This is a genomic window from Campylobacter sp. JMF_01 NE2 (genome assembly GCF_027737365.1).
GTDB lineage: Bacteria > Campylobacterota > Campylobacteria > Campylobacterales > Campylobacteraceae > Campylobacter_B.
Genome location: NZ_JAOVTR010000001.1, coordinates 510,625 through 565,983, shown reverse-complemented (window position 1 = coordinate 565,983; position 55,359 = coordinate 510,625). Strand labels below are relative to the sequence as shown.

Annotated in this window: 62 protein-coding genes, 7 tRNA genes and 1 pseudogene (1 of these 70 only partly in view); 34 read left to right on the top strand and 36 right to left on the bottom strand. The window is 42.1% G+C overall.

The window, feature by feature from the left end; genetic code table 11:
- Positions 1–78 precede the first annotated feature (78 nt).
- Genes ung through glmM form a run of 6 tightly spaced genes read right to left on the bottom strand, consistent with a single transcriptional unit; the run spans position 79 to position 4,602 of the window.
- The gene (gene ung, locus OFO01_RS03145) at positions 79–750 is read right to left on the bottom strand and encodes a uracil-DNA glycosylase (RefSeq protein WP_270858719.1); all 672 of its coding nucleotides are present in this window, start codon (positions 748–750) and stop codon (positions 79–81) included.
- Between the two features lie 18 nt (positions 751–768).
- Positions 769–1,932: a Na+/H+ antiporter NhaA gene (gene nhaA, locus OFO01_RS03140; RefSeq protein ID WP_270858718.1), complete on the bottom strand. Its 1,164-nt coding sequence runs from the start codon at positions 1,930–1,932 to the stop codon at positions 769–771.
- 52 nt (positions 1,933–1,984) lie between these two features.
- The gene (locus tag OFO01_RS03135) at positions 1,985–2,416 is read right to left on the bottom strand and encodes a CopD family protein (RefSeq protein WP_270858717.1); all 432 of its coding nucleotides are present in this window, start codon (positions 2,414–2,416) and stop codon (positions 1,985–1,987) included.
- Between the two features lie 11 nt (positions 2,417–2,427).
- Positions 2,428–2,820, bottom strand: a complete 393-nt coding sequence (locus tag OFO01_RS03130; RefSeq protein WP_270858716.1) for an SHOCT domain-containing protein — start codon at positions 2,818–2,820, stop codon at positions 2,428–2,430.
- Entirely contained in the window at positions 2,817–3,269 is a 453-nt protein-coding gene (gene lspA / locus OFO01_RS03125; RefSeq protein WP_270858715.1) for a signal peptidase II, read from the bottom strand. The genes OFO01_RS03130 and lspA overlap by 4 nt, the downstream gene beginning before the upstream one ends.
- Positions 3,262–4,602 (bottom strand): phosphoglucosamine mutase, encoded by a 1,341-nt coding sequence (gene glmM / locus OFO01_RS03120; RefSeq protein ID WP_270858714.1) that lies wholly within the window; start codon positions 4,600–4,602, stop codon positions 3,262–3,264. The genes lspA and glmM overlap by 8 nt, the downstream gene beginning before the upstream one ends.
- 150 nt (positions 4,603–4,752) lie before the next feature.
- Here glmM and rpsT point away from each other — a divergent pair, with 150 nt between their 5' ends.
- The 4 genes from rpsT to OFO01_RS03100 all read left to right on the top strand — a co-directional run bounded on the left by rpsT (position 4,753) and on the right by OFO01_RS03100 (position 7,560).
- Entirely contained in the window at positions 4,753–5,022 is a 270-nt protein-coding gene (gene rpsT / locus OFO01_RS03115) for a 30S ribosomal protein S20 (protein ID WP_270858713.1), read from the top strand.
- Between the two features lie 10 nt (positions 5,023–5,032).
- On the top strand, positions 5,033–6,100 hold the full coding sequence (prfA, locus tag OFO01_RS03110) for a peptide chain release factor 1 (protein WP_270858712.1): 1,068 nt from the start codon (positions 5,033–5,035) through the stop codon (positions 6,098–6,100).
- 99 nt (positions 6,101–6,199) lie between these two features.
- Positions 6,200–6,643 (top strand): hypothetical protein, encoded by a 444-nt coding sequence (locus tag OFO01_RS03105; protein ID WP_270858711.1) that lies wholly within the window; start codon positions 6,200–6,202, stop codon positions 6,641–6,643.
- A gap of 74 nt (positions 6,644–6,717) precedes the next feature.
- Complete coding sequence (locus OFO01_RS03100; protein WP_270858710.1) at positions 6,718–7,560, top strand: universal stress protein; 843 nt, start codon at positions 6,718–6,720, stop codon at positions 7,558–7,560.
- Between the two features lie 94 nt (positions 7,561–7,654).
- Here OFO01_RS03100 and OFO01_RS03095 read toward each other — a convergent pair whose 3' ends face one another.
- From OFO01_RS03095 to OFO01_RS03080, 4 genes are all read right to left on the bottom strand, one after another.
- Positions 7,655–7,948 carry an HIRAN domain-containing protein gene (locus OFO01_RS03095; protein ID WP_270858709.1) on the bottom strand — a complete coding sequence of 98 codons (294 nt, stop codon included), beginning with the start codon at positions 7,946–7,948 and terminating at the stop codon, positions 7,655–7,657.
- Between the two features lie 64 nt (positions 7,949–8,012).
- Entirely contained in the window at positions 8,013–9,182 is a 1,170-nt protein-coding gene (locus OFO01_RS03090; RefSeq protein ID WP_270858708.1) for a MalY/PatB family protein, read from the bottom strand.
- Between the two features lies 1 nt (position 9,183).
- On the bottom strand, positions 9,184–10,026 hold the full coding sequence (locus OFO01_RS03085; RefSeq protein ID WP_270858707.1) for a DUF3737 family protein: 843 nt from the start codon (positions 10,024–10,026) through the stop codon (positions 9,184–9,186).
- 99 nt (positions 10,027–10,125) lie between these two features.
- Positions 10,126–10,569 carry a hypothetical protein gene (locus OFO01_RS03080; protein WP_270858706.1) on the bottom strand — a complete coding sequence of 148 codons (444 nt, stop codon included), beginning with the start codon at positions 10,567–10,569 and terminating at the stop codon, positions 10,126–10,128.
- A gap of 113 nt (positions 10,570–10,682) precedes the next feature.
- Here OFO01_RS03080 and OFO01_RS03075 point away from each other — a divergent pair, with 113 nt between their 5' ends.
- The 5 genes from OFO01_RS03075 (at position 10,683) to OFO01_RS03055 (ending at position 13,655) form a co-directional block, all read left to right on the top strand.
- Entirely contained in the window at positions 10,683–11,168 is a 486-nt protein-coding gene (locus tag OFO01_RS03075; RefSeq protein WP_270858705.1) for a hypothetical protein, read from the top strand.
- Between the two features lie 226 nt (positions 11,169–11,394).
- Positions 11,395–11,859: a cyclic pyranopterin monophosphate synthase MoaC gene (gene moaC, locus OFO01_RS03070; protein ID WP_270858704.1), complete on the top strand. Its 465-nt coding sequence runs from the start codon at positions 11,395–11,397 to the stop codon at positions 11,857–11,859.
- Positions 11,846–12,094, top strand: a complete 249-nt coding sequence (locus OFO01_RS03065) for an HP0495 family protein (RefSeq protein ID WP_270858703.1) — start codon at positions 11,846–11,848, stop codon at positions 12,092–12,094. Before moaC ends, OFO01_RS03065 begins: the two co-directional genes overlap by 14 nt.
- Before the next feature lie 8 nt (positions 12,095–12,102).
- Positions 12,103–13,320 (top strand): hypothetical protein, encoded by a 1,218-nt coding sequence (locus OFO01_RS03060; RefSeq protein ID WP_270858702.1) that lies wholly within the window; start codon positions 12,103–12,105, stop codon positions 13,318–13,320.
- On the top strand, positions 13,317–13,655 hold the full coding sequence (locus OFO01_RS03055; RefSeq protein ID WP_270858701.1) for a hypothetical protein: 339 nt from the start codon (positions 13,317–13,319) through the stop codon (positions 13,653–13,655). Before OFO01_RS03060 ends, OFO01_RS03055 begins: the two co-directional genes overlap by 4 nt.
- 43 nt (positions 13,656–13,698) lie before the next feature.
- On the opposite strand, the gene recJ is transcribed toward OFO01_RS03055, so the two are convergent.
- Entirely contained in the window at positions 13,699–15,276 is a 1,578-nt protein-coding gene (recJ, locus tag OFO01_RS03050) for a single-stranded-DNA-specific exonuclease RecJ (protein WP_270858700.1), read from the bottom strand.
- Positions 15,266–16,897: a CTP synthase gene (locus tag OFO01_RS03045; protein WP_270858699.1), complete on the bottom strand. Its 1,632-nt coding sequence runs from the start codon at positions 16,895–16,897 to the stop codon at positions 15,266–15,268. The genes recJ and OFO01_RS03045 overlap by 11 nt, the downstream gene beginning before the upstream one ends.
- A 135-nt stretch (positions 16,898–17,032) precedes the next feature.
- Between OFO01_RS03045 and OFO01_RS03040 the strand changes: the two genes are divergently transcribed.
- The 3 genes from OFO01_RS03040 to ilvD all read left to right on the top strand — a co-directional run bounded on the left by OFO01_RS03040 (position 17,033) and on the right by ilvD (position 22,006).
- Positions 17,033–18,481, top strand: a complete 1,449-nt coding sequence (locus OFO01_RS03040) for a hypothetical protein (RefSeq protein ID WP_270858698.1) — start codon at positions 17,033–17,035, stop codon at positions 18,479–18,481.
- Positions 18,482–18,745: 264 nt separating this feature from the next.
- A complete protein-coding gene (locus OFO01_RS03035; protein WP_270858697.1) occupies positions 18,746–20,224 on the top strand; it encodes an SLC13 family permease in 1,479 nt (492 codons plus the stop codon).
- A gap of 108 nt (positions 20,225–20,332) precedes the next feature.
- On the top strand, positions 20,333–22,006 hold the full coding sequence (gene ilvD / locus OFO01_RS03030) for a dihydroxy-acid dehydratase (protein WP_270858696.1): 1,674 nt from the start codon (positions 20,333–20,335) through the stop codon (positions 22,004–22,006).
- A gap of 115 nt (positions 22,007–22,121) precedes the next feature.
- Here ilvD and OFO01_RS03025 read toward each other — a convergent pair whose 3' ends face one another.
- From OFO01_RS03025 to OFO01_RS03010, 4 genes are read right to left on the bottom strand one after another with little or no spacing between them, the layout of a single operon-like run.
- The gene (locus OFO01_RS03025) at positions 22,122–23,054 is read right to left on the bottom strand and encodes a D-2-hydroxyacid dehydrogenase (protein ID WP_270858695.1); all 933 of its coding nucleotides are present in this window, start codon (positions 23,052–23,054) and stop codon (positions 22,122–22,124) included.
- Positions 23,054–24,238, bottom strand: coding sequence for a glutathionylspermidine synthase family protein (locus OFO01_RS03020; RefSeq protein ID WP_270858694.1), 1,185 nt, complete (start codon positions 24,236–24,238; stop codon positions 23,054–23,056). Before OFO01_RS03020 ends, OFO01_RS03025 begins: the two co-directional genes overlap by 1 nt.
- 54 nt (positions 24,239–24,292) lie before the next feature.
- Complete coding sequence (locus OFO01_RS03015; protein WP_270858693.1) at positions 24,293–24,898, bottom strand: UPF0323 family lipoprotein; 606 nt, start codon at positions 24,896–24,898, stop codon at positions 24,293–24,295.
- Entirely contained in the window at positions 24,895–25,551 is a 657-nt protein-coding gene (locus OFO01_RS03010; protein ID WP_270858692.1) for a DNA-binding protein, read from the bottom strand. Before OFO01_RS03010 ends, OFO01_RS03015 begins: the two co-directional genes overlap by 4 nt.
- Positions 25,552–25,743: 192 nt before the next feature.
- Between OFO01_RS03010 and ccoG the strand changes: the two genes are divergently transcribed.
- From ccoG to OFO01_RS02985, 5 genes are all read left to right on the top strand, one after another.
- Entirely contained in the window at positions 25,744–27,105 is a 1,362-nt protein-coding gene (gene ccoG, locus OFO01_RS03005) for a cytochrome c oxidase accessory protein CcoG (RefSeq protein WP_270858691.1), read from the top strand.
- Positions 27,105–27,734 (top strand): TetR/AcrR family transcriptional regulator, encoded by a 630-nt coding sequence (locus OFO01_RS03000; RefSeq protein WP_270858690.1) that lies wholly within the window; start codon positions 27,105–27,107, stop codon positions 27,732–27,734. The genes ccoG and OFO01_RS03000 overlap by 1 nt, the downstream gene beginning before the upstream one ends.
- Before the next feature lie 4 nt (positions 27,735–27,738).
- The gene (locus OFO01_RS02995) at positions 27,739–28,488 is read left to right on the top strand and encodes a hypothetical protein (RefSeq protein WP_270858689.1); all 750 of its coding nucleotides are present in this window, start codon (positions 27,739–27,741) and stop codon (positions 28,486–28,488) included.
- A gap of 151 nt (positions 28,489–28,639) precedes the next feature.
- The gene (locus tag OFO01_RS02990; protein WP_270858688.1) at positions 28,640–29,251 is read left to right on the top strand and encodes a flavodoxin; all 612 of its coding nucleotides are present in this window, start codon (positions 28,640–28,642) and stop codon (positions 29,249–29,251) included.
- Between the two features lie 8 nt (positions 29,252–29,259).
- Complete coding sequence (locus OFO01_RS02985) at positions 29,260–29,862, top strand: DUF4405 domain-containing protein (protein WP_270858687.1); 603 nt, start codon at positions 29,260–29,262, stop codon at positions 29,860–29,862.
- 42 nt (positions 29,863–29,904) lie between these two features.
- Here the strand turns inward: OFO01_RS02985 and OFO01_RS02980 are convergent, their stop codons facing one another.
- The 6 genes from OFO01_RS02980 to OFO01_RS02955 all read right to left on the bottom strand — a co-directional run bounded on the left by OFO01_RS02980 (position 29,905) and on the right by OFO01_RS02955 (position 34,685).
- Positions 29,905–30,465, bottom strand: coding sequence for a Fe-S-containing hydro-lyase (locus tag OFO01_RS02980; RefSeq protein WP_270858686.1), 561 nt, complete (start codon positions 30,463–30,465; stop codon positions 29,905–29,907).
- Positions 30,466–30,475: 10 nt separating this feature from the next.
- Positions 30,476–31,321, bottom strand: coding sequence for a fumarate hydratase (locus tag OFO01_RS02975; protein ID WP_270858685.1), 846 nt, complete (start codon positions 31,319–31,321; stop codon positions 30,476–30,478).
- A gap of 130 nt (positions 31,322–31,451) precedes the next feature.
- Positions 31,452–32,282, bottom strand: coding sequence for a pyridoxamine kinase (locus OFO01_RS02970; RefSeq protein WP_270858684.1), 831 nt, complete (start codon positions 32,280–32,282; stop codon positions 31,452–31,454).
- Between the two features lie 36 nt (positions 32,283–32,318).
- A complete protein-coding gene (rarD, locus tag OFO01_RS02965; RefSeq protein ID WP_270858683.1) occupies positions 32,319–33,218 on the bottom strand; it encodes an EamA family transporter RarD in 900 nt (299 codons plus the stop codon).
- 122 nt (positions 33,219–33,340) lie between these two features.
- Positions 33,341–33,883, bottom strand: coding sequence for a DUF4405 domain-containing protein (locus OFO01_RS02960; RefSeq protein ID WP_270858682.1), 543 nt, complete (start codon positions 33,881–33,883; stop codon positions 33,341–33,343).
- An 82-nt stretch (positions 33,884–33,965) separates the two neighbouring features.
- The gene (locus OFO01_RS02955) at positions 33,966–34,685 is read right to left on the bottom strand and encodes a TerC family protein (protein ID WP_270858681.1); all 720 of its coding nucleotides are present in this window, start codon (positions 34,683–34,685) and stop codon (positions 33,966–33,968) included.
- A 298-nt stretch (positions 34,686–34,983) separates the two neighbouring features.
- On the opposite strand from OFO01_RS02955, the gene thiD reads away from it, so the two are divergent.
- Positions 34,984–35,781 (top strand): bifunctional hydroxymethylpyrimidine kinase/phosphomethylpyrimidine kinase, encoded by a 798-nt coding sequence (gene thiD, locus OFO01_RS02950; RefSeq protein WP_270858680.1) that lies wholly within the window; start codon positions 34,984–34,986, stop codon positions 35,779–35,781.
- Between the two features lie 2 nt (positions 35,782–35,783).
- Here the strand turns inward: thiD and OFO01_RS02945 are convergent, their stop codons facing one another.
- Positions 35,784–36,197 carry a VanZ family protein gene (locus OFO01_RS02945; protein WP_270858679.1) on the bottom strand — a complete coding sequence of 138 codons (414 nt, stop codon included), beginning with the start codon at positions 36,195–36,197 and terminating at the stop codon, positions 35,784–35,786.
- Positions 36,198–36,251: 54 nt separating this feature from the next.
- Positions 36,252–37,517: a 3-isopropylmalate dehydratase large subunit gene (gene leuC / locus OFO01_RS02940; protein WP_270858678.1), complete on the bottom strand. Its 1,266-nt coding sequence runs from the start codon at positions 37,515–37,517 to the stop codon at positions 36,252–36,254.
- Positions 37,518–37,612: 95 nt separating this feature from the next.
- Between leuC and OFO01_RS02935 the strand changes: the two genes are divergently transcribed.
- From OFO01_RS02935 to OFO01_RS02910, 6 genes are all read left to right on the top strand, one after another.
- The gene (locus OFO01_RS02935; protein WP_270858677.1) at positions 37,613–38,137 is read left to right on the top strand and encodes a nitroreductase family protein; all 525 of its coding nucleotides are present in this window, start codon (positions 37,613–37,615) and stop codon (positions 38,135–38,137) included.
- 3 nt (positions 38,138–38,140) lie between these two features.
- The gene (locus OFO01_RS02930; RefSeq protein WP_270858676.1) at positions 38,141–39,457 is read left to right on the top strand and encodes an NFACT RNA binding domain-containing protein; all 1,317 of its coding nucleotides are present in this window, start codon (positions 38,141–38,143) and stop codon (positions 39,455–39,457) included.
- A gap of 49 nt (positions 39,458–39,506) precedes the next feature.
- Positions 39,507–40,268, top strand: coding sequence for a phosphatidate cytidylyltransferase (locus OFO01_RS02925; RefSeq protein WP_270858675.1), 762 nt, complete (start codon positions 39,507–39,509; stop codon positions 40,266–40,268).
- On the top strand, positions 40,262–41,347 hold the full coding sequence (gene dxr, locus OFO01_RS02920; protein WP_270858674.1) for a 1-deoxy-D-xylulose-5-phosphate reductoisomerase: 1,086 nt from the start codon (positions 40,262–40,264) through the stop codon (positions 41,345–41,347). The genes OFO01_RS02925 and dxr overlap by 7 nt, the downstream gene beginning before the upstream one ends.
- Positions 41,348–41,468: 121 nt before the next feature.
- Positions 41,469–41,544, top strand: a tRNA-Val gene (locus OFO01_RS02915).
- A 59-nt stretch (positions 41,545–41,603) separates the two neighbouring features.
- Entirely contained in the window at positions 41,604–42,611 is a 1,008-nt protein-coding gene (locus OFO01_RS02910; protein ID WP_270858673.1) for a hypothetical protein, read from the top strand.
- A gap of 86 nt (positions 42,612–42,697) precedes the next feature.
- On the opposite strand, the gene OFO01_RS02905 is transcribed toward OFO01_RS02910, so the two are convergent.
- The 8 genes from OFO01_RS02905 to OFO01_RS02870 all read right to left on the bottom strand — a co-directional run bounded on the left by OFO01_RS02905 (position 42,698) and on the right by OFO01_RS02870 (position 44,906).
- Positions 42,698–42,772, bottom strand: a tRNA-Asn gene (locus tag OFO01_RS02905).
- 12 nt (positions 42,773–42,784) lie between these two features.
- Positions 42,785–42,869: transfer RNA gene (locus OFO01_RS02900), tRNA-Leu, on the bottom strand.
- A 47-nt stretch (positions 42,870–42,916) separates the two neighbouring features.
- Positions 42,917–42,993: transfer RNA gene (locus OFO01_RS02895), tRNA-Arg, on the bottom strand.
- A 16-nt stretch (positions 42,994–43,009) separates the two neighbouring features.
- Positions 43,010–43,086, bottom strand: a tRNA-Arg gene (locus tag OFO01_RS02890).
- 5 nt (positions 43,087–43,091) lie between these two features.
- A tRNA-His gene (locus tag OFO01_RS02885) sits at positions 43,092–43,168 on the bottom strand.
- Between the two features lie 5 nt (positions 43,169–43,173).
- Positions 43,174–43,250, bottom strand: a tRNA-Pro gene (locus OFO01_RS02880).
- A gap of 173 nt (positions 43,251–43,423) precedes the next feature.
- Positions 43,424–44,212, bottom strand: a complete 789-nt coding sequence (locus tag OFO01_RS02875) for a hypothetical protein (protein ID WP_270858672.1) — start codon at positions 44,210–44,212, stop codon at positions 43,424–43,426.
- Positions 44,213–44,273: 61 nt separating this feature from the next.
- Positions 44,274–44,906: a non-canonical purine NTP pyrophosphatase gene (locus OFO01_RS02870; protein ID WP_270858671.1), complete on the bottom strand. Its 633-nt coding sequence runs from the start codon at positions 44,904–44,906 to the stop codon at positions 44,274–44,276.
- 90 nt (positions 44,907–44,996) lie between these two features.
- On the opposite strand from OFO01_RS02870, the gene OFO01_RS02865 reads away from it, so the two are divergent.
- Positions 44,997–46,310 (top strand): MFS transporter, encoded by a 1,314-nt coding sequence (locus OFO01_RS02865; RefSeq protein ID WP_270858670.1) that lies wholly within the window; start codon positions 44,997–44,999, stop codon positions 46,308–46,310.
- Positions 46,300–47,499, top strand: a complete 1,200-nt coding sequence (locus OFO01_RS02860) for a molybdopterin molybdotransferase MoeA (RefSeq protein ID WP_270858669.1) — start codon at positions 46,300–46,302, stop codon at positions 47,497–47,499. The genes OFO01_RS02865 and OFO01_RS02860 overlap by 11 nt, the downstream gene beginning before the upstream one ends.
- A gap of 94 nt (positions 47,500–47,593) precedes the next feature.
- Here OFO01_RS02860 and OFO01_RS02855 read toward each other — a convergent pair whose 3' ends face one another.
- Genes OFO01_RS02855 through OFO01_RS02840 form a run of 4 tightly spaced genes read right to left on the bottom strand, consistent with a single transcriptional unit; the run spans position 47,594 to position 50,750 of the window.
- Positions 47,594–47,911, bottom strand: coding sequence for a hypothetical protein (locus tag OFO01_RS02855; protein ID WP_270858668.1), 318 nt, complete (start codon positions 47,909–47,911; stop codon positions 47,594–47,596).
- Positions 47,911–48,078, bottom strand: a complete 168-nt coding sequence (locus OFO01_RS02850; protein ID WP_270858667.1) for a hypothetical protein — start codon at positions 48,076–48,078, stop codon at positions 47,911–47,913. Before OFO01_RS02850 ends, OFO01_RS02855 begins: the two co-directional genes overlap by 1 nt.
- Positions 48,065–50,152, bottom strand: coding sequence for a mechanosensitive ion channel family protein (locus tag OFO01_RS02845; RefSeq protein WP_270858666.1), 2,088 nt, complete (start codon positions 50,150–50,152; stop codon positions 48,065–48,067). The genes OFO01_RS02850 and OFO01_RS02845 overlap by 14 nt, the downstream gene beginning before the upstream one ends.
- Positions 50,121–50,750, bottom strand: a complete 630-nt coding sequence (locus OFO01_RS02840; RefSeq protein WP_270858748.1) for a carbonic anhydrase — start codon at positions 50,748–50,750, stop codon at positions 50,121–50,123. Before OFO01_RS02840 ends, OFO01_RS02845 begins: the two co-directional genes overlap by 32 nt.
- Before the next feature lie 165 nt (positions 50,751–50,915).
- Between OFO01_RS02840 and OFO01_RS02835 the strand changes: the two genes are divergently transcribed.
- The 8 genes and pseudogenes from OFO01_RS02835 to OFO01_RS02800 all read left to right on the top strand — a co-directional run.
- Entirely contained in the window at positions 50,916–51,617 is a 702-nt protein-coding gene (locus tag OFO01_RS02835; RefSeq protein WP_270858665.1) for a Bax inhibitor-1/YccA family protein, read from the top strand.
- A gap of 90 nt (positions 51,618–51,707) precedes the next feature.
- A pseudogene (gene secG / locus OFO01_RS02830) lies at positions 51,708–52,028 on the top strand (preprotein translocase subunit SecG); the annotation flags it as partial.
- A 359-nt stretch (positions 52,029–52,387) separates the two neighbouring features.
- Entirely contained in the window at positions 52,388–52,945 is a 558-nt protein-coding gene (gene frr, locus OFO01_RS02825; protein WP_270858664.1) for a ribosome recycling factor, read from the top strand.
- Between the two features lie 2 nt (positions 52,946–52,947).
- Complete coding sequence (gene pyrE, locus OFO01_RS02820; RefSeq protein ID WP_270858663.1) at positions 52,948–53,556, top strand: orotate phosphoribosyltransferase; 609 nt, start codon at positions 52,948–52,950, stop codon at positions 53,554–53,556.
- 39 nt (positions 53,557–53,595) lie between these two features.
- Positions 53,596–54,021, top strand: coding sequence for an RDD family protein (locus tag OFO01_RS02815; protein ID WP_270858662.1), 426 nt, complete (start codon positions 53,596–53,598; stop codon positions 54,019–54,021).
- Entirely contained in the window at positions 54,014–54,574 is a 561-nt protein-coding gene (locus tag OFO01_RS02810; protein ID WP_270858661.1) for a ribonuclease HII, read from the top strand. The genes OFO01_RS02815 and OFO01_RS02810 overlap by 8 nt, the downstream gene beginning before the upstream one ends.
- A 72-nt stretch (positions 54,575–54,646) precedes the next feature.
- Positions 54,647–55,276: a DUF4197 family protein gene (locus tag OFO01_RS02805; protein WP_270858660.1), complete on the top strand. Its 630-nt coding sequence runs from the start codon at positions 54,647–54,649 to the stop codon at positions 55,274–55,276.
- Between the two features lie 3 nt (positions 55,277–55,279).
- Positions 55,280–55,359, top strand: the start of a protein-coding gene (locus OFO01_RS02800; RefSeq protein WP_270858659.1) for a DMT family transporter. Its footprint extends 883 nt past the window's final position; the window shows 80 of its 963 coding nt (coding positions 1–80); it begins with the start codon at positions 55,280–55,282; its stop codon lies beyond the right edge, outside the window.

Below are 55,359 nucleotides of genomic sequence, written 5' to 3'. Positions count from 1 at the left end.
AGATAGATAAAATTTAGGCGCTGATTATATACTTAAATTGTTTAATTAAATTTTAAAATACATAGTATTTTTATAAATTTACCAAAGTATTGTATTTTTACCTTTTAAAGCTAAATATTCATTACATTTACTAAAATGTCTGCACCCAAAAAACCCACCGCGCGCTAATGGGCTAGGGTGCGGGGCTGTGAGGATTAAATGGCGATTTGCGTCGATCAAATTTGCCTTTTTTATGGCGAAATTTCCCCAGAGCATAAAGACTAAATTTTCGCAGTTTTCGCTGATTTTGGCGATTATGGCGTCTGTAAATTCGCCCCAGCCAAGCTTAGCGTGCGAATTTGGCGCACCTTCGCTCACGCTTAGAGTAGAGTTTAGTAGTAGCACGCCCTGCCTCGCCCACGGGGTCAAATCGCCCCCACTTATGGCGCACGAGCCGATGTCTGCGATGATTTCTTTGAAAATATTTTTTAAGCTTGGCGGGATTTTTACCCCCTCTGGCACGCTAAATGCCAACCCCATAGCCTCGCCTGCGCCGTGGTAGGGGTCTTGACCTATGATTACGACTTTTAAGCTTGAAAGCGAGGTCAAATTTAGGGCGTTAAAGATTAAATTTAGCGGCGGGTAAATTTGGGTAGTTTGTGAAATTTGAGCTAAATTTCGCTCTAAATTTTTGAAATTTTGACTTTGAAATTCGGCGCGCAGTAGATCTCTCCACTCGCGCGCACTAAGAAATGAGGCTAAATTTAACACTAAATTTTGCCCCTAAATTTAGGCTGGTTTTGGTCCTACGGCCTTAGCCACGATATATCCGACCAGACCTGAGACGATAGAGCCGATGAAAACAGCGAGTTTGTCTGTGTGATGATAAATGTCGCTTCCGCCATAAGCTAAGCCATCGACAAATAGCGCCATTGTAAATCCAATACCGCAAATTATGCTTACAGCGTATAGTTGCGCCCAGTTTGCGTTTTCTGGCAGGTAGGCGATTTTGCCCTTGATAAGTAGCCAACTAAATGCGAAAATTCCAAATTGTTTGCCGAAAAATAGGCCAAGCGCGATACCCATTGGAACTGGGCCAAATAGATAGCTAGGACTCATGCCAGCTAGGCTTACACCCGCATTTGCAAAGGCAAAAATCGGCAAAATGAAAAAATTCACAGGATATGCAAGTCCGTGCTCCATATCTTTTAGCATTGAGCCAGAGCGAGTTTGCAATGGGATACAAAATCCAGCCACAACGCCAGCGATTGTCGCGTGGATACCAGAGTTTAGCACCATTACCCACAAAATAAGCGACATAATGACGAAAAGCAGTTTTTTATCTACCTTCATTTTATTCATTATAAACATAATCGCCACGCAAATTCCTGCGCCGATTAGGTAAGAGATATTTATCGTAGATGAGTAGAAAAGCGCAATAATCAAAATCGCGCACAAATCGTCCATAATCGCTAGTGTTAAGACGAAAATTTTAAGACTTGCTGGAATTCTTTTGCCAAGTAGTGCCATTACGCCCACGGCAAAGGCAATATCAGTAGCCGTAGGAATCGCCCAGCCTTTAAGCGCCTCGCTATCGCCCCAGTTAAGTATCGTAAAGATAATCGCAGGCGCCATAACACCGCCAAGAGCGGCAAAGCTAGGAAGCAAAATTTGAGAAAAATGGCGAAGCTGACCTTCGATTTTTTCGCGTTTTAGCTCCAAACCGATAGCGAAGAAAAATATCGCCATTAAAAAGTCGTTTATCCAAAAGTGCATATCCTCATCGAGTTTTAGTTTGCCGATACCCATGACGATGTGCGTGTGGATAAACTCGCGATAATACGGAGATAAAATATCGACATTTTGTGCGATGATAGCAAATACTGCGGATAAAAGGAGGATTACGCCAGCACTACTTTCGCTGGATAGGATTTTTTTGATTATGCGTTGCATGATTCTCCCTTTGAACAAATTTGTCTATTTTAGTATAAATTTCATTAAATTCTCATTGATTTGGCATGATTAACATAGCATAAAGTATGCCTATCATCAGAATCGTTGGAATTTCATTTAGCGCACGGAAATACTTGCCACTTTTTTTACAGGCGTCTTTTTCGAATTTAATCAAATAATAATGAAGCCAAAAATGATAAGCCACCATTAAAACAGCGCAAAGTAATTTTAGGTGGAAATAGCCCATTTTCATAAGTCCCGGATTTAGCAAAATCAGCATAACCGCGCTAAAAATCGTAACCGCCAAAGCTATCCAGCCAATGGCGTGATAGAGCATTTTTTCCATTTTTTTCACAACTTTGACAAAATTTGGATTGTCCAAATTCTCAGCGTGATAAACATATAGGCGCGGCAGATAAAACAGCATCGCCATCCACGAAATAAAGCCCACAAAGTGGATAAATTTAAACCAATAATAACTCATTTTCCTTCCTTTCAATCTCTCATTAAAATATCTTTTCTAGCTTCAAATTCTTCCTTGCTAATCGCCCCTTTTTGAAAAAGCTCGTATAGGGCCTCTACCTTTTTAAGACGCTGTGAATAATCCTCAGCCACGCCTTCGCCGGCTTCTTCGTTGATATCCTCGACCCAAATTCCTACGAAAAATAGGTCAAAAAGCACCCAAAGAAGCCAAATCGGCAAAATCACAAGCCCTAGCAAAAAATACAGCGTAAAAATCCCAGCCCAATACAGCCCGATTTGCGCAAATCCACTGACAAATTTACCACAATAAATTCGGTGCAAACCGCCACCAATCGGCAATCCCACAGCCCACGAAAAAGCTCCGGCAAACCACAGCGCATACGCGATATAATTGTTTCTTTTCAAATTTTGCCTTTCTTTGAAATTTTCAAATTTTGCCACAAAAATATGACAATTGCTAAATCAATCATCACATCGGCAAAGTTAAAAACCGCAAATTCAAACCATTTGTGCCACGCCACATAATCCACAACTCCGCCGTGGATAAAGCGATCAAGCACATTTGAAACCCCGCCTCCAAGCAAAATGCCAAAAGGCAGATAGTGCGCGTTAAAAAGCTCTTTTTGGCTAAAAACATACCAAGCCAAAAGCGCGATTAGCCCAAGCTGGATAAATTTCAAACTCTCGCCCAAAAAAGCTAACATCGAAAACGCTACGCCTCTATTAAAGGTCAGTATCAGCGAAAAATACTCACCCTCCCACGAAAAACCATTTAAAAATATAAATTTTATAAATTGATCAAGTGCCAAAACAAGCGTAAAAATCAGGACAAATTTAATAAATTTTCTAGTCATTTAACGCTTTTTTGAAAAATTTCTCTGCTTCGTTCGCCCATTTTTCCAGAGCTTTTGCGTTTTTGCCCTCAAAAAGCAAACGGATCAAATTTTCCGTGCCAGAGTAGCGAAACAGCGTGCGAATTTTATCTTTTTTGATCTCTTCTTCAAGCTCTTTTAATCCAGCGATTTTTTCAAGCGGTTTTTTATTTGTAATCTTTAAATTTCGCAAAATTTGCGGATACGGCTTGATTAAATTTGCTAGTTCGCTCGCTTTTTTATTCATACCGAGCATACACGCTGCAAATTGAAGCGCAGAGGCGATTCCATCGCCTGTTTTAGCATAATCGCCAAAAATCACATGTCCGCTTTGCTCGCCGCCGAAATTCGCCTTTTTCTCTTTCATCATTTCAAGCACAAATTTATCGCCCACACTGCATCTATGCACAGAAATTTTGTGTTTTGCCAAAAAATCATCAAGCGCGCCGTTACTCATCACGGTTGCGATGATTTGGTCGTTTTGAAGCTTGCCAAGCTCTTTTAGATACAGCGCCAAAACGCCAAGCAAAATATCTCCGTGTAAAATTTGACCGCTATCATCGACTACGACTAATCTATCAGCGTCCCCGTCAAAGGCAAATCCCACATCAGCGCGCAATCTTTTTACTTCGCTTGCCAAATTTTGCGGAGCCAAGGCGCCACAATTTTCGTTGATATTTTTTCCATTTGGCTCATCGCCTAGGACTATCACTTCTGCGCCAAGCTCGCTAAACACCGTCGGAGCGACCTTGTAGCTTGCGCCGTTTGCGCAATCAAGCACAATGCGAAGTCCATGCAGGGTTTTGTTTTTTGGAAATGAATTTTTAAGCTGGACGATATATCTGCCAATAACATCATCGACGCGCCTTGCCACGCCGATTTCCATCATTTGTTTTCTAGCCTCGGCGATTAGCTCGTCGCTAAAATAGATTTTTTCGATTTCAGCTTCCTCTTTTTCATCGAGTTTAAAGCCCGTGTGATCGAAAAATTTAATGCCGTTATCATAGTATGGATTATGCGAAGCGCTTATCATGATTCCGCCATCACAGCGCATATCCTCTGTCAAAAACGCGATTGCTGGGGTCGGCATAGGGCCTATTTGACGAACATTGTATCCCACGCTAGTAAGTCCAGCCACAATCGCAGTTTCTATCATATAGCCACTTCGCCTAGTGTCTTTGCCGACTAAAATCATATTTGTAACGGAATTTTTCCTAAAATAAATTCCAGCCGCCATAGCTAATCTCATAGCAAGTTCGGCTGTCAAAAACTCGCCCGCTCTGCCCCTGACGCCGTCAGTTCCGAAAAGTTTCATAAATTTAATCCTTTATAAATCAAAATTCTCGCAATATTAGCAAAAAAAGTTTAATAATCGAATTTCTTTTAAAAATTGCTTAATTTCAGCAACGCTTAAAATTTTTGTAGTATAATCACGAGTTTAATATTTTCATTTAAAGGGATAAAAATGGCAAATCACAAATCAGCCGAAAAACGCGCTAGACAAACTGTGAAAAAAACAGAGCGCAATAGATTTTACCGCACAAGAGTAAAAAACATGACAAGAGCGGTAAGAGAAGCAGTAGATAGTAAAGACCTAGCAGCAGCCGAGGCAGCGCTAAAAGTAGTTAATCAAAGCTTCCACGCTTTCGTTAGCCGTGGATTTTTGAAAAAAGAAACTGCAAGCAGAAAAGTTAGCCGCTTGGCAAAACTAGTAAATACACTAAAAGTCGCATAATTATCATTAAATGTTAGCCCAAAAATTACAACCCTTTTTAGACCGATACGAGGAGCTTTCACGGCTCCTTAGTGATCCAGGTATCGCAAGCGATATTTCAAATATGACAAAGCTTTCCAAAGAGCAAAGAGGTATCGAACCGATAAAAAACGCCGCAGATAGGTATATAAAGGTTGTCGCTGATATCGAGGAAAACAAAAATTTATTAGGCGATCCTGAGCTTGGCGAGCTTGCCAAAGAGGAACTTAAAAATTTAGAACTCGAAAAAGACGAACTCGAAGAGCAAATCAAAATTTTACTTCTTCCAAAAGATCCAAATGATGATAAAAATATCTTCCTTGAAATTCGCGCTGGAACTGGCGGCGACGAGGCCGCGCTTTTTGCGGGAGATTTGCTAGGGGCGTATTTGCGTTATGCCGAACTTCGCGGTTATAAATGCGAGATTGTCAGCCAAAGCGAAGGAAGCGTGGGTGGTTTTAAAGAAGTTATTTTGCTTGTTAAGGGCGACGGAGCGTATTCTAGGCTTAAATTCGAAGGCGGCACACACAGAGTCCAAAGGGTGCCTGAAACCGAAAGTCAAGGACGCGTGCATACCTCTGCTATCACGGTTGCTGTGATGCCTGAAATCGAAGATAGCGAAATCGAAATCAAAGATAGCGATTTGCGTATCGATGTCATGCGTAGCTCAGGGCATGGCGGACAGTCTGTAAATACAACTGATAGCGCCGTTCGTATCACGCATATACCGACAGGTCTAGTCGTAACCAACCAAGACGGTAAAAGCCAACACAAAAACAAAGAAGCTGCGATGAAGGTGCTAAAAGCTAGGCTTTATGATCTCCAAGAGCAAGAACGCCTAGAAAAAGAGCGCGCCGAACGAAAAGATCAAGTAGGCACCGGCGATAGAAGCGGTCGAATTCGCACCTATAACTACCCACAAAACCGCATTAGCGACCACCGCATAAATTTAACACTTTATCGCTTAGACGCGATAATGGCAGGCGGACTTTTTGATGAAATCATCGATCCGCTCATCACAAACGCACAGGCCGAAGCGATTGCAAACGCAGGGCTGTAAAGCTAAATTTATCTATAAATCAAATTTAATCAAAATTTTATCTGTTTTTAATGGGGAGAGCTATAATCCCCTTTTTAAATTTTAAAAAAAGGAAATTTTATGGGAATTTGGCAAAAAACTTTTGGCGGATTAGACAAGGCGTATTATTTTAGACATTTTATCTTTGGTGCAGTTTTGGCTGTGATTTTGATCTGGGCGCAAAGCTACTCAGCAGAAAGTATGAGCGCAAGGACTGGCAAGGAATTCGCTGGCATGGATTTTTTCATCTATGTATTTTATGCGATTTGCGCGTTACTCTATCCGTATGCGAGATTTGCGTATGAAAGTATCGTAAATTTCATCATTGGAAACAACTTTTTTATCGTAAATGCCGTGTTTTTGCTCATTTGGAAACTTGTAGTTATGATAGTGCTTTTTGCGTTTTCTATCATCATCGCACCCATTGGCCTAGCGTATCTATACTACTATCACACGAAAAACCGCACTTTTGATGAAAATTCGAGCGATTATTTTGAATTTATCGAAAAAGGCGATGAAAAATAAAAAATAGCAAAATTTAAACGAAATTTATTCTAAATTTTGCTATTCTCTTTCGAATTTTAATCAAAAGGATAGCTATGAGCAAAAAAGTATTTATCTGCGTTGATGAAAATGCGCTTTTAAAACCTGTTTGCGATTATGGAATCTACACTGCAAAGCGTCTTGACGCCGAGGCTGTGTTTATCCATGTAATCGAAACCCCAGAGCTTGGTCAAAATTTTTACGGACTTGCAGCTGGCGGGATAGTTTTGGGCGAAAATGATATGGTAATGTCGCAGTATGGGGCATTTGACGGCAAAGACAACGAAGTAGATGAGAGCAAAATCAAAGCATGGCTAGATAAATGCGTAGATGAGGCAAAGGCTCAGGGCGTGAGCGCTAGCGCGATTTTGCGCGACGGCGATTTTATCGAAATCATCGAAGAATACAAAGACGAGGCTAGAATTTTCGTGCTAGGCATAAAGGGCACAAACAGCGAAGATGTGGGCTTTAACGCAACTATGCTGATTAAAGAGATGAAAGTTCCGGCCCTTTTGGTAAATAAAGATTTCAGCCCAATAAACTCAGTGCTTGTGGCGTTTGACGGCACAGAGGCTGCGCAAAAAACTCTAAATTTCACAAAAGAGGCCAAGCTTCTAAAAGACGCGAAAAAATATGTCATAAATGTAAATAACGACGCCGAGGAATCGCAAAAAACGCTTGAAATCGCAAGAGAGATTTTAAAAGGCGAAAACGCCGAATTTGTAAGCGTCTCAGGCGATGTGCCGGGCGATGAGATCATCAAATATCGTCGCGCCAACAACCTAGATTTAATCGCGACTGGCGCATTTACGAAGAGTTTTTTCAAAAAGCTTTTTGTAGGAAGCGTTTCAGAGGATATCTTGCACAACGCTCTTGTGCCGATTTTAGTTTTAAGTTAAAATTTGGGGCAAATTCGCCCCAAATTTACCAAATTTCTTTAAATTTCAAAATTCTATCAAATTTCAAAATTTCACCAAATTTTGCGCCTAAATTTTAGCCTTTAAAACGGCAAATCACGCCCCGCTCACTCGCAAATAAAACTTTACCTTTTGCCTTTTTCTTAAATTTATCGTAAAGCCTGCCTGCACTCATGCTCTCGCCGATGACAGTTTTGGTGCTGTTTGCGACATAGCCGATTTTGCCAAAACCCTCCAATTTCACGACGATTGCCTCGCGGTCGTATTTATTATCTGGCTCTTTTTCGAGATTTACGACCATATTTTCCTTCAAAAATTCCCACCCATAGTAGAAATTCAGCCCAGTGATTGTGAAATAAATCTTTTTCATTTCGCGCTCCTTTCCTAAAATTTCCACTATTTTAGCGTGAAATTTTGACATATTATGTCGAAATTTAAATTTGTCCTTCCCATAAATCAAGCGCAGTTTTTAGCCTAGATAGACCATCAATCACATTTTTGCGCGAAGTTGCGATATTTAATCGCAAAAATTTCTCTCCGCCCTTGCCGTATTGCGCGCCATGGCTTAGGAAAAGCCCTGTTTTTTGGCGGATAAATTTGGCTAATTTCATGCTCTCATCGCAATACCCGCTTACATCAAGCCACATTAAATATGTCGCATTTTGCGCTACGCTACGCACTTTTGGCAGTTCGCGCGCGATAAATTCATTGGCAAATTTGCGGTTTGCGCTCACATACGCTCTCATTTCTTCTAGCCACGCTTCGCCCCTCTCAAACGCACAAATCGCCGCAATTAGCCCAAAAAAGCTAGGCTCTGCGATATCATCGCCATTTAGCGCACGGCTGACTTTTTTATGTAGTTTTGGATTTGGGGTAAAAACAGCCGCTGTTTGCAAACCAGCGATATTAAACGCCTTTGTGGGAGCTATGATATTTGCGCTTAAATTCGCGCAAATTTCACTCGCAGCGGCAAATGGAGTGTAATTTACGCCGGGCTCAGTGATATCGCAATGCACCTCATCGCTAATTACGATGACGCCGTATTTTTCGCACAACTCTCCGATTCTCATTAGCTCGTCCTTGCGCAAGGTCCTGCCGATAGGATTGTGCGGATTGCAAAGCAGTAATAACGATGTTTGCGGATCTTTTAGGCAAAATTCCAAATTTCCCCAGTCGATGAAATACTCGCCCTCTTCGTATCTAAGCTCGCAAGAAAGGGTATTTCTGCCCATATTTTTAATGCAGTAAAAAAAGCAGTTATAAACGGGCGTTAGGATTACGACATTTTCCCCGGGCGCGCTAAGCTTGCGAATTAGCGAATTTATCGCTGCTAGCGTGCCACCAGCGTAAGTTAGAGAGCCTTTTTTGATTTCGTAATTATGCCTTTTTTTCCACCACGAAGTATAGGCGTTTTCCCACTGCTCATCTAGCACGCTATATCCATACACGCGCTCTTCTAGGCGATTTTTTAATGCCTCGTAAATCTCTGGTGCTACGGCAAAATCCATATCCGCAACCCACATTGCAAGCTCGCCCTCACCTACTTCCCATTTTAGCGATTTTGTGCCAGCTCGGTTTGGCAGATTGTCAAATTCATACGCCATTTTACGCCCTTAATTCAGTGATAATCTCTGTTTTGCTCGCGTCTGTCGCGCCGTCTTGGATCAGCTCGCGGATTTTAGCGGCTTTGATTAGCCCTGAGCGCGGGTTTTTCACGCTGTCGATTTCGCCAATGATTTCGGCATGCACATCGCTAAATTCAAACGCCAAGGTCGTGTTTATGAGCTCGCAGTTTTCTAGGCGCAAATTTTGCATATAGCAAAATCCTTGCAGGCTTTCGATTTTGCAGTTTTTCAGAGTGACATTTTTGGAATTCCAGCCAAAATACTCGCCCGCGATGAAACAATCCTCGATTAGGATATTTTCGCAGTTCCAAAACGCGTCTTTGCTAAGAAGTTTTGAATTTTTGATTTTTACATTTTTGCAACCGTCAAAGCAATAATCGCCAAAAAGATTTAAATTTTGTATTTCTAAATTTTGGCAATCAAGCCCGAAATATGGGCCTTTTGCGCTGATATTTTTAAGCACGATATCCTCGCAGTGCCACAGAGTTTCTAGCGCGTCAGTGAATTGGACATTTTCAATGTGCGCATTTTTCACTCTGCGAAGCCCCTTTGGCGCGCCATAAACGCAATCGCTTAGCTTTAAATTTTGGCTATACCAAATACCTGCGCGCGCGATTTCATCGAAAAGGCAGTTTGAGATTTCGATATTTTTCGCATACCAAAACGGATATTTCCACTCAAATTTTGAGTTTTGCACGATTATGTCAGAGCTCTCTTTCAGCGGTGATTCGCCGTCGCAAAAAACGGAATTTTCTATTTTTAAATTTTTCGCGCCAAAAAGTGCTCTTTCGCCACTAAATCGCATTTGTTTTAATGTTTGCATAAATTTTCCTTGTGATAAATTTACCTTTTTATACCAAAATTTTTAAAATTTTAATAGAACAATATTGCAAATTTCTTGCCTAATTATGCAAAATTTGATTTATTTGTGTTTTGGCGTTTTGCGCAAATCAAAATAGATAAAATGCCCTGTGCTTTCGCCGTTTTCGAAAATTTCGAGCTTGTAGCGCATGATAGGGCTGTGGCAGGCTGCGACCATGATTTTAGCATGATATGAGCCGTCGTTAAAGCGGACAAGCGGGCTTTCGAAATTTCCCATATTCATGCTAATTCCTTTGATTTTTAGGGTTGGATTTTTTAGCTCGCGCAAAATCCCGCTAACCACAACCTCGCTCTCGCTCATCGCTACAATCGGCGCCGGTATGATTGCAAAGCTCGCACTCTCGCCGCCTGCATTGCTAATGCACGAGGCTGTGTTTAAATCGCACGGCAAGGAAATTTTAGTATCCCCAAATAGCTTGTCGCTATCCTCGTTTGCGTGAGTTAGACCGCATAAAAGCGCCAAAACAAGATAAAATTTTTTCATTTTTTCTCCTTGAAAATTTTTGCGTAATTTTAGGTAAAAAAGGTAAATTTTAATGATTGTTATTAAAATTTTGCTAAAATATCAGCCAAATTTTTAATGATAGGAGAGTTATTATGGATTTAAACGCACTTATGAAAATGGTTTCTGCGCTAAAAAGCGACGAGGGAAATGTCAGCAATTTCCAAGCAAACCCTACTGCATTTATCGAGAAATTTTTAGGTGTCGATCTGCCTGATGATCAAGTAAATGCCCTAATCGCCGGCGTTAGCAATAACTTTTTAAAAGGCAACACTGCAAATGCTATGGGTAATGGCGGCGGCAGCGATATGATTGGAGCTGTGCTAGGCGGACTTTTAGGCGGTGGAGAGAGAGCAAACGCAAACTCGATAGATAAATCAGGCGTAGATTTTACCGCGCTTATCGGCAAGCTTGCTGTGGCGAAATTTGACACAAACGGCGACGGCAAAATCGATATGAACGATCTAGGCGGAATCCTAGGCAATATCATCGGTGGCGGAAACAAGGCTGGTTTTGGCGCAGATAACGGCGGACAAGCTGGGCTTGATCTTGGCACATTGATGAAAATGTTTAAAGTCTGAAAATAAAAAAATATGCGAAATTCCCAAATTTCGCATATTAAAATATACTTAAATTATCATTTTTATATCACATATTAATCATTTATTTACCAAACTAGTAGTATAATCCCCCTGTCCGACAAGATAAAAACCTCCTTTTTGTATTTGCCTAGGCTTTCGGGTCTAGGCTTTTTTTATGCCCAAAAATTTGCTATAATCCCGCCAAATCAAATTCCAAGGAAAATCAATGCTAACACACATAGACGAAAACAATATACCACGCATGGTCGATGTCAGCGCCAAAGACGACACCCAGCGCTCCGCCACAGCCAGCGGGATAATCCACCTAAACGAGGCCGCATTTCACGCAGTCAAAGAGGGCGATGGCAAAAAGGGCCCCGTGCTTCAAACCGCCGTTGTAGCGGCTATCATGGGGGCAAAAAAGACAAGCGAACTAATCCCAATGTGCCACCCACTAATGATAAATTCGGTAAAAACGCAAATTGAAGAGTTACCAAACGCTTTTAAACTCTATGTTACGGTAAAAATTACTGGTAAAACAGGCGTGGAAATGGAAGCATTAACTGGCGTGAGCGTGGGCTTACTAGCCATTTATGATATGGTTAAGGCCGTGGATAAATCAATGCGCATTTCAGACATAATCTTAGAGCGCAAAGAGGGTGGCAAAAGTGGCGTGTATGTTAGAGAGTAAGCCTGTAATCGCCTATCCAGCACAGTGGAAATACAAGGTCATCATCGAGTGCGCCACGCAAAAAAAAGAAAAGATTGACGAGGTTTTAGCTAGCGAGGAATACAGCCTGAAATTTTCAAAATTTTCAAACGGCGGAAAATACGCAAGCTTCGATATTTCGGTCTTGGTAGCCAGCGAGGCTCACAGGCTGGGCGTTTTTGAGAAATTAAAGAAAAATTTTAAATTTGTATTATAGGAGAGAGTATGAAAGAGGAATTAGTAGCGAAATTTGGCGAGAATTTACGCAGCGCAAGCGAGGCGCAAATTACTGAAAGTATCGAAAATTTGGCATTTTTAGCGTGCGAAAGCGAATTTGGAAATTTAAGCAAAGATGAGAAAATCGCTAAATTTGCAACCCTTACTAGCGCGCTTTGCGCCGAGTTGCAGGAACTTAAAATTTTAAACAAATCAAACGCCAAATCTGTCATAAACGGCGCAAAAAAGGCACTTTGCGAAGAGGGCGAAAAGGAGCTTTATAGCCTGTTTTACGAATACGACGATTTGCGCAAAAAAATCCTAGCCTCACAAAGAGAGCTTTTAAATTTAGTCGAAAACGGCTACGAAAAAATCGAAAATTTGCTCCCAAATTTGGGCGAAAACGAAAAAATCATAGTCTCTGACGCTCTTGGCGAGCTTAGTAAAAACTCGCTTTTGCTTGCCGATGTTTTAAAAGAAGCTAGCGAAATGGCGTTTATCAGCGTGCTTGAAAACGGCGATGATATCGAGGATACGGCGCATTATACAGCGAAAAATATCGCATTTTACGCTATTAGCGAGGGCGAATTTACCCGCTTCCGCCTAAAAGAGATAGCCAAGCTCATCATCGAAAGCGCGATTTTCGTGGCAAACGAGAGCAAAAACACTGCCCCGGCTCTAATCCGAGGAGCCGTGCTTGGCGTGTATGATGCGATCACCAAAGTGGCTGAAAAATACCTAGACGATATGAGCGTGAGCCCTGATGAGAGCGTGCAGACCTTGGAGCAAAAAAAGGCGCAAATCGCCCAGACTAGCGACATTTTCACGGCTGTTTTAAGCGACGCAATCTCTCGCGCTGGCGAGCCAGCCAAAAGCGAAATCGAAAAATTAGCGCAAGAGGAATTTGGCGGATATTTGTCGAAATTTAAGAAAATTTATGGCGAGCTTGGCGAGGTGCTAAGCGATAAAATCAGCGAAATGAAATTTGGCGAAAAGGCCAAGGATCTAAGCGCACAATGGAAGGAAAAGGGCGAAAGGATTATCGAAAATTTCGAACTTGATGAGAAATTTGGTAGCTTTAAAAAGGAAATGAGCGAGAAGCTTAGCGAAATCAAAACGGATATGGCGAAAAATATGAGCCAAAAAGCGCGTGAAATCAGCAAAAAAGCCTATGAAAGCGCACTTGATGCGCTTGCGAAGATGAAAAACAAAGGCGAGAGCAAATGAGTGGCGAAAATAGCACCTATCCGCTAATGGGAACGAGATTTGTCCTTGACGAGGAAAAAATCCTGCGCGAGGGCAAATACCGCCCAGAAACGCTTTACGCACAGATTGACAAAATCGCTGCAAAGTGCAATATGCAAAAGGCGGATAAAAACACATATTATGCCATTAGGGGCGAAAATGGTTTTTCTGATTTAGGCAGTTTTGCTTATGTTTATTTGATAAAGGAAAAATGGTTTATCGATAATGTCAAAGAATGGTTGTGGCTTGATGAAGAAGAGGGCGATGAGGATATGATGGGAGATGTAATGGAGGTAAAACAATGGAAAAAATCCTAAATTTGGGTTAAATTCACGCTAAATTTAACCCAAATTTCATGGCTTACTCAGTCGGGCTCATCTGCTTTATCACAAGTTCTGGCGAGATTACACTTCTGAAATTATTTTTATTTATGCTAAAAATCAAATCCACTCTCTGATTTTCGCGTGGCAAAAAATCATAGTTAAACCACAGCGCCTCGACGCTGGCGCCGTTTTTTTGGATACTCATTTTGATATGTTTGCCCTCTTTGCCGATTTGGCGCACATTGCCCACACTCGCGCCACAGATATTAAAGACAGGCTTTGGATTTTTCTGCCCGTAAGGCTCGAAAAATTCCAAAATTTCAAGCAGTTCAAAGTCGATTTGCGAAACTTCTAGCTCGCCTAGCAAATCGTCCGCCGCTCTGAAATCCTCCAAATCATCAGGCGTGATTTTCGCATTTACCCTGCGCCTAAATTCCTCTAAATTCGCAGGCTCAATCCCCACACCAGCTGCACCCTTATGTCCGCCGTAAGTGGTTAAAATTTCAGCCTGCGATGAGATTAAATTTAAAATATCAAATTTCCCCACACTCCTAGCACTTCCCTTGGCGCGGTCTTCATGCACGCTAAAAACAATCGCTGGTTTTTTGTAAGTTTTGCTTAGGCGCGAAGCGACAATTCCGATAATCCCCTCGTGCCACTCATCACCCCAAACCACGATGATATTGTCGTCTTCGTTGATACTTTGCGCGATTTGCTCGTAAAGAGCTTTTTCTTCTTCTTTACGAGAATTATTAATATTATCTATCATTTTTAGGTATTGGTTTGCCTCTCTGATATCGCGCGCACACAGAAATTTATACGACATCGTCGCATCGTCCATGCGCCCCGTGCAGTTAATCAGCGGAGCAATCGTGTAGCTAATATCGTCGAATTCGAAATGTTTTTTGAAATAATGCTCTTTAATCGCCTTAAAACAAGCCCGATTTGAGTTGTTTAGCTTTTTGATACCATAGCGCAAAAGCGCCCTATTCATATCTCTAAGCTCCATCATATCGGCGATTATGGCGATGATTAGGATATCCATTAGGCTAGACATATCGTAATTCACGCCAAGGGTTTCTTTGAGCGCGCCCACTAGATACCACGCGACCTGCGCCCCGCAAATTTCGACATTTGGAAAGGTGCAGTCTGATTGTTTTGGATTGACGATAGCGTAGGCTTCTGGCAGGATTGGTGGTGGCATGTGGTGATCTGTGATGATTAAATCAATGCCCTTTTTAGCGCAAATTTGCGCTGCTTCTATCGCCGAAGTGCCGTTATCAACGGTAACAATCAGCCCGATACCCTCTAATTCGTCGATTATTTCGTTATTTAGTCCGTATCCGTCAGTGAAGCGGTTCGGGATTTTTATGACATAATCTGCGCCGATTTGGTTAAAAAAGTCGCTCATAATCACGGTGCTTACGATACCATCGACATCGTAATCACCCACGACTGCTATGCGTTCATTTTCATCAATGGCAGTTTTTATACGCAATGCAGCCTTATAGATATCTTTGAGCTGGCTTGGTAAGGGAATTTCACTAAGTTTTGTATGTTTATCATTTGCAAACCTCGATTGTAAAATTTCCCTTACTTCGTTTTTACCTAACATTTTTAATAGAAGCTTCGATAAAGCCCAAAATCGCAGGATTTGGGCGCACTAAGCGACTAGTAAATTCTGGGTGAAACTGCACACCTAGAAAAAACGGATGATTTTTTAACTCTACCGCCTCGATTAGGCCGTTTGATTCGCCACATACGATCAAACCCTCTTTTTCAAATTCGGCTCTATATTCAGGGTTTGCCTCGTATCTGTGTCTGTGGCGCTCTCTAATGGTCTTTGCACCATCGTAAATTTTGGCTAAAAGCGAGCCTTTTTTGGTATCGCAGTCGTATCCGCCAAGGCGCATAGTCCCACCTAGCGGGCTTTTGTGCGTGCGGATTTGTTTTTTGCCACTTGCATCGATAAAGCTATCGATGAGATAAATAAGCGGACTTTTGGTATTTTCGTCAAATTCGATTGAATTTGCGTCCTTTATGCCTAGCACATTTCGTGCAAATTCGATTATACATAATTGCATACCAAGGCAAATGCCTAAAAACGGCACTTTGTGCGTCCTAGCGTAATTTATGGCTAAAATTTTGCCCTCTACGCCACGCACGCCAAATCCACCAGCTACTAGCACGCCATTTACATCGCTTAGCATTTCATCTAAATTTGACTCTTCTATTTTTTCGCTATCAATCCATTTGAGATTTACCCTAGTATCCAGAGTAGCCCCTGCATGGATAATGCCCTCGGTTAGGGATTTGTAGCTCTCTTTAAGGTCGATATATTTGCCTACAAATGCGATTGTGGTCTCATTAGTCGGAGCGATTACACGCTTGACTAGACTGTCCCATTTGCTCATATCAGGCTTTAAAACCCCCAAATTTAGGAAGCTTGCAATCGGCTCTAAAATTCCTTGGCTCATAAATGCGAGTGGAATTTGATATATGCTTTGGCTATCTGGGCTTTCGATGACGCAGTTTTTATCCACGCCACAACTTAGCGCGATTTTATCCTTTAAATTTCGATTTAAAGGCATTTCAGAACGACAAATTATCATATCAGGACTGATACCGATACGGCGCAACTCGCCCACGCTGTGCTGGGTTGGTTTGGTTTTTAGCTCGCCAGCGACCTTGATATATGGAACTAGCGTTAGGTGGATATTCATGGTATTTGCGCGCCCAAGCTCCACTCTCATAGCCCTTATCGCCTCCAAAAACGGCAAGCCCTCGATATCGCCCACGGTTCCGCCGATTTCGACGATTAAAATGTCATTGTCTTCGCCCGCTTTTTTGATACGGCGCACGATTTCGCCCACGATATGTGGGATTACTTGAATAGTCTTGCCTAGATAATCCCCCCTGCGCTCGCGCTCGATTACTGCGCTATAAACTCTACCTGTGGTGAAGTTGTTATCTTGGCTTAAATTTTCGTCCAAAAATCTCTCGTAATGTCCCAAATCAAGGTCAGTTTCAGCCCCGTCATCAGTGACAAAAACCTCTCCGTGTTCTAGCGGGCTCATAGTGCCCGGATCGACATTGATGTATGGATCTGCTTTTAGCATGCGAACTTTTAGCCCCGAGTGCTTCAAAAGTGTCGCAATCGATGCCGCCGCAATACCCTTGCCAAGGGAGCTTAATACGCCACCCGTCACAAAAATATACTTCGTTTGTTTTGACATAGAAATATCCTAAATTTTGATTTTGATTAATGGCGAAATTATATCTTTGTTTTGGTTAAAGATAGATAATTTAAAATTTTATTATTTTTGGTTACAATGTCTTTTTGAATTTAATCCAAATTTTAAGGAGAAGCTGTGAAAAAATTTCTTGTTCCCATAGTGGCTGTAATCGTGCTAATTTTGGGTTTTGCCTTTTTGCCAAGCAAAGATAAGGGCGAGAGCCAAAACGAGCCAAAAGTAGAGCAAAGTGCGCCCGCAAACCCTATCGCTAAGGCTATTGATAGCGTAGTTGGCAACAAAGCAGGCGAGCTAGCCGAAAAATACATTAACCAAATGCTAGAAAATAGCCAGTTTTTCGAGGTCAAAGAGCGTAAATTCGACCGAGGCGACAGCTCGTCTGCTGGATATTTTATCGGCGTGATTAAAAAACAAACCCTAAAAGATCAGCTAGTCGCAGTCGTAGCTAGCGTGCATGGCGAGACAGAAGCTAAGGATTTGCAAAAGTTAAATTCCGAAATGGATGAGATTTTCCCGCAGGATTTGGAGTTTAGGTATGATTATACTATCGCGCACAGTGTCGCAAATATCGCTGATGGCGCGCAAATCGAGGGCAAAATCAAAGTTTTAACCCCACACTATGCTGAAATTTTAAAACAATTTTTCAAAACCGAGGAAATCGCTACAAACCGCGTCACAATCGCAACTGATATTAAATTTATCACTCAAATAGCAGACGCCGAATACTCAAACGAGGGGGTGATGATAAATTTAAGCGGGCTAAATTTTGGCGGAGTTAGCGATTTAAATGGCGAAATTTTTAAAACCCTAAATTTGAGTTTGGATAAATTTTTCGTTTATGGCGTAGAGGGTGTGGATATCGAAATGCAGGGCCTTAACTACGATATGAAATACAAAAACGGCGTCAAAAATGGCGCAGAGCTAGTGGATTATTTTTTAGCTGATATGAGCTATACTTCCAGCCTTAAAAACGCCCTAATCACCGTGGAGGGCGATAGATTTATCGTCGCAAATGACGCTTCTAGCGAGGGCGAGACTAGGATTAGTGGCGGAAAATACTTCATGGACGATAAATCGCGCATAGCAAGCCTCAAAGTCGCAGATGTGCTAGTGCGAAATGTCGCAATCGATAGCGACATCGCTATGAGCGAAAAACTTTACCGCGAGCTTGCATTTGCGAACCAAAACAAAGCAGAGGAACTAGCGAAAAATCCGCAAATTTTAAGAGATTTGCTCAAAGATGATATTTCGCTAAATTTGAAAAATTTATCCTTCGAAAACAGCATCGGCAAAAAATTTAGCCTTAGCGCAAAGGGCGTCGTGGGCGATTTCGTCGATGAGGAGACGCTGTTTGCGAAAATGAGCGCCAGCGGAAGTGCTAAAATCGACACAAGCCTTAGTGAGTTTATCTCTGATTACGATAGCCTGCGCCCGTTCGCACCGCTAATCGAGCTGTATTCGGCGCAGTTTTTACGCCCTGAGGGAAATGGCGTAAGGCTTGATTTTAGCTACGATAAGGCTTCAAATTTATTGCAACTAAACGGCGAAAATATCCCGCTTCAATAATTTTTAGGTCAAATTTATGCGCGCAGAGCGTTTAAATTTGACCATTACACATTTTAAATTTGTGAAAATTTGTAATTTAAATCAAATTTAAAGGATAAAATTTATTAATATTATTTTATAAAAATTTTAAAATTTCGCTAAATTTTAAAATTTTGTTACCATAAGTAACGCACAAAAAAATTTTCAAATTTTATTTAACGCAATTTTAATAAATTTCCAACCTAATTTTGTATTATTCATAAAATCTTACAAAAAAGGAGTAACATGCCTGATCAAATCAAGGTGCGTGGGCACAACTTCCCAGACCTAGAACCGCAAAACTCGGAAGAAGTTGCGGAAGTAGCGCAACTAACCGATGTTGATTCGTTTCCGAAGCGTGGCATTATCATTGCGATAGTAGCGGCGTTGATCGCATTTGCGCTTTACAATGTCTTGCCGTTTGAGCCAAATGTCAAAAAAGGCTTGGCGCTTTTGGCATTTATCGCGATTATGTGGCTTACAGAAGCTGTGCATATCACGATTACAGCGCTTATGGTGCCAGTTTTGGCTGTGGCGATTGGGATTGGTAAATTTGGCAAAGACGGCGAATTTACGGCTTTGACGCTAAAAAATGCCTTGGCAAATTTCGCAAACCCTACGATTTTTACATTTTTTGGTGGATTTGCCCTAGCTACGGCACTTCACATGCAAAAACTCGACAAAAAAATCGCAACCTGGCTTATCCAAAAAGCCGGCGGACGCCTTGGTGTGGCTGCGATTTTGATATGTATCACAACTGCGCTTTTATCAATGTGGGTATCAAATACCGCAACTGCTGCGATGATGTTACCGCTTGCGCTTGGAATTTGCGCAAATTTGGACGCAAAGAAAAAAGAAGATCGTGGCACAATCGTCTTTTTACTCTTAGGAATTGCCTATTCAGCTAGTATCGGAGGACTTGGCACTATCGTTGGCTCACCGCCAAACATTATCGCAGCTGAGGCTTTGGGCTGGAATTTTGCTGATTGGATGAAGGTTGGACTTCCGGTAATGCTTTTAATGCTTCCATTAATGTTAGTGGTGCTATATTTGGTCTTCCGCCCAAATTTAAATCACAAAGTAGAGATCGAGCTCGAAGAAATTCCGTGGAACAGACAACGCATACTTACCGTCATAGTTTTCGTAATCACCGCGTTTGCGTGGATTTTCTCAAAAGACATCAGCAAGGTAATCGGCTTTAAAATCGACGACTCCTATGTCGCTGTGTGCGCTGCAATCGCTGTGGTAATGCTAGGCCTTGCTAAATGGCACGATGTGGCAGAAAACACAGAGTGGGGTGTTTTGATGCTATTTGGTGGAGGACTAACGCTAAGTGCGGTGCTAGGCATGTCAGGGGCTTCTGGCGTGCTAGGAAACCTAGTAGCTGATACCTTCAAAGACGCGCCTGTGTATTTGGTACTCTTAGTAACTGCTGTATTTATCATCTGCCTTACAGAATTTACTAGTAACACTGCCTCGGCTGCGCTTTTGGTGCCTGTTTTTGCGGGCGTAGCAGCTCACATGGGCTTGCCGAAAGAAACACTTACAATCGTAATTGGTATCGGCGCAAGTTGTGCCTTTGTAATGCCAGTAGCGACTCCGCCAAATGCCCTAGTTTTTGGCACTGGCATGATTAAACAAATGGATATGATTAAAGCAGGTGCTTACCTAGCCTTTGCTGGTGCGGTGATAGTATCGCTTTATGTTTATCTATTTTTTGCATAAAATTTAGTTGCGAGATTTTCTCGCAACTACTAAATTCTGCCAAATTTCACCTGCTAAAATTTATTAAAATTTTGATAAAATCACAAAATTTCATTTCAAAGGATTTTTATGAGAAGCGATATCGTTAAAAAGGGCTACACACGCACACCGCACCGCTCACTTTTTCGCGCGACAGGATTAAAGGACGAGGACTTTGATAAGCCGTTTATCGGCGTGGCAAATAGCTTTATCGAGTGTATTCCGGGGCATTTTTATCTCAACGAATATGCCAAAATCGTAAAAGATGAAATTCGTAAAAATGGCTGTGTGCCGTTTGAATTTAATACAATCGGCGTCGATGACGGTATCGCAATGGGGCATAGCGGAATGCTCTACTCGCTACCAAGTCGCGAAATCATCGCAAATTCGATAGAAACCGTGATGAACGCTCATAAACTAGACGCCCTGCTTTGCATACCAAACTGCGATAAAATCGTGCCCGGTATGATAATGGGAGCTTTGAGAGTAAATGTGCCTACGATTTTTGCTAGTGGTGGCCCAATGGCCGCTGGCAAGGGGCTAGGTGGCGAACAAATCGATTTAAATACCGCATTTGAGGCTGTTGGCGCATACGAAACTGGCAAGATTAACGAAGAAGAACTCAAAGCTATCGAGTGCGCGGCATGTCCTGGCGGAGGAAGTTGCTCTGGTATGTTTACTGCAAACTCAATGAATACCCTATGCGAAGCTCTTGGAATCGCACTTAAAGGCAACGGAACGATTCTAGCCCTTACGCCTGAGCGCGAGGAATTACTGCGCGCAGCTGCTAGAAGAATTTGCGAAATTGCGCTTGATGAGAGATTTAAAATCCGCAATTTAATCAACGAAAAATCGATCCGCAACGCCATGGTTATGGATATGGCAATGGGTGGAAGCTCAAATACGATTTTGCACATGCTCGCAATCTCGCGCGAAGCGGGCGCGCCGCTTGATATCGCGGAATTAAACGAAATTTCACGCAGTGTGCCTCACATAGCCAAAGTCAGCCCAAGCCTACCTGGCGTGCATATGCAAGATGTGCAAAAAGCAGGCGGGCTAGGTGCTATAATGAAGGAAATAAGCAAATTTGATAGCTCTTTGCTTGATTTAAATTTACTCACAATCAGTGGCGAAAGCCTAGGCGAGCGTATCACAAACGACGATATCAAGGACGAAAACATAATCCACACCGTAGCAAACGCGTATTCCAAGCGTGGCGGACTAGCGATTTTGTTTGGAAATTTGGCCGAGCAAGGCTGTGTCATAAAAGCAGCCGGAATCATCGGCGAGCACAAATTTAGTGGCAAGGCGATTTGCTTTAACAGCCAAGACGAGGCAATCGAGGGGATTTCGGGCGGAAAAGTGCAAAAAGGAAATGTAGTCGTCATACGCTACGAGGGCCCAAGAGGAGGGCCTGGTATGCAAGAAATGCTAAGCCCAACTAGCCTAATCGTGGGCCGTGGGCTAGGTGCTGATGTCGCGCTCATCACAGACGGGCGTTTTAGTGGCGCAACTAGGGGATTAAGTATCGGTCATGTAAGCCCAGAAGCAGCCGAGGGCGGTATGATAGGGCTACTCAAAGACGGCGATATAATCGATATCGATGTGGATAATTTCAGCATTAATGTCCGTCTAAGCGACACAGAAATTGCCGCTCGCCGTGCCGCGTGGAAATACGAGGGCAAAAAGGTCGAGGGCAGATGGCTTCGCCAATACCAAAAACTAGTAACCAACGCCAGCAGCGGCGCAATACTAGAAGCGTAGATTTAAATATAAAACCCTTTTTTAAATTTTAAAAAGGGTTTTAAAAATGATTAAATTTAGATTTTATAAATTTTGCAAAATTTTAAAATTTAAAGGGCAACTTTGCCCTTTAAATTTACGCATTTAAAAATTCTTTGATATTTCCTGCGATTTTGGAGATTAGCAGTTTGCGCGCTTCCACGCTCGCCCACGCAATATGTGGAGTAAGGATTAGATTTGCCTTGTTTTTCACGCCAAGAAGCGGATTATCAGCGTTAATCGGCTCTTTTTCGACCACATCAAGACCCACGCGAAGTCCCATTTCATCGATAGCCCATGCCAATGCACTCTCATCGGCGATTCCGCCACGACCAAAGTTCATAAACACAGCGCCCTTTTTCATTTTAGCGATTTCATCTTTGCCGATTAGCCCTTTTGTTTTTTCGTTTAATGGAGCATGAACCGTGATGATATCGCACTCTTTGAGCATGGTATCCAAATCTACTCTTTTAAACTCAGCGTCATCGTGCGCCCCGCTTGTAGAGTAGTAGCAGACATTTGCGCCAAAGGCTTTTGCTATGCGCCCTACTTCGCGACCGATTTCGCCAAGGCCGATTATGCCGAAATTCTTGCCAGAAATTTGATCAATTGGCGCGTTTAAATGTGTGAAAATTTCACTCTCACACCATTTTTTCTCGCCGTATTCGGCATAGTATCTCACATCGTTTAAAAGCGCTAGAAGCGTAGCAAAGGCTTGTTGAGATACGCTTTTGGTCGAATACCCAGCGACATTTTTCACAGGCACACCATGCGCTGCTGCCGCTTCGGAGTCGATATTGTTCGTGCCGGTTGCGCTTACGCAAATTAACTTTAAATTTGTCTTTTCGAGCACCTCTTTTGTGATTAAAACCTTGTTTGTGATGACAATATCAGCGCCCGCCAAACGCTCGATTGTCTGCTCTGGCTTGGTTTTCGGGTATGTTACAAGCTCGCCTAAGGCCTCGAATTCGCTAAAATTTGCGTCGCTTCCTAATGTGTCAGCGTCAAGTAAAACAATTTTTGGTTTCATTACTCCACCCCTTTGATGTAGTGACCGACAAATTTAGAATAGTTGTCGATGATATCTGCGCCCTTCCTAAATCCAAGCGCACAGCCTTCAAAGGCGTAAAACACCCCAGCTTGATATTTTGCGCCGCTTTTATCAGTGTTTAAATTTGCGAATTCTTGATATAAGAAATTTTGGTTTGCGTATTCGCCACCATTTTCTTTGATTTTTTTACCATCTTCATCAAAAATACTCACATTTGCCCCCTCGCGCCCAAAAAATGGCTTTTTGACCATTTTTTTGCCGATTAGTGGCTCGCACGCGCTTTCTAGCAAAAGCGGGTGATTTGGGTATAAATCCCATAAAATTTTCATTATTCCCTTGCTTTGGAAAAGTAGCGTGTATGCGGGGTTTAAGATGATTGCCTTTTGGTTTTTCATTATGTTTTTTAGTATCAAGGCCAGCTCGCCCTCCTCGATAGCAATCGCCTCCCACGGGATTAGCTTGCACCAATACTCGTAATTTTCGCCACCAAAAAATACACCCTTCTCGTCGTCAAACTCGACCTCGTGCGCGTATGCAAAGGCTGTCTGAAAGCCCGCTTCATCGGCAGCTGTTTGCAAAAGCCTGATTGTCTTTTCGTCCTCATCGCTTCCAGCGACCGAGCTAAACAAAATTTTCCACCCCTCGTAAAATTTATCAAATTCCTCCAACTCTCCGCCCAAAACGACAAGGCGTTTGAAATTATCACTAATCGCAGCGAAAAGCTCGTTAAACTGCGCCATTTCATCAAGTCCGTTTTCTTTAAGTAGCGCCCACTGGATAATCGCTGTTTCAAACACAGCTGTTGGGGTATCGGCGTTAAATTCGAGCAGTTTTATCGGCTCGCCGTCTAATCCGCCCGCGAAATCAAACCTGCCATAAAGGTGCCAATGCACATCGTTTTCCCAGCTCATTTTGATAATTTCTACTAGATTAAAGGGAATTCCAAGCTCGTGAAAAAGGTCATTATCTATCACATACTGCGCCGCAGCGATAAACATATCATACAGCTCGTTTGCCGCCTCATAATAGGCGTTTGCCTCCTCTGCGCTCACGCGGACGACCTCATCTGCTATGTATGCTGATAAATCCGCGTCAGTGTGCCACGAAAAGCCAAGTTTTTCTAAAAATTCATTGCTTAGCGGGGTTAGTTTTTTGAGTTTCATCTATTTCCTTGAATTTTAAAATTTAGCCTAAATTTGGGCAAATTCGGGGCAAATTTAGCCACCAAATGCGCTACCGCCACTTTTTGTGGGCGCGCTTTTCTCGCCTGATTTTGAGCCGAAAAATCCGCTTTTGCCACTTTTTGCTTTGGCATTATTTGCCCTAGCCTCTTTGAAGCTATTTACGCTCCTTGAATACGCGCTAGGGTTTTTAAAGGCTGTTTGTCTGTGCGCTTGATACGCTGGCGAGCCAAAGAGTTTCGAGCCTATCCACGAGCCGATGATTGCCCCTGCTGCACTTGCTAAAATCGCCTCGCCAAGGCTATATCCGCCACTAGAAATTTCGGCGTTTTGATTGGTTAAATTTGAAGTGCCAGCGTCGATTTTGGCGTTTTCCTCAGCCAAAAGTGCATTTGTCTCAGCCTCGCTTAAAATTCTCTCGCTTCCGTCCAAGCTTTTTAAGATAATTTGCGTTTTTTCGCTAGGAAATTCCTCTAAAATTTTATATTTTCCGGGCGCTACTTCCTCGATTCTAACTAGCGCGCCCTCTTGAATACGAAGCTCTGAGCCTGTATTTTCGCGCTCGCAGCCTGCCAAAGCACCAGATAAAATCAGTCCGAAACCGCCCACAATCGCATAACTTGCAATTTTTCTAATTTTCATTTTTTTCCTTTTAAATTTTTGATATCTAAACTCTTATGCACCAAAAGTTCATCGCCAATGACCCTGATTAGCTCGTTTGCGCCGATATTTTCGATGATTAGGCTTTGGGCTTTCATCCGTTTTTTGCGCCCTAAATCTAGGCTTTTGATAAATTTCGCTAGGCTTAACCACTCGTTTTCATCGAAAATTTGCTCTTTTACCTCGACATCGTATGGCTTTTTTTCGCGCGCACTCTCGCCGATTAGGGGCTTTTCAAAAAACGAGAGAAAATACCCAAGCTTCTCATCTCGCTCTTTATACATGAGCTTGATTTCTTCTTTTGATGAGATTAAAATTTCCTCTTTTTCGCGGTAAAGTTTGTCTTTATCATTTTGTAAGGTTTGGATTTGTTCTTTTAGTTCGGCGATTTCTTTGATTAAATAATCAATAAAATTTTGGTTCGAATTTTGCGGGGCAGGTTTTGAGGGGCGCACTTTTGCGCTGTTTCCTTGTGCGCTAGAATTTGAAATTTCGTCATTTTCGTCTTCTAAAACGACATATTTTACGCCATTAATCTCTGTCGTGCGAATAGAATTTCGCCTGATTCTATTGTAAATCGCCTCTTTTGAAACACCCAAAATTTCGGACGCTTCGCTTATAGAAACCTCTCTCATAATTCGCCTTATCCGCGTTGAAATTTTAAAACTGGGTATTATGGCGAAATTTGCCTAAAAATGGGCTTTAAATATCAAATTTCACAGACAAATTCAGATTTTTTTCGTGAAAAAATATCCAAATTCTATAATTTTAATATGTAATTAATCTTTTAAGAGTAAAATCGTGCATTTATACAAAAAGGACATTTCATGGAGAGTAAAATCTCGAAATTCAGGCAGAAGCGCTACTTTTTTTACACTATCGCTTCGCTGTGGCTTTTCATCATGCCGTGGCTTCAAATAGGCGGCAAGCACCTATTTTTAATCAGTTTTGAAAAAAAAGAAATCCACCTTTTTTTCAACACCTTCTCGACGCAAGAATTTTTCTTAATGCCGTTTTTGATAATCTTCTTTTTCATTTCGATATTTTTCCTAACCACGCTTGGCGGGCGCGTGTGGTGTGGCTGGGCCTGTCCGCAAACGATTTTTCGCGTGATTTATAGAGATTTAATCTGCACTAAAATTCTTAAAATTCACGGCTCTATCACAAACAAACAAAAGGGCGAAAAAGGCGGCGCAAAGGGCGTTATCGCGGTTGCGCTTTTTGCCATTGTTGCGCTGATTGCAGCCTCAAATTTGCTCTGGTTTTTCGTGCCGCCACAAAGCTTTTTTGCCTATCTAGGCGAGGCTGGCGAGCATAAACTTCTCTTTGGTATCGTGCTAGGATTTGCAGCGTTTTTGACATTTGATATCACATTTTTGGGCGAGAATTTCTGCGTTTTCATCTGCCCTTATGCAAGGATTCAATCAACCATGCTTGACGAGGATTCTTTGGGCGTGATTTACGATGATATCAGAGGTGGCGCAGTTTATGACGAGCATAAAAATTTAATCTCAAACAAGCCTGCTAGCGGGGATTGCACCGGCTGTCAGGCATGTGTGAGGATCTGTCCGACACATATCGATATCCGCAAAGGCATGCAGTTAGAGTGCATAAACTGCCTAGAATGCGCCGACGCGTGCTCAAATGTAATGAGTAAGCTTGGCAAAGCCCCACTTATCAACTGGACGAGCCTAAATGCGCAAAAATCGCAAAGCAAGGTTAAATTTATGCGATTTCGCACGATTGGCTATATCGGCGTGCTAGCCGCTGCGCTAATCGGGCTAGTGGTGATGAGTGGCACAAAAGAGAGCATGCTTTTAAACATCAATCGCAACACCCAGCTCTATAAAATCGATTTCGACGATAACGGCGAAAAAATCGTCAAAAACAGCTATACATTTTTATTCGAAAACACCCATAGCGAACCGCACAGCTTCTTTTTTAGCGTAGATAACGAAAATATCAGCATTTCTCGCCCAGACGAGCCTGTAAAGGTAAGCCCTGGCAAAAAGGCAAAAATCATAGTCTCGCTTACAAGCAAGGCAAATTTGAGCCTTGAAAATGAGCACGATAATGTCGTTTTACCGCTAATCATCAAAGCCTACGCGGTTGATGATGAAAAAATCAACATTACACGCGAGAGTGTGTTTGTCTATCCGCAACAAAAATTTATCGACAGGAAGGATTAATGGCGCAAAAATCAAGGTATTATAAATCGCAAATTCGCATAGAAAAGATTTTCGAGGTGGCCACAGAGCTATTTTTACAGCGAGGATATGACAGCGTCAGTCTAAATGATATCGTCGCTATCAGCGGTGGCTCGCTTGCCTCGATTTACAAATATTTCGAAAGCAAGGAAAATTTGTTTTTGCATGTGGTCGAATTTCACACCCAAAGGCTTGATAAAAAGCTAGATAATCTGCTTAGCTTAGACGAAAACCTCGCGCCACAGGAATATTTGAGCGAATTTGCTCCGATTTATTTCGACTTTATTTATAGTGCCGAAAATCAAAAATTTCTAAAAAATATCCTGCTTGGAACCTCAAAAACCTTTGGTTCCATGCTAAAAAATGTCTCCAAAATCTTCTTAGATACCAGCACGCTTGCATTTCCAGCGGGGCTTAGCGATTATTTTAGGGCGCATATTGATGAGTTTGATAGCGCAGATCCTGAGTATTTGGCACGCTATTTTTGCTTTTTGCTTCGCGAACCGCACTTCAACCGCCTTATATTTTTCGGCGAAGAGCCAAATTTAGACAAAGAAAATTTCATAAAAGACCGCATTAAAATCTTTTTGCACGGCGTGAAAAAGCAATAAATTTATGCGAAATTTAGCGAAATTTAGCCTTTTGGCGTTTTTGTGCGTGGGCGCGTTTGGCGTGGATTTATCCAGCGTGGCAGAGAAAATTTACGCCAACGAAACAGGGGCGAAAAAATCAAATTTAATCCACTGGAATAGTGGCGAGAATTTCCCGTCCTTGGGGATCGGACACTTTATCTGGTATAAAAAAGACGAAAAAGATAAATTCGAAGAGAGCTTTCCAAATTTAGTGAAATTTTATAAAATTCGCGGCGTTAAACTTCCAAAAATACTGCGCCTGCACTCTCACGCGCCTTGGCAGAGCAAAACCGCGCTTGATGCGCTAAAAAAATCAGGCGACGCGGATTTGATAGAGCTAGAAAATTTTTTGTATCAAACCAAAAATTTGCAGGTAGAATTTATCTACGAAAGGCTTCAAAATTCCCTAGAAAAAATGCAAAATTTAAGCGACAAAAAAGAGCATATCAAATCGCAGTTTTACCGCGTCGCAAGCTCACCAAATGGGCTTTACGCGCTCATTGATTATGTCAATTTCAAAGGCGAGGGTATAAAAGAGAGTGAGCGATACAGAGGCGATGGTTGGGGGCTAATGCAGGTTTTGGAGTGCATGAGCGCGCAAAAAGAGGCAATGAGCGAGTTTCGCAGGTGCGCGAAATCTCTCTTAGAGCGCAGGGTGGCTAACGCGCCCACAAACCGCGATGAAGCGCGCTGGTTAGCTGGCTGGCTAAAACGCTGCGATACATATAGATAAATTTTATATTTTGCTTACGCAAGCCCGTGATACTGCGCCGAATTTTAAATTTGGCAAATTTTGCAGGATTAGGCAATGAATTTAGAGAATTTTTCTAACAAAATTTTCGCTTTTTTTATATAATCTTTGAAATTTTAACTAAGGGGCAAGTATGAAAAAAATCCTACTTTTTTTTCTTTTATTTTTCTTTGGCTGTGCGGGAAATGCCGCTGACACGAAGGTTTCACAAGGATTTAATATGAGTGGTAAAAAGGTGCTAATCGCGTATTTTTCGCGCGCAGATGAGAATTATCAGGTGGGCTATATCGAGAAGGGAAACACCGAAATTTTGGCTGAGTATTTAGCTGAGTTTAGCGGTGGCGAACTCTTTAAAATCGAAACTATCGCGCCCTATGCCAAAGAGTATCAAGCCGCGATAGATTTTGCTAAAAGCGAACAAAAACAAAAAGCAAGACCCGAAATCAAGCCGTTTGATAAAAATTTAGCTGATTTTGACGCCGTATTTTTGGGCTTTCCTACTTGGTGGGGCGATTTGCCAATGGGTGTTTTCACATTTTTAGAGGGGGAAAATTTCGCGGGCAAGCCAATTTTCGTCTTTAACACGCACGAGGGAAGTGGGCTAGATAGGACTATCGGCTCGGTCGAAAAAGCGACAAAAGCCAAGGTTTTGGGCTATTTTAGCCTATATGGAAGCGTGGCGCAAAATCAAAGAGAGAAAGCCAAAACCGAGCTAAAAGCGTGGTTTGATGAGATTTCAAAATAAATTTTGCAATGAAATTTAATAAAAAATCATTTTACTGGGGCGCGATTTTCGCCCTAGTTTTGTGTATGAATTACAAAAAATTTGGCGAGATAGCGCATGAAATTTTGGGCTTAATTTTAATCTTTTTCGCCCTTTTTCACGCCTTTTCGCGTCGTAAAAGCTTAGCCAAATTTAGGGTGCGAAACGCCCTAAATTTCGCCCTTTTAGGCTCATTTTTAGCCACTTTTGCAAGCGCTGTTTTTCTTAGCGAGCATATTTTTTCGTTTATTGATTTTGGTTTTGGCTCGGATGCGGCCAAAAATATCCACATGTTTGCCACGCACGCGCTGTTTTTGCTAAGCGCTACGCATTTGGGGTTAAATTTTAGAATTTTTGCAAATTTGCTTAGCATTAAATTTAATAAAATTTTGAAATTTTGCCTGTTTTTGGCGCTTTTGGCTTTTGGAATTTATTCGTTTGTGGATCTGCATTTTTACGAATATCTGTTTTTTAAAACCGGTTTTGGATTAGAAAACAAAAATACATTTTTATTCAGCAGTGCCGAATATTTGGCGATTTTTGCGGCTGTTATGCTGGGCGTAAGAGCGATAAATTTGAGATTTAAATTTTAGGGTTAAATTTTAAAATTCTAGGGCAAATTTGCCCTAGATGGATTAGATTTTTTTGTATGGTGCTTGACCGACTTCGTAGAAGTTGTTTCCCTCGCAATCAATTGCGACAATCGCTGGGAAATCCTCGACTGTTAGTCTTGCCACGGCCTCTGGGCCAAGCTCAGGGTAAGCTAAAACCTCGTATTTTTTGATACTTTGGCTAATTAGCGCGCCAGCTCCGCCAATAGCTACCATATAAACACAACCTGATTTTTTCATAGCTTCAACTACTGCGTCGCTTCTATAACCCTTGCCGATCATGCCGTTGATACCCACTTCGTTAATCATTGTTGGGGTGTATTTATCCATACGACCGCTTGTAGTTGGACCTGCTGCGCCTACTGCTTGACCTGGTTTTGCAGGTGTTGGGCCAAGATAATAAATAGTCTCGCCAGCTAAATTTACAGGCAGTTTCTCGCCACGAGCCAAAGTCTCAGTCAAAGCCTTGTGAGCAGCGTCGCGTGCTGCGATGATTGTGCCTGTGATTAGGACATTATCACCAGCTTTTAGGCTTTTTACTACATCTTTATCAAATGGAGCTGTTATTCTTTTTACTTCTGACATAATTATCTCCTTAAAGTTCAGCACTTGCGTGGCGTGCTGCGTGGCAATTGACATTAATAGCTACTGGAAGACCTGCGATGTGAGTTGGATACCACTCTACATTTACTTTAACAGCAGTGTTTAGACCGCCTAGACCTTGTGGGCCAACGCCTGTTTGTCTAGCAAGCTCTAATAGCTCGTCTTCTAGTTTTGCGTATCTTTCATCTGGGTTTCTGCTATCTACTGAGCGAACAGCTGCTTGTTTTGCAAGAAGGGCTGCTTTGTCCATTGTGCCACCAATTCCTACGCCAAGAACCATTGGAGGGCATGAGTTTGGACCAGCATATTTTACAGCTTCAAGGAATACTTTTTTCACACCCTCTACGCCGTCAGCTGGAACAAGCATTTTTAGCACAGATTTATTCTCGCTACCAAAGCCTTTTGGAGCAACTGTGATTTTTAGTTTTTCGCCTGGGACTATGCGCATGTTAATAACAGCAGGAGTGTTGTTTGTGGTGTTTTTGCGCTCAAATAGTGGCTCAGCTACAACTGATTTTCTTAGGTAGTTATCAACATAGCCGTTTTTAACGCCCTCGTTGATAGCGTCCTCGATATATCCGCCCTCGATATGCACATCTTGACCAAGTTCTACGAAAACTACCGTCATACCTGTGTCTTGGCAGATTGGAGCTACGCCTTTTTCTGCAAGATCAGCATTTTGAAGCAATTTGCCAAGGATTTCTTTACCGATTGAAGAAACCTCAGTCTCTTTTGCTTTTTCAAACGCTTTTCTCATATCTGGCGTTACTACATAACAGGCTTTTTTGCAAAGCTCTGCAACTGTTTTAGAGATTTCACTTGCTTGGATTGTTCTCATTGTATTCTCCCAAAAAATAGTGATTAAAGATTATACCTTTTTCAAATTTAGCAACCACTTAAAATAGTATAAATTTATGCATTTAATTTTTAAAAATAAATTTCAAAGCCAAAATTTTAAAATTTGGCCTTTAAATTTTCCTTACAAGCTCAGGAATTACAAGCTCAAATTTCACTCCGTCGCTGCGCCTCCACTCGCTATCGCTCATAGTCTCTTTCATTGCGCTTACGACGAAATCAGCGGCTATGCGGATTGCGGTTTGGAGGGATTTGCCACGCATTAGCGCACCAAATGCAACCGAGGCAAAAATATCGCCTGTGCCGTTGTATTTCACAGGTAGTAGCTCGTGGAAATACTCGCTCACACGCCCGTCTTTGGCGTCGTAGCTAAACACACCACACTGCTCGCTTATGTAATTAATCCCCTTTAAAATCACCTTTGACGCGCCTAAATTTTTTAGCCCTTCAAGCAAATCAAAGATAAATTCCCTCTCGGCTTTTTCTCGGTATTTCACCCCGACCATTGCGCAAGCTTCCGTGATATTTGGCGTAATCACATCAGCACTAGCGCACAAAAGCGCCATCATACGGGCAAAGTCGCTATCAAATCCGGGGTAAAATTCGCCATTATCGCCCATACACGGATCGACTAATATCGTCTTTCCACTTCCACCAAATTCCATAAAAAGTTCGCTAATAAGCGCGATTTGTTCTTGCGAGCCCAAAAATCCAGTGTAAATTCCGTCAAATTCCACCCCATGCTCGTGCCAATGCGACATTATGGGGCGCAAATCTTTGGTAAGATCGCGAAATGTAAAACCGCTAAATCCAGTATGCATAGAAAGCACCGCCGTAGGCAAAACGCTAACGCTTAACCCCATTGCGCTAATCACTGGCAAAGCAGCGCTAAGCGAGACCTTACCCACGCACGAAATATCTTGAACACTAAGAACTCTTTTCATCTACTTCCTTGATTAAATTTTTGCGCCATTTTACAGTTATTTTGCCTTAATGTAAAATTTAGCCCTTTTTGCGCGTTTTATAGAGATAATCGTATCAGCCACCAAAAAGCAAATAGCGATAAATAGGCAAATCATCAAAATATACGAATCAGGCTCGATTTTTTCGCCCAAAAGCAAAGAAACGCCTAACATCAAAAGTGGCTCGACATAGATTAATAGCCCAAAGAAATTTATCGGAATTAGCGCGCTTGATAAAATTTGAGCCAAAAGTGCAGTCGCGCTTAATAGTGCCAAAACCGATAAAAGCGTGTAAATGTTTGGATTTTGCACCGCGACTGCGCCAAGGTCAGTGTTGCTTACAAACCACAAACAAAACGGCAACAAAAGCGCGATTTCTAGGGCGAAACTGCTAGCCCCTTCTAGCCTGAAATACCGCCTTAGGCAAAAATACAGCGGAAATCCAATAAAAACAATCGCGCTATGCCACGACGGCGCGCCTCCGATTAGGATTTTTGAAAACACCCCAATCACCGCAAAGCCCACGCACAGAGCTTTTAAGCGCGAAATTTTCTCGCCAAAAACAAGATTGCCAAAAATCACCATGGAAATCGGCATTATAAGGTATCCGATCGAGACTTGCAGTGCGTAGCCGTTACTTGGCGCCCACAGATACAGCCACATCTGAATTCCCATTGTAGCGGAAGTCGCAAGTAAAATTATGAGTAAAAACGGCTTTTTTATCAAACGGACAAGTAGCTTTTTCATCTCTGTTTTTTTACCGCCTAGCACCAAAAACAGCGCCACTATCGGAAATGTCACTAGCATGCGGTATCCCAGCAACTCCTGCCCACCAAGAGGCTGCATGAAAACCGACATATAATAAATGCTCGCAAACCCGATAGAAGAAAACAGCGATAACGCGATACCTTTTAACATTTTTAAAATTTAGCCTTGCTAAATTTGACCCTTCCCTGAAATTTTAAATTTGGGATTTTATTAAAATTTGACTTAAAAAATAATGGCTGAATTTTGGCAAATTTGAAATTTGCCAAAATTTATTAGTGAGAATTTTTGCCTTTTTGCGCGCCGCCCGCCTCGCCTTTTGGCGCACGAGCCGGCAAAAGTGCGTTTAGGATTTCGCCCTCTTTGAGATTATATTTCGCACACGCTTCGCGCAAATTTAGACTTTCGTCGAAATTCGCTATACCCTTGCTCTCTAAAAATGCGCTAAATTTCGCATTATCCGTGCCAAATGCGCCTTTAAATTTGCTAATTTCCAAATTTAGAGCCTGCATATACACAACCCTAGCTGGATTTCCAGCCCCACTAGCGCCTTTGAGGCTGTATCCAGCGTATCCACAGCTAAGCACTATAATAGCGCAGATTGCAAGCCCCTGCCAGCCTTTAAAATAGAGTTTAAAAGGTTTGAAATTTATGAAAATATGCACCAGCGCAAGGGCTAGCATAGCCATGCCAAAGTATTCGTGGAAATTTTTCATAACCCCACTTTTTAGCCCAAAAAACATACCAGCCCCACTAAATGCAACGAAGCCAAAAACAGCGATTAAAAGCCCAGTTCCTACAAATCTAAGCGGTTTCAAAATAGCTCCTTTTGTAAAATTTAAAGGCGATTTTAGGCTAAAATTTTAACCCCAAAATCGCCCGAATCTAACCGAAGCTAACCTAGTTTTTCTCAGATTTTTTGCGCACTTGGATATTGATGAGCTCGACCACGAGCGAAAAAAACATAGAAAAATAAATATAGCCCTTTGGGATATGAAACCCAAGACCGTCTGCTATGAGCGAAACACCGACCAAAATCAAAAACGAAAGCGCAAGAATTTTTATCGTAGGATTATCATCGACAAATTTCGCAATCGCCCCACTAGCAAACATCATCACAGCCACGGCGATGATGACAGCTAGTATCATTACAGGCAGGTGCTGTGCCATACCCACAGCCGTAATCACGCTATCGAGCGAAAAGATTATATCGAGCAAAGCGATTTGAATTAGCGTGCCACCAAAGCTGGCCTTTTTCTCATCTATCCGTTCTTCGTGGCTTTCGCCCACGGCAGAAGAGTGGATTTCGAGCGTGGATTTTACCAGCAAAAACAAACCACCGCCGATTAGCACCAAATCTCGCCCACTAAAACCATGCCCAAACACGCTAAATAGCTCTTTTGTCAGCCCCATTACCCAGCTAAGGCTAAGCAGAAGCAAAATTCGCGTAATCATCGCAAGAGCTAGCCCCATAATGCGAGCTTTGTCGCGGTTTTCCTGAGGCAGGCGCGAACACAAAATCGCTATGAAAATTATATTGTCTATGCCAAGAACGATTTCTAGCCCAGTTAGCGTGGCTAGGCTTATCCACGCCTCAGGGGAAGCTATCCAATCAAACATTTTAATCCTTAAATTTAAAATAAACTCGCTATTATAGCGATGAAAATTTAATTTTTAGCAAGTTGAAATTGTATAAAATTTTGGAATTTTTGGGAATACTGAGTGTGAAATTTATTGTTGAATTTTTTAATTGCCCACCGCTAGGAATTTTGAAGTCTAATCTTTTTTTGCGGGGGCGGCGCTCAGAGTTGCGAGGCCCGCCCGCCCCCGCACCCCCACCTGGGCGACGCTAGCGGTGGTGTTTTATAAAAGCATGTGCATACTTTTATAAAACACGATTTTTTTACAAGGAAAATTTATGAAAAAAGTTCTTACAATCGCGGGTGTCGATAGTAGCGGCGGCGCAGGTATTTCAGCCGATATCAAGACCATAACCGCCCACAAAATGTATGGCGAAAATGTCATCACAGCCCTCACCGCCCAAAATACGCTTGGCGTGCAAGGCGTGCTAAATATCGAGCCTAAATTTGTCGAAGCCCAACTAGAAAGCGTATTTTGCGACATCGTCCCAGATGCTGTGAAAATCGGCATGATTTCTACTGCCCAAATTGCGCAAACCATAGCCAAAAGCCTTAAAAAATTTGGCGCGCGAAATGTCGTCACAGACCCTGTCATGGTCGCTACAAGCGGTGGTGTGCTAATGCAAGATAGCGCAATGAACGCGCTAAAATTCGACCTTTTTGGCATTTCAGCGATTATCACGCCAAATATCAAAGAAGCAAGCGCGCTAAGTGGCGTTAAAATCGAAAATTTCGACGATATGAAAACAGCTGCGCTAAAAATCGCCGAATTTTACGGCGGAGCGATTTTGGTTAAAGGCGGGGACCTCGCAAATACTGGCGAAGCACGCGATATTCTTTACGAAAATGGCGAATTTAGCGAGTTTAGCGCGCCCAAAATCATCACTAAAAACACTCACGGCACAGGTTGCACACTCTCATCAGCTATCGCTTGCGCCCTAGCAGCGGGGCTTGGCGTAAAAGAAGCAGTTGGTAGTGCGAAAGAATTCGTCCGCACTGCGCTAATGCAAGATTTGCACATTGGCAGGGGCAACGGCGCGATAAATCACTATTTTCGAATCCCAGAGATGTTTTAAATCTAAATTTGGCGGAATTTTAAAATTTCGCCAAATTTTACCCCCAAAAATACCCCAAAAACATTTAAAATCAAATCGTCAAGCTCGAAAATTCCGCTTTTAAAGACAAATTGTGAAATTTCGATTATTAGCGAGAGCAAAAGGCCAAAAATCAAAATTTTTCGCATGCTAAAATTTGAGAAAAAGTATCGCGCAAAGAGCCCAAACGGCACAAACCAAATAATATTTCCAAAAAACAGATAAATAAATTTTAAAGCCCCCAAATCCCAAATTTTGGCATAATCCGCAAAGGGTGTAAAATTATACTCGCCAGCTTGGAAAATTTTGCTAAGAGTAAAATTCGCCCTAAAAATCGTGATTTTAAAGAGCGCACAAAGATAAATTATAAAAAGAAAGCAAGCTTTGGATTTTTTCATTTGAAATTTAAAATTTGGATAAATTTTGCCATTAAAAAATGGCAAAATTTTAAGTTACAAATCCCTAGGATCTGCGATTTTACCAGCAATTGCGCTAGCTGCTGCGACGGCTGAGTTTGCTAGATAGACTTCACTCGTGCGATCGCCCATGCGGCCTACGAAGTTGCGATTTGTCGTGCTCACACATCTCTCGCCATCGCCCAAAATGCCCATATATCCGCCAAGGCACGCGCCACAGGTTGGGTTGCTCACAACAGCACCTGCTTCGACGAAAATATCCCACAAGCCCTCTTTTTGCGCTTGTAGGGCGATTTTTTGCGTAGCTGGTGTGATGATAAGGCGAGTTTTGCGAGCTACTTTTCTGCCTTTTAAAATCTGCGCTGCTATGCGAAGATCGCTTAAACGCCCATTTGTGCAGCTTCCGATGAAGACTTGATCGACTGCGATACTATCTTTTACCGCCTCTCTCACGCTTTTGCCGTTACTTGGCAAAAATGGATAAGCAATCACTGGGTCTAAATTCGCAGTGTCGATTTCTAGGACGCGCTCGTAGTTTGCCCCCTCGTCTGAGTAGTGAAATTTCGGCTCGCTTCGTAGCGTTCGCCCAGCCAAAAATTCTTTTGTTACCTCATCGCACGCCACGATTCCGCTCTTTCCGCCAGCCTCGATCGCCATATTACAAAGCGAAAATCTACTATCCATATCAAGGTGCGCGATCGCCTCGCCAACAAATTCTAGCGCCTTGTAGCGTGCGCCATCAACGCCGATTTGGCGGATTACTTCAAGTATCAAATCCTTGCCGTAAATGTGCGCGCCCGGCTTGCCTTTGAAAACCACTTTTATGCTTTCAGGCACCTTAAACCAGTTTTTGCCCGTTATCATCGCATAAGCTAAATCGGTGCTTCCCATACCGGTAGAAAATGCCCCAAGTGCGCCATGCGTGCAGGTGTGCGAGTCAGCTCCTATGATGACATCGCCTGGGACCACTAGCCCTTTTTCAGGCATTAGGGCGTGTTCTATGCCCATATCTTTTTCGTCAAAATAGTTTTTCAGGTTGTGTTTGTAGGCAAATTCGCGTGAAATTTTGGCTTGATTTGCGCTTAAAATATCCTTTGTAGGGATATAGTGATCCATTACGATCGCAAAGCCATCAGGGTTAGCCAAAGCCTTTGCGCCGCTTAGCTCAAACTGCTTTATCGAAATCGGCGTTGTGATGTCGTTGCCGATGACCATATCGATTTTGCTCTCTACGATTTGCCCTGCACTGACCGCTTCGCCCACATGTTCGCTGAAAATTTTTTCTGTGATTGTCTGTTTCATAACCTGTCCTTAAAAAATTTGGGCTAAATTCTATCAAATCTAACCATAAAACTTTATAATAAAAGGTATAATTTTGCTTTTGGAAAGGAAAAATCATGGAAATTTTAGAGATTTTAAAAGCCAGGCGCAGTGTGCGAAAATACGCTCCCAGCGAGATTAGCGACGAAATTTTAGACACAATCTTAAAGGCTGGTTTGCTAAGTCCAAGCGGACATGCAAGGAAATCTTGGGAGTTTATCGTGGTCAAAGATAAAGCAAACCTCGCCAAACTAAGCCTTGCGCGCACGGGCGCAGCCGATATGCTAAAAGGCGCAAATGCCGCTGTGGTCGTAATCGCCGATGAAAGCGCGCAAGATGTCTGGATCGAGGACGCCTCTATCGCTATGGCCTACATGCACCTGTGCGCGAGCGCGCTAGGCGTGGGAAGCTGCTGGATACAATGCAGACTGCGCGAGGCGCAAAACGGCGCGAGTAGCGAGGAATACCTGCGCGAAATTTTGGGTTTTGAGGGGAATTACAGAGCCCTAGCGATTTTATCACTTGGAGATCTAATCTCCACGCCCGCTCCACACAAGCTAGAAAAGCTAGAATTTAGCAAAATTCACAAAGAGAAATTTTAGGTTATGAAATACCAGCACCTAATCCAAATTTGCGAATTTTTGCAAAATTTCAAAACTCTAAGCCACATAAAGCGCGTCGGCGATAATCTTTTTAAGCTTAGCTTTGATAGCTACGAGCTGTTTTTTGATATGAATAAAACCGCGTGCAATATCCATAAAAACGGCTCTTTCGTGGAAAATAAAATTTACAAAGCACCATTTGACGGGGTTTTGGCTAAACGGCTCGTAAAATCGAAAATTTTGCAAATTTGTGTAGTGGAAAATAATAGAATTTTGCATATCAAAACCGAACTAAAAGCCAGCTACAAGGCGTTTATCACAAATTTATACTTTGAATTTACAGGGCGATTTACAAATGTCATCATCACCGATGAAAAGGGCATCATACTCGAAGCGCTCAGACATCTAGATAACGATGTGCGAAGCGTGCGCGTGGGGCGGGTTTTGGCGCCACTTCCACCATACAAAATCAAAGAAAAAAATGTAGAAAAAATAGAGAATTTCGATGAATTTTTCGTGGGCGAGTTTGAAAAGCTAAATTTGGCAAATTTGGCCCAAATTAGAAATTCAAAATTAACCCAAATTGATAAAAAAATCGAAATTTTGCATGCAAATTTAAATGCCGTGCCAAAAGAGAGCGAACTTTTAGCAAAAGCCGAAAATTTGGCAAATCTCGGGCAGGTATTATCGGCGAATTTGTATAATTTAAGCGACTGGCAAAGAGAATTTTGCCTAAATGACGAAAACGGCGAAAGCGTGGAATTTCGCCTAGAAAATCCGCCAAAAATCGCAATGAACGAATTTTTTAACGAAGCAAAAAAATTGCGCCAAAAAGCCGCAAATTCGCATATCCAAATCGCAAATTTAAACGAAAAAATCGAATTTTACGAAAATTTGAAAAATTTAATCGCAAACGCAAAAAGCGTCGAAGAGCTTGAAATTTTGCTCCCCAAAAAGCGAATTAGCGCGAATTTGAAGGAAAAAAACGCCGAATTCGTGCAGAGCTTTTATATCGGCGAGTTTAAAATCAGCGTGGGCAAAAACGAAAAAGGCAATGAATTTTTGCTAAAAAACAGCGCCAAAAACGACTTTTGGTTCCATTTAAAAGACCGAGCTAGCGCGCATGTAATCGTCCAAACAAACAAACAAAATTTAAGCGAAGAAATCGCGAAATTCGCTGCTAAAATTTGCGTAAATTTTAGCGTCAAAGAGGCTGGAAACTACCTCGTTGATTACACCAAACGCCTAAATGTAAGCCCCGTGAAAGGCTCGTTTGTGCATTATGTGGATTATAAAACTATCGGCGTTTTAAAGCCGTGATAAGGCGAAATTTTATATAATCTCGCGAAATCAAATCTAAGGAATTTTTATGAAACAAAGACTAGTAACTGGCGGAATTTTGCTCGCCGTTTTTTCTGTTTTAATCCTGATAAATAGCAGATTTATCAACTTTTTCGTTTTTGCCATAATGCTTAGCATAGGGCTTTTGGAGAGCTACAAGCTCTATGGGCTAAAAAATGTCAGCCTCAAATGGCTAGCCCTTGCGCTCGCATTTTTCGCGCTAATTCCGTTTGCCCAAGACGACGAGCCATTTATCAGCGCGGTTAAAGTATGTATCGCCTCGGTAGTCGTGGCGGCCTCAATCGTGGCTTTTAAAAAGCTTGAAAACGCGAAAATTATCCTGCCTTTTATCTACCCTTTCGCTCCGATTTGCCTAATGTGGGCGGTTTATGATGATTTGGGGATTTTCCACTTCGTCTGGCTTATCATTACGATAATCGCCTGCGATAGCGGTGCGTATTTCGCCGGCAAAAGCTTTGGCAAAACCCCATTTAGCCCTAGTTCGCCAAACAAAACCATTGAAGGCATCATAGGCGGAATAATCTTTGCCTTTATCACAAGCTTCATTTACGCGCGTATTTTCACAAACCTGCCGCCGCTTGAAATTTTATGCAAGACCCTAGTTATCGTGATTTTTGGCATTTTTGGCGATCTATTTGAAAGCTATCTCAAACGAAGCGCAGGCGTCAAAGACAGCGGCAGTTTATTCCCAGGACACGGTGGCGTGCTAGACCGCATTGACGGGTATATGTTTGGCGCAGTGGCTATGGTGGTCGTGTATTCATGGTAGTGCTAGGCTCGACTGGCTCGATTGGCACAAACACCCTAGATATCGCGCACAAAAAGGGAATTTTAATCGAGGCTTTGGCGTGCGGGAAAAATGCAAGTTTGCTAAACGAGCAGATTGCTAAATTTCACCCTAAATTCGTCGCTATCGGCGAAGAAAGCCTAAAATCAGCCGTCAAACACGACAAGGTTTTTGTCGGTATGGAGGGGATTTTGGCAATGCTTGAAGAGTGCAAATCTAGCACCGTCGTAAATGCCCTAGTGGGCTTTGCTGGCATGCTCCCTAGCCTAAAAACGCAAGAACTTGGCAAAACGCTATGCCTAGCAAATAAAGAAAGCCTAGTCGTGGGCGGGAAATTCCTTGAAATTTCAAAAATTCACGCCATTGACAGCGAGCATTTCGGGCTAAAATTTCTAATCCAAAACGCAAAAACCCCTATTTCTAGGCTCATCATAACAGCCAGTGGCGGGGCGTTTTACGATACTCCACTAACCGAACTTGGAAGTGTGAGCGCCAAAGACGCGCTAAGGCACCCAAACTGGCAAATGGGTGCAAAAATCACAATTGATAGCGCAAGCATGGCAAACAAGCTTTTCGAGGTAATCGAGGCGTTTTGGCTATACGGCACGAAAAATATCGACGCCGTGATCGAGCGCACATCGCAAATCCACGCCCTAGTCGAGTTCATCGACGGCTCGACCACAGCGCACATTAGCGAGACTGACATGCGCCTAGCCATAGCGCACGCTGTTTTAGAGGGCGCGATTAGCGAGCAAATCGTAAAGCCCGTGAATTTGCTGGATTTAAAACCGATTAAATTCGCTCCAATCGACACGCTAAAATACCCTATTTTTGGGCTCAAAGACGCGCTTTTGGATAATCCAAATTTAGGCGTGGTGATAAATGCGGCAAACGAAGTTGGCGTTTATGCGTTTTTAGAAGGGCGGGCGAGATTTAGCGATATTTCGCGCGTAGTGCTAAAATCCGTGGAGAAATTTCACTCGCCAAACACCCCAGACACGCACGCTCTAATCGAAATCGACCGAAGCGTGCGAGCGTATGCAAATGAGCTTTTGCGCTAAATTTGAAAAATTTGGCGCAAAATTTGGCGCAAAATTTAAAAATTTTGGCAAATTTGATTAAATTTTACATTTTTTAAATTTTATATTAGCTTTTTTTGCTATAATGCAAACTCTTATTTTTGGCCCCGTAACTCAGTTGGTAGAGTGTCACTTTGACATGGTGGAAGTCGTTGGTTCGAGTCCAATCGGGACCACCATTTAATCGAGTTTTAACTTCAAATATTTCAAATTTATCTGTGCAATTTAAAGGAAAACCATGCTAAAAGCCAAACAGCTAAAAATGTGGCAAAATGTAAGCAAACATTTAAGCAAAATGAGCGATGATACGCAATATCGCGCGCAGGTCGAAGCACGCCTGTATAAGGGCATTACGCCAGAGATTATAGATAAAATTTACAGCCAAATTCCATGTCAAAACAGCGTAAATTTAATAAGCCAAATCACAAAACTCGACTTTTCACACAATGAATTTTTGGCAAAAATTCAAACCGATGCCATAAATTTAGCCTCAAATTTCACAGCATACATTTTAGAAAACTACGCCAAATTCGCCGATAGCGCGCATGGACGCTACATTTGCTCAGACACCTTTAAGGAGCTGTTTATGGCATGGGTGCGCAAAAACGACAGAGCACTTGTAAATGACGCCTTGCATAACACTTCGGCGGTTTTGGGCGCGACGCAGTTTGATGAGATTTTAAAATCCTGCGAAGAGAGCAAAACAGAGGCTGTTTTTATCACTGGAATCCCGGGTGCTGGCAAAAGCGCTAGCGTAAAAAATTTTATGTCTAACCCAGATATCAAACTCATTTTCGAAGGACAGCTAGCAAACCCAGCCCCAAGTATCCCCAAAATCGAAAAATGCTTACAAAATGGGTTAAATGTCACAATCTGCGTTCTTCATATCGCCCCAGAACGCGCGCTAAAAAACACTTTTGCGCGATTTGAGGCATACGGTAGAGGCGGTAGTATCACGGTGATGTCGAGCATACAAGGCAATCTAGGCACTGGACTAGCGCATATAGCGGAGTATTTCGCAGATAAAATCAATATAATCGCTATCGACAGAGACAGAGGCAATGAGGTAGTGCAAGGTTTCACACAAGTCCAAAATCTCATAAATATCGGCTCGAAAGATGAAATTTTCGCTCGCCTTAGAACGAAATTAAACAGCGACTTCAAAAACGGCAAAATCAGCGAAGAGTGCTTCAATCAAGCAGATAAGACAAATTTGATGAATATCATGCGCTCTGGTGAGAAATAAAATTTTTAAAAAGGGTCAAATTAGGGGTCAATTAGTTTCCTTAAACTTCGCAAACTACGATAAAATAGGGATTTCATAAGATAAAGTGGCTCCGGATGCTGGATTCGAACCAGCGACCAAGCGGTTAACAGCCGCCTACTCTACCGCTGAGCTAATCCGGAACGAGTATTAAATGGTGCGGATGAAAGGACTTGAACCTTCACGCCGTAAAGCACCAGATCCTAAGTCTGGCGTGTCTGCCAATTTCACCACATCCGCAAAAAAGAAAGCGCATTATAGCCAAAAGCTCTTAATGCCAGCTTAAATGGTACGCCCATCAGGATTCGAACCTGAGGCCTACGGCTTAGAAGGCCGTTGCTCTATCCAGCTGAGCTATGAGCGCATAAAAAACAAATCAGTGGTACGCCCGAAAGGAGTCGAACCTTCAACCTACAGATCCGAAGTCTGTTGCTCTATCCAATTGAGCTACGAGCGCGAAAGTGGGGTGAATTGTGGGAATCGAACCCACGACCCTCAGGACCACAATCTGATGCTCTAACCAACTGAGCTAAACTCACCACAATGGTCGGAGCGAAAGGATTCGAACCTTCGACCCTCTGGTCCCAAACCAGATGCGCTACCAGACTGCGCTACGCTCCGATAAATGATGTGGATTGAAAAAGGAAACTTGATTATATATAATTTTTAAAATTTTGTCAATGAAATTTAGCTTAAAAATTTAAAATTTAGAAAGAATTTTATTTATGGCGAATTTATGGATAATTTTACGAGCGATACAATCAAAAATATAAATATGTAGTTCCTTTGCTTGGTTAAATAGCTAAAAAAGTCTTTTTAACTGAATTCAAATCAATATGCTTCTTGTCAAAAAAATATTTTTGTAAATCTAAATAATCTTGGTGTTTAATAATATAAATCATGTGAAATTTGCCATTATATGGACGCATATCGACTGTGGCTAATCTCCACAAAAGACTACCGGGATATTCTGGACGATAAAATTTAAAAGCTGGAAATAGCGAAAAATGTTTTAATTTCCCGCCTAAGATTAAATAAAAAAACAATTTAAATAAAAAATTTAGAAAAATCCAAAGTGCATAATATGCAATCATTATTAAAATAGGCAATATTGATTTTAGACCAATCGACACCAAAACAATTGGAAAAAAAATAGTTAAATGAAAGTATATTCCATGAGAATACGGGAGATTGAAATTTCTCTCAATTGGTTCCAAATCTATCAATTTTTTAACTCTTTTAACTTCGCCATTTACGATAAATTCTATTGTTTTATTTGTAAATTTAGTTTCGCATTTATTTTTGATAATGTAATAATAAAAAGCCCAAATAATATGCAAAATTACAAAACCCAAAAGAGAATAGTATAAGGTTTTGATTATTTCTTTTTTGTGCATATCGTCGCCATAATAATCAATATAAATAATTGATAAGGTAACAAACGCCCCAATAAAACAGAATAAGTCTAAATTTTTAAGAAAAAATTCATAAGGATTTTTGATGATAATCGGCTCTTTGTCGTAATCTCTTTGATTTGAATTTTTATTTCTAACATTTTTATTCCAATTTTCAAAGTTTTCCAAATTTAATCCTTTTATAAAATCTCGGTCAGTATCGCGATACTGAAATTTTAAATTTTATAAATCAGATGTTTTTAAAAGAATTTATCAAAATTTTCATTAGCGCAAGTCCTCGACAGCGGTGCGAAATTTCACCCTTAATGCGCGCTGGAAGCTCGCCTATGGTTTTGCCCAAATCGCCCTCTCCAAGCTCTTCGTAGCGACGCGGAATAAACATAAAATCATACCCAAACCCATTTTCCCCGCGCTCTTCGCAAATCACTTCGCCGTGCATAAATCCGTGCGTGCAGTATTCGCCAAAGTGCGATTTCAGCGCGATTGCAGCCACATAGTGTGCGCCCGAGCTACGCACGCCACGCGCGATTAGCTCGCTGGCTAGTTTCGCGCGGTTGCTAGCGTCCGTCGCGCCCTCGCCACTAAATCTGGCCGAATAAATCCCAGGCGCGCCACCTAAAATATCCACGCAAATCCCGCTATCATCGCTCATCACGAGATATTCGCGGTGCAGATTTCGCGCTAGTAGCCTCTCATAGACCGCGCGCACCTTTATCAGCGCATTTTCTTTGAAACTCTTGCCGTCTTCGATGATTTCAAAAGGCTCCAAAACCTCGCCAAGCCCGTAAATTTCGTCGTTTTTGAAAAATTCTCTAATTTCATTAAGCTTATCTTTGTTGCCAGTGGCTACTAAAATTTTCATATCAAATCCTTGCGTAAAAACGCTTATTTTATCCAAATTTGACAAAATTTTAGCTACAATCACGGACAAAAATAATCTTTAAGGCTTTCGATGTTAAATACTATTTTGCCACTTAGTTTTATCGCAGCGACCCGCTTTTTTGGGCTTTTTATCCTGCTTCCGGTGCTTAGCTACTACGCTTTGGAGCTTCGCGGTGCTGATGAAAAACTAGTCGGCGTTTTAATCGGCGTGTATGCGATCATGCAAATGCTCTTGCAGACCCCATTTGGCGCGCTTAGCGATAAAATCGGGCGCAAAAACACTATCGCAATCGGACTTGTGATTTTTATCGCAGGATCTGTGATTTGCGCGTTTGCTAGCGACATTTACACTATGATTTTGGGACGATTTGTGCAGGGTTGTGGGGCTATCGGAGCCGTGGCTACGGCGCTGATTAGCGATTTTACCGCGGAAGAAAACAGAGGCAAGGCAATGGCGATAATGGGCGCGATGATAGGCTGTGCCTTTGGCGCGGCGATGATTTTAAGCCCGGTTTTGAGCGCGAAATTTGGGCTGGCAAGCCTTTTTTGGCTAAGTGTCATTTTGACGATTTTTTGCCTGATTTTGCTATTTTCTCTCGTGCCAGCTGAACCCAAAATTCGCTCCAAAATGCCCAAAAAATCCTCACTCGCGCTTTTGCGAGATAAAAATTTATCCTTGCTAAATTTAAGCAATTTTTTCCAAAAAGCCTTTATGACGACCGCATTTTTCCTAATCCCCATAATGCTTCACTCTAAATTTGGCTTCGCGCAAGACGAATTTATCAAAGTTTATGGCATAGCTATGATTTTTGGATTTTTGGCTATGGGTGCAAGTGGCGCAATAGGCGAAAAACGCGGACTTTCAAAGCAAATTTTACTTCTTGGAATTTTATTTTTTATTGTTTCGTATTTGATTTTTGCCTTTGCAAACAACCCTTATTTTTTTATTTTTGGCGTGATTATATTTTTCGCCGGATTTAACGCGCACGAGCCCATTATGCAGAGCCTTGCGTCGAAATTCGCCAAAACCGCAAACCGCGGCGAAGCACTTGGAATTTTCACTTCGTTTGGGTTTTTTGGCAGTTTTATCGGGGGCGTGTGTGGCGGAGTGGCGTATGGCTGGGTCGGTATTTTGGGTATCGGGCTAGTCGTGGCAGTGCTTGGGGCGGTGTGGTTTGCGATGATTTTAGCCCTGCCAGATCCAAAAATTTTTAAAAATTTATATTTTGATAAAGCACTAAATTTCGATTTTAACGCCATTAGCGGGCAGGCTGGGATTGTCGAAATTTACGAAAACGGCGAGAATTTCGTCGTCAAATACAATTCAAAAATCATAAGCACAGAAGAGATTAAAAATTTGTTAGGAGCCACCGATGCAGTTTGAGAGTTTGCAAAGCGCAGTTGCGAGGTTTAAAACCAGCGTCGCGCCAGAGAAAAAGAGCGAAATTTTGCCCCTAAACGAGGCTTTGGGGAGAATTTTAGCCCATGAAATTCGCGCGCCATTTGCCAAGCCAGAGCGCCCTACCGCCTCCATGGACGGATACGCGCTAAATAGCGCAAATTTGGCGTGCGGGGCGAGATTTAAGGTCATCTCGCAAACTCCTGCTGGAAGCATGCCAAATACTGCGCCGAATTTTGGCGAGTGTGTCAAAACCTTCACAGGAGCGATTATGGCGGAGGGCGCAAATACTCTCGTGCCTGTGGAAAATGTCAGTGTCTGCGGCGATGAAATCATAATCGACAATCCTGTCCCTGCTGGCTTTGCCGTGCGAAAAATCGGCGAGAGCTACGAAAATGGCGAGGTTTTATTAAGCGCAAACTCACGGCTAAATTTTGCAAGCATTGCGCTTTTGGCTGAGCTAGGCATGGCTAGCGTGGCAGTGTTTGCGCGCCCAAAAGTCGCTATAATCGCCACTGGAAGCGAAATCAAACGCCCGGGCGAGGCATTAGAAAACGAGGCGCAAATTTATAGCTCAAATAACTTCGCGCTTTTAAATTTGGCGCGTGCAATGGGGTTTGAAGTGGTGAGCGAGCAAATCATCAGCGACGATAAAGACGCCCTAAAAAGCGCGCTCTTTGGCGCACTCTCGCGCGCTGATATCGTAATTACAAGTGGCGGAGTGAGCATGGGGGATTATGATTTTATGAAGGCTTTGGTGAGGGAGAATTTCGAAATCCTAGTCGATAAAGTCGCCATAAAACCGGGGCGCCATGTCAAAATCGCCAAATTTGGCGAGAAATTTATCTTCGCGCTGCCTGGATTTCCGCTTTCTAGCATTGTGACTGGGTTTTTGTTTTTGCGCGCGTTTTTGAGCGCGAAATTTGGGCTTGATGACGGGTGTGAGAGTAGCGCGATTTTGAGCAACGATTATGCGAAAAAATCGCCGTTTTTGGAGTTTGCTCTTGGCGATATCAGCGTCCAAAATGGGCAAATTTTTATCTCTACTGCGGGTAAAAAGCAAGGATCTAGTGCGATTTTGAATAATTTTGGCCCAAATTCTGCCCTGCTAATCGCAGAGCAAAATTTAAGCGCAAATTCTGTGGTGAAAATTTTGCAAATCCCAAGGTGGTGAAACTATTAAAAATTCTAAAATTCAAAGAAAGATAAATTTAAAGAATTTGAGCGCAAATAGCGATTAAAGCGCTCAAATTCTTATTTTTTCAAATTTACAAATCCGCTAGTTTGCAACTAGAAGTTATCGCAAATTTGGTCAAAAATGCCTTATTCTCGCGATCGATCCTGCGAAGCTCGTCGATTTGAGCTGGGTCGTATTCGTGCGAAAAATCCATATCTTCTAGCGGAAATAGCGCCTTTTCAAGCTCTTTGCTCAAAGCCTTTATGCGCGCGCCGTCCTTGCAAGCTTCGAGCGATTTATGCAAATCTTGCATGATTTGTTCTGCCCTTTGGGGCGAAACCTTCATCGGCGTAAATTCCGTGCCAAAAACGCAGGCGCAAAACGCGCAAATTAAAGCGATTTTTCTCATTAGTAATCATCTCCGTCGATGTTGTTGTAGTTTAGCCCCTCGCCATCATCGTAGCTATAATCGTCCTCGTCGTAAGCGTAGTTATAGCCCTCTTCGCCCTCGATTATATCCTCATCGTAATCGTCTAAATCCTCGTATTCTTCGAAGTCTTCGTCAAACTCTCTCATCATCTCCTCCTTCACTAAATTTCGGGTTATCATAATCAAATTTTGGTAATTTTTCAACATACAAACTTTGTGACGGGAAGGCAAATTCTAGCCCGTTGTTCTCGACAATCTGCATGATTTTAAACAAAATATCTTCTTTAATCTGCAAATAATCATCTCTCATAACGGTTTTTGTGAAACAATACACCAAGATATTAACAGAACTATCGCCGAAGCTATCTAGCACCACATTCATCGTGCTTTTATAGCCCGCTAAATCGTCGATCGAGACCATGTTTTGGCGCGAGCGCATACGAAAATCGCGCGAATTTGTCGCACTATCGCCAGATTGAGCGATTCGCGGGTGCGCTTTTAGCATTTCTTTGATATCTTCGATACATTTTCTAAGCTGCTCTGAGCTAGCAGAGTATGTCACGCCCACGATGATATTGATATGGCGGCCGACCTTGCGGCGGTTCCAGTTTTTGATATTTTGCGCCATAATGTTTGCATTTGGCACGAAAACAAGGGCATTATCAAAGGTTCTAATCGTGGTTTTTCTAAACCCAGTCTCCACGACCGTGCCCTCTATGTCGCCCACTACGACATGATCGCCTTGGGAGAAGGAATTATCAAACAAAAGCATGATTGATTGGAAAAAATTTGCGATAATATCCTTGGTCGCAAACGCAATCGCCAAACCTCCGATTCCAAGCGAGGCTAGTATCGCGCTGACATCGAAACCTAGCCGTTTTAGGATAAGCAAAAGCGCGATTATGACGACGATGATATATAAAATTTTGATAACCAAATTTATAACATCTTTTCTAACGCCCTTTTTAGCGATATTTCCTAGCACGATTATGCCGTATCCGTCGATGATTTCGATGATGACCCACGCCCACAAAATGACATAGATTATCGATAAAATGCTAGCGAACCTTATCGGCACAGGGGCTGGATAGAAAAATATCACTAGCGAAATATCTATCGAATACGCTATCAAAAGCACGCCAAGCGGGCGTTTTATCGTGGCTACGACCTGCTCTTTTATGGTTTCTTTATCAATGGCTGTGGAGCGATTGATGATTTTAAAGACGAAATAAATCAAATTCGCTAGCACCCTGCGAAGCGAGTAGAAAAAGAGCATTATCACGCTAATTAGCACGATTTTGCCGAAATTTATGCGTCTATCTTTGATAGGGGAAATTTCATTTATGCTATCAATTGCAGATTTGAAATTTAGGCTAGTAAAAATCACGCTGGACGCGAGCAAATCGGCATTTGAGTGCAGATAGGATAAAATTTCCTCGTAAGTTGCTTTATCATTTTTAAGCTCGCTAAATTTAGCCACGAAATTTTCGGTATCTTCTTGCGATTTTATGGCTTCTTTTAGCTTGGAAGTTTTATCTAGTGAATACTCCGAAATCCTGCTAAGCGCGTCCTCTAAGCTCATTTTTAGCTCATCTTTGCTCGCACCATTTACAAAAAGATTATCAAGTTTTAAAATTTCTTGATAAAAAATATCCCCAAGCGCCATTCTATCGGCACTAACCGCTGCGCTTACATATTCGATAGAATTTTGCTTTTTCGCAAATTTCGCCAGCGTATCCTCGATATTTTTCTTAATCTCAGCGTATTTTAAAAGCCCTTCCCTGCTTAGCGTATTATTCGTAATCGCCATAGGAACGCTCTCTAAAAGCCTTGCTTTGTTTTCTTTGAGAGTTTTTAGCGAGCTATCTGTGGCGTTGGCTTCGCCTTTTGGCGAGATAGCAAGGATTTTTTTGTTTATCTCTTTGATCTCATTTACCACACGGTAAAAGGAATTTGCGCCGTTTGTTTCGTTTGCATTAAGTTCGTTTTGTGCGACCTTATTTACGATGATATCATAGACTTCGCTTTTGTTCGCATCGCCCCCTGAAACCTCGCTCAAAAACTCCTCGACTTCCTTTTTTTTCTCTTCTAAATTTGGCGTAGGAACTGCGCTTTGGCTCGAATTTTGCTCGGTTAGGTTTGCTTCGCTTTTATTCGCTTCTGCGTAGATAAAATTTAGGCAAAGCGCACTAATCAAAAAGCTGATGAGAAATTTTTTCATAGTCATAATCCTTGTTTAATAGCGCAAAATGGTCATTGTGCGGGTCGTAGTTGAAAATTTCGCCCGTTTCGATGATATAGTGCCAGCCAAAAATTTTAATCTCACCTGCCTTGTAACCCTCTTTGACATTTGGGTAGCTTAGCAGATTTCGTATCGAATTTACGATATTTAGGCGTTCGGCTAGCCACTCTCTTTTAGCTTTATCGTTGGCGCAGTGCTTTGAAATTTGATCTTTTACCCCAGACATCAAATTTATCCATTTTTTCACATTTGGGGTTTTTTGTAGTTTTGCCTCGTCATAAAACAGCGCCGCGCAACCGCCACAATTGCTGTGTCCGCAAACGATGATTTGTTTGATCCCTAAGGCATACAGCGCGTATTCGATAGCCGCTGTGGTAGCGACGAAATCATCACTAACGCGATATGGCGGGACGATATTTGCGATATTTCGCACCACAAACATCTCTCCCGGTTTTGTCGAAGTTATGAGCCCTGGCACCACGCGCGAATCCGAACACCCGATAAAAAGCGTGTGTGGGGTCTGCGTGTTTGCCAAAGAGCTAAAAAGCTCAGCGTGCTCGGCGTAGTTTTCTTCCATAAATTTAATTGCGCCATTGATTAGTTGTTCAGCCAAAATTCTCTCCTTTTTAAAAAACGGCTGATTATATATTGCTTTTTTAAATAGAAAAAATTTTAGCTATTTATTATATATTTGGTAAAATTTTGCTAAACTCCCTACCCAAAATTAAAAAAAGGAGAGAAAATGAGTCTTTACGATAGAAATCATCTTACTAGCGAATACGATGCGAGCTACGATGCGCCATTAGAGCAAGGCAGAGTTAGCAAACTCATCAAAGAAACTTATGCTCTTTTAACAGCTTCTATGGTCGCAGCCACCGCTGGTGCGTATGTAGCGATGAGCACAGGCGTAGCAATGGGGCTAAATCCGTTGCTAAGTTTTATTTTGTTGGTTGGTTTGATTTTTGCAATGCAATTTGCCGTCAATCGCGGAGCTAACAGCCTTGCATTGGTTTTGCTTTTTGCCTTTACATTTATCACAGGTCTTACACTTGGTAAGGTTTTATCGCTTTATATCGGTGCTGGTATGGGTGGCGTGGTAACGCAAGCATTCGTGGCTACTGCGGTTACATTTGGCGCACTTACTGTGTATGCGATGAACTCGAAAGTCAATGTCGATAGCTGGGGCAAACCGCTATTTATCTCGCTAATCGCAGTGATTATCATCGGATTTTTGAACTACTTTTTCTTCAAAAGTTCGCTTGTGAGCCTAGGAATTTCTGGTTTTAGTGCGCTTTTGTTTTCGTTTTATATCATTTATGATACCAAAAATATTATCAACGGCGTCTATACTTCGCCAATCATGGCAGCTGTGGGTATGTATCTAAATATATACAACCTTTTTATGTCACTTCTAAATATCCTTGGCTTTGCAAACAGGGATTAAAATTTAGGGCGCAAATTTGGCGCCCTTAACTTAAAATTTATATTTTTTTCATTATAATGCCAAATTCAATTTTTTTCAAAGGTTAATATTGTGACTACTTTATTTTTGGTTTTACAAGTAATTTTTGCTATCGTAATAACAATCGCCGTGTTGTTACAAAAAAGCTCATCTATCGGTCTTGGCGCATATAGCGGAAGCAACGAAAGCCTATTTGGCGCAAAGGGACCTGCTGGATTTTTGGCTAAATTTACAGCGTTTATGGGAATTTTATTTGTGGCAAACACTCTTGCTTTGGCATATTTTTATCAACAAGACGCAAAATCATCAGTAATCGACCGCGTCAAAGTAGAACAAAAACAAAGCGAAGCACCGAAAAACGCCGTTCCAGCCGTGCCAAGCGCACCAAAGGCAAATAGCTTAAATATAAAACCTTCGTTTGATAACGCCGCTAATGCTTTGCAAAGTGGAGCAGAAAAAATTTCAGAAGCAGTTGAAAACAACGCTAGCGCGGCAGTAGAAGCTGTAAAACAAAGCATAGAGGGCGTAGAAAACAATATCTCACAAGCTAGCGAAAAAATCGAACAAAAAGCTAGCGAGCTTGGCGCAGCAATCGAGGGCAACGCCACAGAGGTTCTCAAAACTCTAAGCAATCAAAACCAATCAAAATAATTCTAAATTTTTGCATTTAAAAATGTCAAATTTCGCATTTTTAAATGCAACTCTTATTTTTTTTACGCTACAATTCACAAATTTTTCTTAAAAGGATTTTAATGTTAGACTCTATTTATAAAGACCAGAAATCGCACTGCGATAAAGCTATTGAAGCCCTCAAAAAGGACTTTGGGACACTTCGCACCGGCAAGGTAAATATAAATATCCTAGACCACATCACAGTTGATTACTACGGAAGCCAAACTCCACTCAATCAAGTCGCTACCGTTTTGGCGACAGACGCTGTTACGATCACAATCACGCCTTGGGAAAAACCAATGCTAAAAACGATTGAAAGCGCGATTGCAGCGGCAAATATCGGCGTAAATCCGAACAACGACGGCGAGGCTGTGAAGCTGTTTTTCCCACCGATGACGGTAGAACAAAGACAAGAAAACGCCAAAAAAGCCAAAGCAATGGGCGAAAAGGCAAAAATCAGCATTAGAAATATCAGAAAAGACGCAAACGACGAGGTTAAAAAACTAGAAAAAGACAAAGCTATTAGCGAAGATGACGCTAAAAAAGGCTACGATGAAGTGCAAAAAATCACCGATAACTACTCAGCCAAAATCGATGAAACCGTAAAAGCCAAAGAGGCAGAGTTATTGAAGGTTTGATAATGGAAATCGAAAAAATTTACAAAGAAAACGGCGCGTATTTACACGGGCATTTTTTGCTCAGTAGCGGAAACCACTCCGAATACTACCTCCAAAGCGCGAAAGTTTTAGAAAACCCTGCCCTAGCTGGGGAGTTAGCAAGCCAGCTAGCGGGCGTCATAAAAAATGCTGGCATTAGCTATGATAGCGTCTGCTCGCCAGCACTTGGCGGAATTTTGGCTGGTTACGAGCTAGCCAAGCAAGCTGGCAAACGCTTTATTTTCACTGAGCGCGTTGAAAAGGTTATGAGCCTAAGACGCGGTTTTGAAGTCAAAAAGGGCGAAAAATTTGTAATCTGCGAAGATATCATCACCACAGGCGGCTCTGCCTTAGAGAGTGCGAAAATCATCGAGAGCCTTGGTGGCGAAGTTGTAGCTTTTGCAGCCCTTGCAAACCGCGGATTTTGCGCAGTGGCAAATTTAGGCAACTCGCGCCATGAAAGCTGCAAACTCCCATTTGATAAACCACTTTTTACGCTTGGAAATTTCAGCTTTGAAATTTACGAGCCAAATTCCTGCCCGCTTTGCAAAAACGGAAGCATGGCAATCAAACCCGGTTCGCGCGGAAACTAAATTTCGCGCGAAATGCAAATTTTATTCAAGGAAATTTAAGTGGCAAAGCAAAAAGCGGTAATTGCGCCAGTGTTTTTACGCGTAAAGGCCTTTATCGTTGATATGTTTTTCATCGCAATGCCACTTTTTTATATCACGACCTACCTTGTTTTGGGCTCGAAAGAGGCTTTTCAAAGTAACCAAATCGCAATCGCGCTAATCTGGCTAGCTTACGGGGCAATCTGCGCGGTTTTTTACGCCAAATCAGCCCAAAGCCCTGGCTATAAATTTTCAAATATCTACCTTATCGATCTTCGCTCGGGGCGCAAAATTTCATTTTTTCGCGCGTTTTTGCGCTTTTTGTGCTTTATTTTGGCGGGATTTAGCATGATTGGGCTATTAATCTGCTTTTTTCGCAAAGACAGGCTCTGTCTGCACGATATCCTAACCCACACAGCAGCTGTGAGGAAAAGCGACAATGGCTGAGATTTGCGGTATCGACGAGGCTGGGCGAGGCTGTATCGCAGGGCCTTTGTGCGTGGCAGGCTGTGTTTTGCATGCCCAAATTTCAGGGCTAAATGACAGCAAAAAACTAAGCGAAAAAAAACGCGAAGAACTATTTGAAAAAATCATAAAAAACTCAAATTTTAAAATAGTCGAATTTTCTAGTGCTGATGTCGATGAAATGGGGCTTAGCGCGTGTTTAAAAAGCGCGCTTGAAGAAATTGTGGCGCACTTTGGGGAGCAAAATTTCGACATTATTTTTGACGGAAATTCCAAATTTGGCGCAAGTGGATTTCGCACTATGGTAAGAGCCGATGCTAAAATCGCAGAGGTAAGCGCAGCCTCGATTTTAGCGAAGGTTACGCGCGATCGCAAAATGAGAGAAATCGCAAAAGCTTGCCCACAATACGGCTTCGCAAAAAACAAAGGATACGGCGCAAAAGCCCATATCGAGGCGATTAAAAAATTTGGCTACACAGAATTTCACCGCAAATCATACCGCCTCAAAGCCTTAGAGCCGACACTTTTTGATTAAAATTTTAAATCGTATTGAATAAACATTAAATTTTTTGCCATAAAATAGCGAAATTTTTTATGGGGGCAAATTTTGCTTAAAAAAATTATTTTGATTTTCGCGCCATTTTTTTTAATGGCTAGTTGGGAAGAAGTCGCTGTAAAGGGACTGGATGTGATGATAAGCGCCAATGTCGGCGACAGCGAAAATTTCAAACGCTCTCTTTCTTCGCTTATCGAGCGCGCCGCGAGAGAATACGCCAAATCAGGCATAACGCAATACGAGCTGGATTTACCGAATTTCATCGCCAAAAAAACGAGCCCAAATTCCCCTGCTGCGCGCACTATGCGTCGCTCACTAACCCAAAGCCTAACCCCTGCAATCCCAAATTTAAAGCAAATTTTACAAACCAAAATCTCAGCTATGGACGAAAACTCCACGCAGGCCATAATGCGTGGCGAGCTAAGCCTAGCGCATTATATGAGGGTTAATGCCTTTAATGAAATTTACGCCGCCCTGCGCCCAAATATCGAAAACCTTGCCAGCGACACAAGCTTTGCCAAAAGCTACAAAAACGCCACAGGAAGCGAAATCGGCGATGATTTTGCGAACGAATTTACAAGCGAGTTTTTAAACGACGCATTTGATAAACTAGTCGCCCACGAGCACGAATTTCGCAACAGCACGGACGCGATTTTTAATATCTTAAAAACTATTCGCTAGCTTATGCGCTCTAAATTTAACCAGCCAAATTCAACCCTTATTTGGGAGCTTGCCCTAATTTGCGTCGCACTGATTTGGGGTAG

Bases quoted from the DNA above. Each gene is read 5' to 3' on its own strand.
- nhaA (WP_270858718.1), bottom strand. From the start codon at position 1,932: ATGCAACGCATAATCAAAAAAATCCTATCCAGCGAAAGTAGTGCTGGC.
- OFO01_RS03135 (WP_270858717.1), bottom strand. From the start codon at position 2,416: ATGAGTTATTATTGGTTTAAATTTATCCACTTTGTGGGCTTTATTTCG.
- lspA (WP_270858715.1), bottom strand. From the start codon at position 3,269: ATGACTAGAAAATTTATTAAATTTGTCCTGATTTTTACGCTTGTTTTG.
- glmM (WP_270858714.1), bottom strand. From the start codon at position 4,602: ATGAAACTTTTCGGAACTGACGGCGTCAGGGGCAGAGCGGGCGAGTTT.
- rpsT (WP_270858713.1), top strand. From the start codon at position 4,753: ATGGCAAATCACAAATCAGCCGAAAAACGCGCTAGACAAACTGTGAAA.
- prfA (WP_270858712.1), top strand. From the start codon at position 5,033: ATGTTAGCCCAAAAATTACAACCCTTTTTAGACCGATACGAGGAGCTT.
- OFO01_RS03105 (WP_270858711.1), top strand. From the start codon at position 6,200: ATGGGAATTTGGCAAAAAACTTTTGGCGGATTAGACAAGGCGTATTAT.
- OFO01_RS03100 (WP_270858710.1), top strand. From the start codon at position 6,718: ATGAGCAAAAAAGTATTTATCTGCGTTGATGAAAATGCGCTTTTAAAA.
- OFO01_RS03095 (WP_270858709.1), bottom strand. From the start codon at position 7,948: ATGAAAAAGATTTATTTCACAATCACTGGGCTGAATTTCTACTATGGG.
- OFO01_RS03090 (WP_270858708.1), bottom strand. From the start codon at position 9,182: ATGGCGTATGAATTTGACAATCTGCCAAACCGAGCTGGCACAAAATCG.
- OFO01_RS03085 (WP_270858707.1), bottom strand. From the start codon at position 10,026: ATGCAAACATTAAAACAAATGCGATTTAGTGGCGAAAGAGCACTTTTT.
- OFO01_RS03080 (WP_270858706.1), bottom strand. From the start codon at position 10,569: ATGAAAAAATTTTATCTTGTTTTGGCGCTTTTATGCGGTCTAACTCAC.
- OFO01_RS03075 (WP_270858705.1), top strand. From the start codon at position 10,683: ATGGATTTAAACGCACTTATGAAAATGGTTTCTGCGCTAAAAAGCGAC.
- moaC (WP_270858704.1), top strand. From the start codon at position 11,395: ATGCTAACACACATAGACGAAAACAATATACCACGCATGGTCGATGTC.
- OFO01_RS03065 (WP_270858703.1), top strand. From the start codon at position 11,846: ATGTTAGAGAGTAAGCCTGTAATCGCCTATCCAGCACAGTGGAAATAC.
- OFO01_RS03060 (WP_270858702.1), top strand. From the start codon at position 12,103: ATGAAAGAGGAATTAGTAGCGAAATTTGGCGAGAATTTACGCAGCGCA.
- OFO01_RS03055 (WP_270858701.1), top strand. From the start codon at position 13,317: ATGAGTGGCGAAAATAGCACCTATCCGCTAATGGGAACGAGATTTGTC.
- recJ (WP_270858700.1), bottom strand. From the start codon at position 15,276: ATGTTAGGTAAAAACGAAGTAAGGGAAATTTTACAATCGAGGTTTGCA.
- OFO01_RS03045 (WP_270858699.1), bottom strand. From the start codon at position 16,897: ATGTCAAAACAAACGAAGTATATTTTTGTGACGGGTGGCGTATTAAGC.
- OFO01_RS03035 (WP_270858697.1), top strand. From the start codon at position 18,746: ATGCCTGATCAAATCAAGGTGCGTGGGCACAACTTCCCAGACCTAGAA.
- ilvD (WP_270858696.1), top strand. From the start codon at position 20,333: ATGAGAAGCGATATCGTTAAAAAGGGCTACACACGCACACCGCACCGC.
- OFO01_RS03025 (WP_270858695.1), bottom strand. From the start codon at position 23,054: ATGAAACCAAAAATTGTTTTACTTGACGCTGACACATTAGGAAGCGAC.
- OFO01_RS03020 (WP_270858694.1), bottom strand. From the start codon at position 24,238: ATGAAACTCAAAAAACTAACCCCGCTAAGCAATGAATTTTTAGAAAAA.
- OFO01_RS03015 (WP_270858693.1), bottom strand. From the start codon at position 24,898: ATGAAAATTAGAAAAATTGCAAGTTATGCGATTGTGGGCGGTTTCGGA.
- OFO01_RS03010 (WP_270858692.1), bottom strand. From the start codon at position 25,551: ATGAGAGAGGTTTCTATAAGCGAAGCGTCCGAAATTTTGGGTGTTTCA.
- ccoG (WP_270858691.1), top strand. From the start codon at position 25,744: ATGGAGAGTAAAATCTCGAAATTCAGGCAGAAGCGCTACTTTTTTTAC.
- OFO01_RS03000 (WP_270858690.1), top strand. From the start codon at position 27,105: ATGGCGCAAAAATCAAGGTATTATAAATCGCAAATTCGCATAGAAAAG.
- OFO01_RS02995 (WP_270858689.1), top strand. From the start codon at position 27,739: ATGCGAAATTTAGCGAAATTTAGCCTTTTGGCGTTTTTGTGCGTGGGC.
- OFO01_RS02990 (WP_270858688.1), top strand. From the start codon at position 28,640: ATGAAAAAAATCCTACTTTTTTTTCTTTTATTTTTCTTTGGCTGTGCG.
- OFO01_RS02985 (WP_270858687.1), top strand. From the start codon at position 29,260: ATGAAATTTAATAAAAAATCATTTTACTGGGGCGCGATTTTCGCCCTA.
- OFO01_RS02980 (WP_270858686.1), bottom strand. From the start codon at position 30,465: ATGTCAGAAGTAAAAAGAATAACAGCTCCATTTGATAAAGATGTAGTA.
- OFO01_RS02975 (WP_270858685.1), bottom strand. From the start codon at position 31,321: ATGAGAACAATCCAAGCAAGTGAAATCTCTAAAACAGTTGCAGAGCTT.
- OFO01_RS02970 (WP_270858684.1), bottom strand. From the start codon at position 32,282: ATGAAAAGAGTTCTTAGTGTTCAAGATATTTCGTGCGTGGGTAAGGTC.
- rarD (WP_270858683.1), bottom strand. From the start codon at position 33,218: ATGTTAAAAGGTATCGCGTTATCGCTGTTTTCTTCTATCGGGTTTGCG.
- OFO01_RS02955 (WP_270858681.1), bottom strand. From the start codon at position 34,685: ATGTTTGATTGGATAGCTTCCCCTGAGGCGTGGATAAGCCTAGCCACG.
- thiD (WP_270858680.1), top strand. From the start codon at position 34,984: ATGAAAAAAGTTCTTACAATCGCGGGTGTCGATAGTAGCGGCGGCGCA.
- OFO01_RS02945 (WP_270858679.1), bottom strand. From the start codon at position 36,197: ATGAAAAAATCCAAAGCTTGCTTTCTTTTTATAATTTATCTTTGTGCG.
- leuC (WP_270858678.1), bottom strand. From the start codon at position 37,517: ATGAAACAGACAATCACAGAAAAAATTTTCAGCGAACATGTGGGCGAA.
- OFO01_RS02935 (WP_270858677.1), top strand. From the start codon at position 37,613: ATGGAAATTTTAGAGATTTTAAAAGCCAGGCGCAGTGTGCGAAAATAC.
- OFO01_RS02930 (WP_270858676.1), top strand. From the start codon at position 38,141: ATGAAATACCAGCACCTAATCCAAATTTGCGAATTTTTGCAAAATTTC.
- OFO01_RS02925 (WP_270858675.1), top strand. From the start codon at position 39,507: ATGAAACAAAGACTAGTAACTGGCGGAATTTTGCTCGCCGTTTTTTCT.
- dxr (WP_270858674.1), top strand. From the start codon at position 40,262: ATGGTAGTGCTAGGCTCGACTGGCTCGATTGGCACAAACACCCTAGAT.
- OFO01_RS02910 (WP_270858673.1), top strand. From the start codon at position 41,604: ATGCTAAAAGCCAAACAGCTAAAAATGTGGCAAAATGTAAGCAAACAT.
- OFO01_RS02870 (WP_270858671.1), bottom strand. From the start codon at position 44,906: ATGAAAATTTTAGTAGCCACTGGCAACAAAGATAAGCTTAATGAAATT.
- OFO01_RS02865 (WP_270858670.1), top strand. From the start codon at position 44,997: ATGTTAAATACTATTTTGCCACTTAGTTTTATCGCAGCGACCCGCTTT.
- OFO01_RS02860 (WP_270858669.1), top strand. From the start codon at position 46,300: ATGCAGTTTGAGAGTTTGCAAAGCGCAGTTGCGAGGTTTAAAACCAGC.
- OFO01_RS02855 (WP_270858668.1), bottom strand. From the start codon at position 47,911: ATGAGAAAAATCGCTTTAATTTGCGCGTTTTGCGCCTGCGTTTTTGGC.
- OFO01_RS02850 (WP_270858667.1), bottom strand. From the start codon at position 48,078: ATGAGAGAGTTTGACGAAGACTTCGAAGAATACGAGGATTTAGACGAT.
- OFO01_RS02845 (WP_270858666.1), bottom strand. From the start codon at position 50,152: ATGAAAAAATTTCTCATCAGCTTTTTGATTAGTGCGCTTTGCCTAAAT.
- OFO01_RS02840 (WP_270858748.1), bottom strand. From the start codon at position 50,750: ATGGAAGAAAACTACGCCGAGCACGCTGAGCTTTTTAGCTCTTTGGCA.
- OFO01_RS02835 (WP_270858665.1), top strand. From the start codon at position 50,916: ATGAGTCTTTACGATAGAAATCATCTTACTAGCGAATACGATGCGAGC.
- frr (WP_270858664.1), top strand. From the start codon at position 52,388: ATGTTAGACTCTATTTATAAAGACCAGAAATCGCACTGCGATAAAGCT.
- pyrE (WP_270858663.1), top strand. From the start codon at position 52,948: ATGGAAATCGAAAAAATTTACAAAGAAAACGGCGCGTATTTACACGGG.
- OFO01_RS02810 (WP_270858661.1), top strand. From the start codon at position 54,014: ATGGCTGAGATTTGCGGTATCGACGAGGCTGGGCGAGGCTGTATCGCA.